The 57,671-nt window shown below is 41.8% G+C and carries 53 protein-coding genes and 1 pseudogene (2 of these 54 cut by a window edge); 27 read left to right on the top strand and 27 right to left on the bottom strand.

Annotated elements, in window-relative coordinates; genetic code table 11:
- The 5 genes from MHO82_RS15845 to MHO82_RS15825 all read right to left on the bottom strand — a co-directional run.
- Positions 1-311, bottom strand: partial view of a hypothetical protein gene (locus MHO82_RS15845; RefSeq protein ID WP_239185181.1) — the 5' portion only. It extends 121 nt beyond the left edge of the window; only the first 311 of its 432 coding nucleotides appear in the window; its start codon is at positions 309-311; the stop codon falls past the left edge of the window.
- Between the two features lie 134 nt (positions 312-445).
- A complete protein-coding gene (locus MHO82_RS15840; protein ID WP_239185179.1) occupies positions 446-1,363 on the bottom strand; it encodes a DUF368 domain-containing protein in 918 nt (305 codons plus the stop codon).
- A gap of 356 nt (positions 1,364-1,719) precedes the next feature.
- On the bottom strand, positions 1,720-2,436 hold the full coding sequence (locus MHO82_RS15835; protein ID WP_239185177.1) for an alpha/beta hydrolase: 717 nt from the start codon (positions 2,434-2,436) through the stop codon (positions 1,720-1,722).
- Between the two features lie 75 nt (positions 2,437-2,511).
- Positions 2,512-3,159 (bottom strand): outer membrane beta-barrel protein, encoded by a 648-nt coding sequence (locus tag MHO82_RS15830; protein WP_239185175.1) that lies wholly within the window; start codon positions 3,157-3,159, stop codon positions 2,512-2,514.
- Positions 3,160-3,260: 101 nt separating this feature from the next.
- Positions 3,261-3,953 (bottom strand): DUF4336 domain-containing protein, encoded by a 693-nt coding sequence (locus MHO82_RS15825; protein ID WP_239185173.1) that lies wholly within the window; start codon positions 3,951-3,953, stop codon positions 3,261-3,263.
- A 206-nt stretch (positions 3,954-4,159) separates the two neighbouring features.
- Between MHO82_RS15825 and MHO82_RS15820 the strand changes: the two genes are divergently transcribed.
- From MHO82_RS15820 to MHO82_RS15810, 3 genes are all read left to right on the top strand, one after another.
- Positions 4,160-5,149, top strand: a complete 990-nt coding sequence (locus MHO82_RS15820) for a chemotaxis protein (RefSeq protein WP_239185171.1) — start codon at positions 4,160-4,162, stop codon at positions 5,147-5,149.
- A 488-nt stretch (positions 5,150-5,637) separates the two neighbouring features.
- Positions 5,638-7,794: an alpha/beta hydrolase-fold protein gene (locus MHO82_RS15815; RefSeq protein WP_239185169.1), complete on the top strand. Its 2,157-nt coding sequence runs from the start codon at positions 5,638-5,640 to the stop codon at positions 7,792-7,794.
- Complete coding sequence (locus MHO82_RS15810) at positions 7,794-8,978, top strand: outer membrane protein transport protein (protein WP_239185167.1); 1,185 nt, start codon at positions 7,794-7,796, stop codon at positions 8,976-8,978. Before MHO82_RS15815 ends, MHO82_RS15810 begins: the two co-directional genes overlap by 1 nt.
- An 82-nt stretch (positions 8,979-9,060) precedes the next feature.
- Here MHO82_RS15810 and malT read toward each other — a convergent pair whose 3' ends face one another.
- A complete protein-coding gene (gene malT, locus MHO82_RS15805; protein ID WP_239185165.1) occupies positions 9,061-11,769 on the bottom strand; it encodes an HTH-type transcriptional regulator MalT in 2,709 nt (902 codons plus the stop codon).
- 566 nt (positions 11,770-12,335) lie between these two features.
- Here malT and MHO82_RS15800 point away from each other — a divergent pair.
- The 3 genes from MHO82_RS15800 to glgB all read left to right on the top strand — a co-directional run bounded on the left by MHO82_RS15800 (position 12,336) and on the right by glgB (position 19,246).
- The gene (locus MHO82_RS15800) at positions 12,336-14,792 is read left to right on the top strand and encodes a glycogen/starch/alpha-glucan phosphorylase (RefSeq protein WP_239185163.1); all 2,457 of its coding nucleotides are present in this window, start codon (positions 12,336-12,338) and stop codon (positions 14,790-14,792) included.
- Between the two features lie 70 nt (positions 14,793-14,862).
- Positions 14,863-17,043 carry a 4-alpha-glucanotransferase gene (malQ, locus tag MHO82_RS15795; RefSeq protein WP_239185161.1) on the top strand — a complete coding sequence of 727 codons (2,181 nt, stop codon included), beginning with the start codon at positions 14,863-14,865 and terminating at the stop codon, positions 17,041-17,043.
- Positions 17,044-17,104: 61 nt separating this feature from the next.
- A complete protein-coding gene (gene glgB / locus MHO82_RS15790) occupies positions 17,105-19,246 on the top strand; it encodes a 1,4-alpha-glucan branching protein GlgB (protein ID WP_239185193.1) in 2,142 nt (713 codons plus the stop codon).
- A gap of 87 nt (positions 19,247-19,333) precedes the next feature.
- Here glgB and MHO82_RS15785 read toward each other — a convergent pair whose 3' ends face one another.
- A complete protein-coding gene (locus MHO82_RS15785; protein ID WP_239185159.1) occupies positions 19,334-19,735 on the bottom strand; it encodes a rhodanese-like domain-containing protein in 402 nt (133 codons plus the stop codon).
- Between the two features lie 139 nt (positions 19,736-19,874).
- Between MHO82_RS15785 and MHO82_RS15780 the strand changes: the two genes are divergently transcribed.
- Positions 19,875-20,813: a helix-turn-helix domain-containing protein gene (locus tag MHO82_RS15780; RefSeq protein WP_239185157.1), complete on the top strand. Its 939-nt coding sequence runs from the start codon at positions 19,875-19,877 to the stop codon at positions 20,811-20,813.
- 302 nt (positions 20,814-21,115) lie between these two features.
- Positions 21,116-21,325 carry a cold-shock protein gene (locus MHO82_RS15775; RefSeq protein ID WP_239185155.1) on the top strand — a complete coding sequence of 70 codons (210 nt, stop codon included), beginning with the start codon at positions 21,116-21,118 and terminating at the stop codon, positions 21,323-21,325.
- Between the two features lie 113 nt (positions 21,326-21,438).
- On the opposite strand, the gene MHO82_RS15770 is transcribed toward MHO82_RS15775, so the two are convergent.
- Both MHO82_RS15770 and MHO82_RS15765 read right to left on the bottom strand, forming a co-directional pair.
- The gene (locus tag MHO82_RS15770; protein ID WP_239185153.1) at positions 21,439-21,936 is read right to left on the bottom strand and encodes an ACT domain-containing protein; all 498 of its coding nucleotides are present in this window, start codon (positions 21,934-21,936) and stop codon (positions 21,439-21,441) included.
- Between the two features lie 79 nt (positions 21,937-22,015).
- On the bottom strand, positions 22,016-23,197 hold the full coding sequence (locus MHO82_RS15765) for an MBL fold metallo-hydrolase (RefSeq protein WP_239185151.1): 1,182 nt from the start codon (positions 23,195-23,197) through the stop codon (positions 22,016-22,018).
- Between the two features lie 153 nt (positions 23,198-23,350).
- On the opposite strand from MHO82_RS15765, the gene MHO82_RS15760 reads away from it, so the two are divergent.
- Positions 23,351-23,947 carry a TetR/AcrR family transcriptional regulator gene (locus tag MHO82_RS15760; protein ID WP_239185149.1) on the top strand — a complete coding sequence of 199 codons (597 nt, stop codon included), beginning with the start codon at positions 23,351-23,353 and terminating at the stop codon, positions 23,945-23,947.
- A gap of 100 nt (positions 23,948-24,047) precedes the next feature.
- Here the strand turns inward: MHO82_RS15760 and MHO82_RS15755 are convergent, their stop codons facing one another.
- Complete coding sequence (locus tag MHO82_RS15755) at positions 24,048-24,620, bottom strand: nucleoside triphosphate pyrophosphohydrolase family protein (protein ID WP_239185147.1); 573 nt, start codon at positions 24,618-24,620, stop codon at positions 24,048-24,050.
- A gap of 75 nt (positions 24,621-24,695) precedes the next feature.
- A complete protein-coding gene (locus MHO82_RS15750) occupies positions 24,696-25,490 on the bottom strand; it encodes a transporter substrate-binding domain-containing protein (protein WP_239185145.1) in 795 nt (264 codons plus the stop codon).
- 192 nt (positions 25,491-25,682) lie between these two features.
- On the opposite strand from MHO82_RS15750, the gene MHO82_RS15745 reads away from it, so the two are divergent.
- Positions 25,683-26,075, top strand: coding sequence for a DUF2750 domain-containing protein (locus MHO82_RS15745; protein WP_239185143.1), 393 nt, complete (start codon positions 25,683-25,685; stop codon positions 26,073-26,075).
- A gap of 133 nt (positions 26,076-26,208) precedes the next feature.
- Here the strand turns inward: MHO82_RS15745 and MHO82_RS15740 are convergent, their stop codons facing one another.
- Together MHO82_RS15740 and MHO82_RS15735 are read right to left on the bottom strand one after the other, a co-directional pair.
- Complete coding sequence (locus MHO82_RS15740; RefSeq protein ID WP_239185141.1) at positions 26,209-27,198, bottom strand: glycine betaine ABC transporter substrate-binding protein; 990 nt, start codon at positions 27,196-27,198, stop codon at positions 26,209-26,211.
- Between the two features lie 203 nt (positions 27,199-27,401).
- A complete protein-coding gene (locus MHO82_RS15735) occupies positions 27,402-28,445 on the bottom strand; it encodes an alkene reductase (protein ID WP_239185139.1) in 1,044 nt (347 codons plus the stop codon).
- A 133-nt stretch (positions 28,446-28,578) separates the two neighbouring features.
- Between MHO82_RS15735 and MHO82_RS15730 the strand changes: the two genes are divergently transcribed.
- The gene (locus MHO82_RS15730) at positions 28,579-29,160 is read left to right on the top strand and encodes a TetR/AcrR family transcriptional regulator (protein WP_239185191.1); all 582 of its coding nucleotides are present in this window, start codon (positions 28,579-28,581) and stop codon (positions 29,158-29,160) included.
- Positions 29,161-29,243: 83 nt separating this feature from the next.
- On the top strand, positions 29,244-29,744 hold the full coding sequence (locus tag MHO82_RS15725) for a GNAT family N-acetyltransferase (protein WP_239185137.1): 501 nt from the start codon (positions 29,244-29,246) through the stop codon (positions 29,742-29,744).
- Positions 29,745-29,878: 134 nt separating this feature from the next.
- Here the strand turns inward: MHO82_RS15725 and MHO82_RS15720 are convergent, their stop codons facing one another.
- Positions 29,879-30,046 carry a hypothetical protein gene (locus MHO82_RS15720; protein WP_239185135.1) on the bottom strand — a complete coding sequence of 56 codons (168 nt, stop codon included), beginning with the start codon at positions 30,044-30,046 and terminating at the stop codon, positions 29,879-29,881.
- A 391-nt stretch (positions 30,047-30,437) separates the two neighbouring features.
- On the opposite strand from MHO82_RS15720, the gene MHO82_RS15715 reads away from it, so the two are divergent.
- A complete protein-coding gene (locus MHO82_RS15715) occupies positions 30,438-31,202 on the top strand; it encodes a DeoR/GlpR family DNA-binding transcription regulator (protein WP_239185133.1) in 765 nt (254 codons plus the stop codon).
- Between the two features lie 5 nt (positions 31,203-31,207).
- Complete coding sequence (locus tag MHO82_RS15710) at positions 31,208-32,248, top strand: oxidoreductase (protein WP_239185131.1); 1,041 nt, start codon at positions 31,208-31,210, stop codon at positions 32,246-32,248.
- Between the two features lie 34 nt (positions 32,249-32,282).
- On the opposite strand, the gene MHO82_RS15705 is transcribed toward MHO82_RS15710, so the two are convergent.
- Positions 32,283-33,110, bottom strand: a complete 828-nt coding sequence (locus MHO82_RS15705; RefSeq protein WP_239185129.1) for an AraC family transcriptional regulator — start codon at positions 33,108-33,110, stop codon at positions 32,283-32,285.
- A 102-nt stretch (positions 33,111-33,212) separates the two neighbouring features.
- Here MHO82_RS15705 and MHO82_RS15700 point away from each other — a divergent pair, with 102 nt between their 5' ends.
- Complete coding sequence (locus MHO82_RS15700; RefSeq protein ID WP_239185127.1) at positions 33,213-34,001, top strand: HAD hydrolase family protein; 789 nt, start codon at positions 33,213-33,215, stop codon at positions 33,999-34,001.
- Positions 34,002-34,166: 165 nt separating this feature from the next.
- On the opposite strand, the gene MHO82_RS15695 is transcribed toward MHO82_RS15700, so the two are convergent.
- A complete protein-coding gene (locus tag MHO82_RS15695; RefSeq protein ID WP_239185125.1) occupies positions 34,167-35,381 on the bottom strand; it encodes an MFS transporter in 1,215 nt (404 codons plus the stop codon).
- A gap of 105 nt (positions 35,382-35,486) precedes the next feature.
- On the opposite strand from MHO82_RS15695, the gene MHO82_RS15690 reads away from it, so the two are divergent.
- The 3 genes from MHO82_RS15690 (at position 35,487) to MHO82_RS15680 (ending at position 39,027) form a co-directional block, all read left to right on the top strand.
- The gene (locus MHO82_RS15690; RefSeq protein WP_239185123.1) at positions 35,487-36,386 is read left to right on the top strand and encodes a LysR family transcriptional regulator; all 900 of its coding nucleotides are present in this window, start codon (positions 35,487-35,489) and stop codon (positions 36,384-36,386) included.
- Between the two features lie 128 nt (positions 36,387-36,514).
- Complete coding sequence (locus MHO82_RS15685) at positions 36,515-37,516, top strand: Gfo/Idh/MocA family oxidoreductase (RefSeq protein ID WP_239185121.1); 1,002 nt, start codon at positions 36,515-36,517, stop codon at positions 37,514-37,516.
- A gap of 8 nt (positions 37,517-37,524) precedes the next feature.
- On the top strand, positions 37,525-39,027 hold the full coding sequence (locus tag MHO82_RS15680; RefSeq protein ID WP_239185119.1) for an SgrR family transcriptional regulator: 1,503 nt from the start codon (positions 37,525-37,527) through the stop codon (positions 39,025-39,027).
- Here MHO82_RS15680 and MHO82_RS15675 read toward each other — a convergent pair.
- Together MHO82_RS15675 and MHO82_RS15670 are read right to left on the bottom strand one after the other, a co-directional pair.
- On the bottom strand, positions 39,024-39,455 hold the full coding sequence (locus MHO82_RS15675; RefSeq protein WP_239185117.1) for a hypothetical protein: 432 nt from the start codon (positions 39,453-39,455) through the stop codon (positions 39,024-39,026). The genes MHO82_RS15680 and MHO82_RS15675 overlap by 4 nt on opposite strands.
- 97 nt (positions 39,456-39,552) lie before the next feature.
- Complete coding sequence (locus MHO82_RS15670) at positions 39,553-40,119, bottom strand: helix-turn-helix domain-containing protein (protein ID WP_239185115.1); 567 nt, start codon at positions 40,117-40,119, stop codon at positions 39,553-39,555.
- Between the two features lie 99 nt (positions 40,120-40,218).
- On the opposite strand from MHO82_RS15670, the gene MHO82_RS15665 reads away from it, so the two are divergent.
- Positions 40,219-40,752 carry a dihydrofolate reductase family protein gene (locus MHO82_RS15665; RefSeq protein WP_239185113.1) on the top strand — a complete coding sequence of 178 codons (534 nt, stop codon included), beginning with the start codon at positions 40,219-40,221 and terminating at the stop codon, positions 40,750-40,752.
- 60 nt (positions 40,753-40,812) lie between these two features.
- Here MHO82_RS15665 and MHO82_RS15660 read toward each other — a convergent pair whose 3' ends face one another.
- The 4 genes from MHO82_RS15660 to MHO82_RS15645 all read right to left on the bottom strand — a co-directional run bounded on the left by MHO82_RS15660 (position 40,813) and on the right by MHO82_RS15645 (position 43,706).
- On the bottom strand, positions 40,813-41,436 hold the full coding sequence (locus MHO82_RS15660; protein WP_239185111.1) for a transporter substrate-binding domain-containing protein: 624 nt from the start codon (positions 41,434-41,436) through the stop codon (positions 40,813-40,815).
- A gap of 206 nt (positions 41,437-41,642) precedes the next feature.
- On the bottom strand, positions 41,643-42,218 hold the full coding sequence (locus MHO82_RS15655; protein ID WP_239185109.1) for a VOC family protein: 576 nt from the start codon (positions 42,216-42,218) through the stop codon (positions 41,643-41,645).
- Positions 42,219-42,521: 303 nt separating this feature from the next.
- A complete protein-coding gene (locus tag MHO82_RS15650) occupies positions 42,522-43,319 on the bottom strand; it encodes a helix-turn-helix domain-containing protein (protein ID WP_239185107.1) in 798 nt (265 codons plus the stop codon).
- Positions 43,320-43,397: 78 nt separating this feature from the next.
- Positions 43,398-43,706 (bottom strand): DUF6506 family protein, encoded by a 309-nt coding sequence (locus tag MHO82_RS15645; protein WP_239185105.1) that lies wholly within the window; start codon positions 43,704-43,706, stop codon positions 43,398-43,400.
- A 444-nt stretch (positions 43,707-44,150) separates the two neighbouring features.
- Between MHO82_RS15645 and MHO82_RS15640 the strand changes: the two genes are divergently transcribed.
- From MHO82_RS15640 to MHO82_RS15615, 6 genes and pseudogenes are all read left to right on the top strand, one after another.
- Entirely contained in the window at positions 44,151-46,913 is a 2,763-nt protein-coding gene (locus tag MHO82_RS15640; RefSeq protein WP_239185103.1) for a hypothetical protein, read from the top strand.
- Positions 46,914-47,429: 516 nt separating this feature from the next.
- Positions 47,430-47,735, top strand: coding sequence for a ribbon-helix-helix domain-containing protein (locus tag MHO82_RS15635; RefSeq protein WP_239185101.1), 306 nt, complete (start codon positions 47,430-47,432; stop codon positions 47,733-47,735).
- A gap of 82 nt (positions 47,736-47,817) precedes the next feature.
- Positions 47,818-48,213 (top strand): VOC family protein, encoded by a 396-nt coding sequence (locus MHO82_RS15630; RefSeq protein WP_239185099.1) that lies wholly within the window; start codon positions 47,818-47,820, stop codon positions 48,211-48,213.
- 23 nt (positions 48,214-48,236) lie between these two features.
- Positions 48,237-48,527 (top strand): annotated as a pseudogene (locus tag MHO82_RS15625) (putative quinol monooxygenase).
- A gap of 200 nt (positions 48,528-48,727) precedes the next feature.
- The gene (locus tag MHO82_RS15620; protein WP_239185097.1) at positions 48,728-50,308 is read left to right on the top strand and encodes a methyl-accepting chemotaxis protein; all 1,581 of its coding nucleotides are present in this window, start codon (positions 48,728-48,730) and stop codon (positions 50,306-50,308) included.
- A 156-nt stretch (positions 50,309-50,464) separates the two neighbouring features.
- Complete coding sequence (locus MHO82_RS15615; protein ID WP_239185095.1) at positions 50,465-50,968, top strand: outer membrane beta-barrel protein; 504 nt, start codon at positions 50,465-50,467, stop codon at positions 50,966-50,968.
- A gap of 544 nt (positions 50,969-51,512) precedes the next feature.
- Here MHO82_RS15615 and MHO82_RS15610 read toward each other — a convergent pair.
- The 3 genes from MHO82_RS15610 to MHO82_RS15600 all read right to left on the bottom strand — a co-directional run bounded on the left by MHO82_RS15610 (position 51,513) and on the right by MHO82_RS15600 (position 54,898).
- Complete coding sequence (locus MHO82_RS15610) at positions 51,513-52,775, bottom strand: AAA family ATPase (protein WP_239185093.1); 1,263 nt, start codon at positions 52,773-52,775, stop codon at positions 51,513-51,515.
- Position 52,776: 1 nt separating this feature from the next.
- Positions 52,777-53,409: an RNA ligase family protein gene (locus MHO82_RS15605; protein WP_239185091.1), complete on the bottom strand. Its 633-nt coding sequence runs from the start codon at positions 53,407-53,409 to the stop codon at positions 52,777-52,779.
- A 946-nt stretch (positions 53,410-54,355) separates the two neighbouring features.
- Entirely contained in the window at positions 54,356-54,898 is a 543-nt protein-coding gene (locus MHO82_RS15600; RefSeq protein WP_239185089.1) for a nuclear transport factor 2 family protein, read from the bottom strand.
- Positions 54,899-55,048: 150 nt separating this feature from the next.
- Here MHO82_RS15600 and MHO82_RS15595 point away from each other — a divergent pair, with 150 nt between their 5' ends.
- A complete protein-coding gene (locus tag MHO82_RS15595) occupies positions 55,049-55,429 on the top strand; it encodes a helix-turn-helix domain-containing protein (RefSeq protein ID WP_239185087.1) in 381 nt (126 codons plus the stop codon).
- Positions 55,430-55,550: 121 nt separating this feature from the next.
- Here the strand turns inward: MHO82_RS15595 and MHO82_RS15590 are convergent, their stop codons facing one another.
- A complete protein-coding gene (locus MHO82_RS15590) occupies positions 55,551-56,090 on the bottom strand; it encodes an N-acetyltransferase (RefSeq protein ID WP_239185085.1) in 540 nt (179 codons plus the stop codon).
- A 196-nt stretch (positions 56,091-56,286) separates the two neighbouring features.
- Positions 56,287-57,192: a LysR family transcriptional regulator gene (locus MHO82_RS15585; RefSeq protein WP_239185083.1), complete on the bottom strand. Its 906-nt coding sequence runs from the start codon at positions 57,190-57,192 to the stop codon at positions 56,287-56,289.
- Between the two features lie 222 nt (positions 57,193-57,414).
- Here MHO82_RS15585 and MHO82_RS15580 point away from each other — a divergent pair, with 222 nt between their 5' ends.
- Positions 57,415-57,671, top strand: partial view of an SDR family oxidoreductase gene (locus MHO82_RS15580; RefSeq protein ID WP_239185081.1) — the 5' end (the start) only. Its footprint extends 454 nt past the window's final position; 257 of the gene's 711 nt are visible here — the first part of the coding sequence; the start codon lies at positions 57,415-57,417; the stop codon falls past the right edge of the window.

Raw genomic sequence — 57,671 nt, 5'->3', positions numbered from 1 at the left:
TCATTTAATGTGAGCGGCAATTTATACGTTCCCATTTCCATTTCTTGGCCTTGAAGCTCAAGAAGCAGTGGTTGGCTCATATTTTCTTCAGGCCACTTTACTGTAATGGTACTTGGCTTTAACGGCTGAACGATATCATCTGATAGAGTGATAATGGTATTTTTTTGTTCGCAAGCTTGGGCTCCGAGTTCGCAATAATTGTGCTTTTCTGAAGCACTGAACTGAGCAATGAGCTCTGGCGCAAAAAATCCCGCACCAAGTGCAGATACAGTCAGTATTACAGGTATCAGCTTAGAAGTAATGAATGGCATATTACATAATAAAATAAAAATTTATGAAAATTGTATCATTTAGTGAGGGTTGAGCAGAGGTTTTTCGCAGGGCTTTTGTGATCCAGATATAATAAAGGCAGCGTAGTGCTGCCTTTATTTTATTAATTGGTGGGTTATTTATTTTTTTCGGCGTAGCGCTCTAAGCCCCATACAATGCTTATTCCGATAATAAGTGAACAAATAGCCCACAGTATTAAAGAAGGCTGGCCTGTGGTTTGCTCAAACGCAAATGGCGATAAATTCTGCTCAATGAGAGGCACTTGTTCACCTTGTGAGTTTGTTCGCCAAGTGAGGGTTTCTTTCCAAGGCCATATTTTGCTTAACGTCCCAAGCATTAATCCTGTTAGAAAGATAAGGGTCAAATCACGCTGACGTTTGAGTAACCAAGATAAGAGGTGTGAGAAGCTTAATAAGCCAATTACACAGCCTGTTGCAAACAGTGCCATGGTGGCAATATTAAATTCTTTTACAGCCCCCAGTACTGGCGCATACATTCCTAGCAACAGAAGTATAAAGCTGCCGGAGATACCCGGTAAGATCATGGCACAAATAGCAATAGAGCCAGCAATAACAATATTTAGGGCAGTAGGAGACATATTGAGTGGGCTCAGCATGGTAATGCTATAAGCAAACACGGCTCCTAGTGTGAGCATGATCAGTCTAGATATTTTCCACTGTTCAATTTGCTTGAGCATATGGATCACTGAAATCGTGATCAAACCAAAGAAGAATGACCACAGAGGGATTGGGTGAGTATGCAATAACCAAGAAATGAGCTTGGCCAAGGTTAAAATACTGGTCAGAATGCCGCCAAAAAGCGCCAGTAAAAAATATAAATTAATATGATCGCAGACCGCTTTAAGGCCTTCTTTACGCCATAGTCCCACAAGGCTAGGGTTAATACGACGAATGCTCTCTAATAAGGTGTCATAAATACCAGTGATAAAAGCGATGGTGCCGCCGGAAACCCCAGGAACAACATCTGCTGCTCCCATGGCCATTCCTTTAAAAAAAGTAGATAAATGCTTCATAATGCTACGAGTTCGTTACCTTAGTTTCCTGCCATATGGCCAACTTGCCGTTATTATACCGAGTAAATGTAGAAAAAATGTATGAGTTTATTACTGGTAACAAATTACAGGTATTTCTTTGAGTTAGAGGTGAGTAAGTATGATAGAAGTGTAAATTACGACTAAAGACTTATGGCGGGTGTGAAGAAGTCGGTCTAAGGTTAAACCTGTTTCATAGTGTAAGAATCATGAGTGATCACTTAACTGCGAGGGCACGATGATGTTAAGAAAGTTATGTATGAGGTTATTTTATCCTTATGGTGCCAAAAAACGCAGTGCTGAATTACGTTCGCGGTTAGAGTTTGCTATGTCACAGTCTATTTCTCGTTAATCGTGGGTTCTAAGAATCTTCCTTCCTTCAAAAATGTGATGGTATTTTGGATGACTTCGCCATTTCTCATTATAAAGGTATGAGTAACTGGTAAGGTTATATGTTCTTTCATTCCATTCAGCTTCGTGCGTTCAACACTGACTTTCCCATCGTCGGGATTAGGCAGCAGAGTCGACAGTATCGGATTAAAGGTTCTGTTTCCTGCAATGATTCCTAGCTCGAAATTGGCGGTCCCTAGCTGGTTAGGTACACTGCGATCGTCTGTTCCTAATTGCTTTCCGGCAGGGCCATTGAGCCACTGAAAAGGTGGAAAATTAGCTAAGGCATCGACAACTTCGCTGCCTTGGTTCGGTGGTGCGAGCATCACCACTCGGCCTAAATTCTCAATTTTCTCTGTACTTAGGTATTGGCGCACCAAAATCCCGCCCATAGAGTGAGTAACAAAGTGTATACGCTTTGCCTTTCCACATAGAGAGAGTGCTTTGGGAATATGCTCAGTAGCTAAGACATCGATAGGGAAATGGGTTGAAGGGTAATCGTAATTAATGACAGAGAAGTAATTATTTTGCAGGGATTCAGCCATTTTCTCCATTGAAGAAGCACTTCTGGCAAGTCCATGCAGTAAGATGACGCATTCATTAGCGTAAGTCATGGTTGTTGTTGTCAGAAATATAAAGGCCAATAAGGCACAGCGAGTGAGCATAATTGGCCCCTATTGAATTAATGAGGGAATGATGAGAGAAACTGAGCATCCTTGCTCCGTAGTGTGTAAAGTGTGTTAGAAGCTGTAACGCATACCCAGCTGGAAATCTGTTTCTTTTAAGAAGTCGTGATCACGTTGCTGTAAGTTGGCTTCAATGCTAATTGCGTCGCTTACTTGGTACGTATTACCTAAGCGTAGCTCGATTAGGCTTTCATCATGGCCAGCTGTGCGAATGGCAGGTTCAATGGTCCAATTGTTTGTGATTTGGTGGCGTAAGCCAATTTCACCAGAAAGAGCACTGTCGCTATCGCTTAGTTTGATGTCATGACCGAATGCACGTACATGGTATTCTTTTGTTAAAGTGCTGATCCCCACTAGGCCGTAAACGCTGGTTGTGTCGTTTAGTGAGTAGAAATAGCCTAAACCCAATAAATCGTGTCCTAGGGTCAAATCGTCTTTTGTTACTACATCAGTACGCAGTTCAACAAATAGGCTATCAGTAAAGTTCCAGCTACCACGAAGGTACAAACCACCAAATTGATCTTCAGCAGATACATGAGTGCTTGATGTTTGTAACTCTTTATCTGTATTCGACAGCTGTAAACCACCTGAGATGTAGTTGTAGCTTTCACCTGCATTTACAATCTCATCGTTGCTGTCCGCTGCATTCGCCAACATCGGAAGAGAGGCAGCAATAATTAGAGGTAAAATTCGCTTAGTCATGGTTATTCCTATTGGTACTTCTTAATTGAACTGTGTTCATTTTCTTGTTGCGGCGAATGTTAGGGTAAAATAAAACAACGTGCAATTTTTTATTTTAAAAATTATTCTTTAAAGGCCCACTTGAAGGACAGGTAAAACTGTTCTTTTGCATCACCTTCTATCAATAAACCGTTTGAAGTGAGTAAGTTATCAAATGGCCAAGTGAGGATTTCTTGTAGAGAGGTACGTAGTAAAAATTTATTTTGATATGACCATTTTTCGTAGAAGGGGATTTGTGGTGCGCCCAAAATTCCTTGAGCGCATAGATACAACCAATGACTCAAATGTGATGGCTTTGTTTTGCCAAGGAGTAAATCTCCTAATAACAGGGTTTGGCTACTTGGATCACAAAATGCAATCTGAGTAGGGTGAGTGCCGCCTAAGAGTGGTGTTTGTAAGAGCTGGTGACGCCATATTGGGGGCGTACGGCAAGACAAGGCATCATCAAAAGTCAGCTCTGAGCGTTTTTGAATTAATTCCGTAGTGGCAAAAAAGTAGGCTTCGGGGTAGCTATACCACCACTCTGATAAATAGGTATGAGCGTTAAGGCATGGGCAAACCACAGCGTGCACGTTGCCCAATTGGGATAACTCTATTTGAAGCTCGGTGGACAGTTCTACCGGGGAGTGAATGAGTAATTTATTGTCCTTAAGCTTGATGACCATCATTCGGTGCACAAAAGATATTCCATGTTTGATAAATGGCATATCCAGATACCAGAGCCGGTTTGTGCTCCATTCAACCAGCATACTCATTGATTATTCGGTCCTTTTGATTGTTGTGGCTCGCCCCGCAAGAGAGCGATTGTTCGTTGAGGCTGTGTTTCAACAGTGTATCAAGATTTACGCTGAGCGTATCAGGCTTAAAAAAATTGTTTGAATTCACAAGGCGTTTATATACTGAAATATGTATTTCATAACTTTCAGGAGCACCAAGCTGAGGCGGTGAATAGCGTGGTTGCATGGATAAAGATCAAAAAGTGTCCGTTCTTACCGAAAGTGGTACCAATGAGCTTGAGATTATAGAGTTCCATTTAATTAAACAGTTACCGGATGGAGGCACAAAAACCTGCTATTACGGTATCAATGTGGCTAAAGTGCGTGAGGTGATTAAAGTACCGGAAACTACAGATTACCCCAACGCTCAAGATCATATGATTGGGGTGTTTTCCTCTCGCGAGAAACTGACCCCTTTGGTGGATCTCGCAGGTTGGCTTGGTGTCAGTACAACCAAGGACCTGACTCATAAGTTTGTCATTGTGACTGACTTCAATCACATGACGAATGGATTTTTGATCGATGGCGTTAGCCGAATTCATCGTATTTCATGGGAGGATGTTGAGTCGCCTAGTCAGTTTTTAGAGGCTGGGGAAAATGATTGTGTGGTCGCTGTGGTTCGATACAGCGGCAACCTGATGATGATTCTCGACTTTGAAAAGATCATTGCTGACATTAACCCTGAGCTTAGTATGGATAAATACGATGTCACTACTGATAAAAAAGTGGATCTAAATAGCGCGACCGTGGCAAGGCGTAAAACAAGAACCATTATGGTGGTGGATGATTCTGCGTTCATTCGTACCATGATTAAAAATACGCTAGAAGCCGCTGGGTACAATACGGTGTCGGCAAAAGATGGCGGTGAAGCATTAGAAACATTGATGGATTTTGACGCGCAATCTAAAGCGGATAATGTGCCACTCAGCAGCCTCATCGATGGAGTGATCACTGATGTGGAGATGCCTCGAATGGATGGCATGCATTTAGTGAAAAGGTTACGGGATACTGTTTCCTACGCCTCAATTCCAATTGTGATGTTTTCTTCTTTAATGAGTGATGATAATCGAATGAAAGCATTACAACTTGGGGCCAATGATACCATTACTAAGCCAGAAATAGGGCAAATGGTGGGTATGATTGACAGTTATGTATTAGATAATCCAACAGCATAAACGTGATATTTTTTGGCACTGAATATTAAAGAATATCAGTGCCATTTTTTATAAAATCAGTATTTATTTCATCAGTGATTAATTAAGAATGTATTTATAGTAATTATATTCTTATCTATATTTACCCTTTCTTTTGTCATGGTAGTGTTATTTTAATGTTATTGTTTTAAATTTCATTGCTACTGTCAAATAATACATAATCCACTAAGAATACAACTATCAAATAAGCTAGTTTAATTACATGTCATATTTTACATAAGACATGTAATAATACGTTATATGTATTGATAGATATAAATACACTCTATTTATGGTTTACTTTTTGGAGGTGATTATTACATTTAACTAAATGAGTAAAAACAATTAATTCCATTTTAATGACAGCAAATCTCGATCATGTTGATTATTTAACATTCTAGTACCCTATAAAAATAAGTTAAATATTAATTGTTGTCATAAATATAATTTAAATAAAAAGAAGAATTAATATGCAAACACGATATAAATACCCTGCAATTATATTGTGGGCGTTCTCTTTGAGTGGGTGTAATATCGAAGAAGAACAGACCCAACAGGAAGTTTCTGTATATATTCCGTTTTCCACAGAAAGTTTACCCAAACCGAACGATGGTTATGGTTATGACGATGATGGAACGCTCTCCGTACCTAGTGAACCCATTGCTTATTCAAGTGATAGTGTTTCGTTTTATCAAAGTTACGAAACTTCATTTGGTGCTTTAGATGGTTGGGGATTATGTACCGAACCTCTAATGATCCCAATTGCCAGCATTGATTCACCTCAGCGTTATGACTTAGAAGCCAGCTCTCTCACTGGGCATGTGATGCTGATTGATAAAACGACTTCAACTGTCGTAGATGCCAGTGTCAGTGCTGATGGCTCTAATATCGAAATTGCTTGTTCATCGGCCTTGAAAAGTGGCAGTACTTATTACGTGGTAGTAAGTAACGGCGTTACGACTCAATTTGGTCAACCAATAAAAGCAGACAGCCGCTTTTTAACGTTGCAAGAAACCGAAGATGAACATCTGACACCAAAAGAAATTGATATTAAAAATCAAATTAATGCAGCAAAAAGGGCTTATTCCGATGTCGGTGGGCTTGGCGACGTTGTTTATGCTGCGCAATTTAAAACACAAGACTCTTACGCAGTTTTAGAAGCGATTCGTGGTAATAATATTTCGGCCAGTTTAGGGGGGCTATCTCATAACACTGAAGGATCGAAAGAAGATTATGAGCTTTATCAAGCACCATTAACTTTACCAAATTACTTACCATTCACCGTGGATGATAAAGATAACTGTGAAGTGGATGAGTTTGACCCTATCAATAAATGCCCGGCTTTATATGAGTGGATGCAGCCAGCAGATGGTGGTACACATTTAACTTCGGGTAACCCCCTTCCCGCTTCTGAGCCACTGCAGCTGACGGCGGATATATATGCTCCTGCGGGTTGGGATCCTAGTACGCCTTTACCTGTGGTGATGTTCATTCATGGTGTGACGGCAGACAAAGGGGCAGCATCACTCATGGTTAAAGACTATGTGGCTCCTAAGGGGAATAATCAGCCTTATCTTGTGGTGGCGATAGATATGCCGTATCACGGTGAGCGGATCATGTATGACAAGTACGACAATGAAATCAGTGCCAAAAAGGATAAGAGCTTTTTTATTAATATCACGTCCCCTTTAACGTTACGTGGTAACTTGCACCAGTCGGTATCTGACTTTTTGAGCCTACGTTATGCCCTTAATAATGCTTCTTGGGCAAACAGTAATGAAGTTCACCTTATTGGCCATTCATTAGGTGGAATCATGTCTGTCATGGTGACGGAAATGACCCAAGGGATACCAGAGTTGGCGCTTACAACAGCGAACTTCGTTGTTCCGGGGCAAGGTTTAGTGAATTTAACTCTGAGTTCCAACGACTTAGGCCCTGAAACAACAGCCGCGATTAAAGGCTCTCCAGACATTCAACGTGGTATTGCTGAAACGGTTGTGCCAAGTAGCTGCCAAGCCACAAACAGTAATGAAGAGTGTATTACTGCCCTGCGTTTGTTTAAGGCTGAATCAGACGAAAACTTACTCACGGTGACACAGCTTGAAGATGATATTTACGATTTAATTTTGCCTGGTTTAAAACAAGGAGTGCAATGGAGTATTGATAGCTCAGAGCCAGCGAATTTGAATCAAAGGCAAGTACAAGCAAATCAGCTGACTTTACTTTTAGAAGCGGTAGGTAATTGTGGAGCAACCTGTGAAGTGGGTGAGTATCTGCCTGATTTTGTGATTCCGAATTATGCTGAGAACAACGTGAGAACGGGAACCGATCCGTTGGTGTCTGATTTAGGGCTCGATGTATTAAGAGCGGCGCATGAGGATCAAAACGGTATTCGTGGCGTTTTGAGAACCACAACGGGCGGTCATGGTACGTATTTATTCCCTTATGAAGGCCCAATGGATGACAGTGGTGAGCCCGGTTTTCCTGATAAAGACATTTTGATTGAAGTGCTAGGGGCAACAGGCATGCAGCAAAAAGCCGTGGCCAGTATGGTTCGTAGCCAAGGCAAAGAGGTAGCCATCAGTGATCGAGATTTAGTGCACATTGAAACCGAGGAGGTAAACTAATGCGCCGATATAGCCTTTATATTTCGTTGGCTGTGTTTTCAGCTCCGAGTTTTTCCGCTGGGTTTCAGTTAAACGCACAATCAGCCAGCGGGCTGGGGCGAGCGTTTGCAGGAGATGCCATCATTGCTGATGATGCCTCCATTGTGGCGAAAAACAGCGCGGGAATGTCACTGATTGAAAAACCAACCTTTTCAGTGGGCGGTATTTTAATTGATAGCCAAGTTGATATCAGTGATGCCAGCTATACGCCTATTTCGGGAAGCACTCAGAACATTGAGGACTTTAACTTAGACAGCAGTACTTTTGTGCCCAATGTTCATTTCGTATTGCCAATGGAAGACTCTCCTTGGACGTTTGGTGCGACGGTGCACTCAAACTTTGGTACCGATGTGCGCTTCCCTAGTGATTTTGTGGCGACCGAATTTGGTGGCACCACGGCGCTGACGAGTGTGAACTTTGGTGTGTCGGCGGCGTATCAGTTAACGCCGCAATGGAGTGTGGGATTTGGCTTAGATGCTGTGTATGGCGAAGGGGAAATATATCGGGCAGGGCTTCTGACTATTGACAGCGATGGGGTTGAGTTTGGTTTTAATACTGGCCTTGCTTATGTCGTTAATGAAGATCATCGTTTTGGCCTTAGCTACCGTTACAGTCCGGAAATGAACACTGAAGGGGACATGGCGATGACAGGCGTTCCTGCTAGTTCGCTGAATGTGCCATTACCAGATATTGTTGAGTTCTCTGGGCATCATCAGTTAACCACGAAGCTGGCTTTTCACTACAGTTTACAATGGGTGAATTGGTCTGAGTTTGATGCGTTAACTTCCAATGAATACTCTACACCTGTGAAAGAGTATCGCTGGAAAGACGCTGGACATTTGTCGTTAGGCGCAACTTATGTGTTGTCTCCTGAGTGGACAGTAAGGGGCGGCTATATGTACGATGCCTCCCCTGTGGATACATTAACGTCGTTATCCATTCCAGACACGAATCGTCATTGGTATTCAATGGGCGCGTCGTATCAGATGGCATCGGATCATAGAGTCGATGTGGGTGTGAGCTATATCTTGGGTCAAGAAACGAGCGTGAATGAAAGCTTAACGACGGTCGCTTCATCGCACATTGAATCGGTGGTGGGTGCAACCGCTTGGCTGGTGGGGATTCAATATAATCACACCTTTTAGGTTGTGTCCCGTAATTATAAAAATGCTCCTGAGGTATAACCTTAGGAGCATTTTTTATGTTATTTAACCGAAAAGCGTTAACTTAATATCCCATGAGTTTTAGCAGCTTCTCTGCGGTCTCAATGGCTTGTTGCCTGTTCGCAATATTCAATTTTTGGTACAGGTTACGAATGTGCGTTTTGATGGTGGTTGATGCTACATCCAGTTCTGACGCTATTTGCTCGTTACTGTATCCCGCATAAATTAACCCCAACACTTGCCATTCACGCTGAGTCAACGGGCTAGTACGGATAAGTTCTGGAATGTCAGGGTGATTAATGAGTTTTTCCACAAACGATTCATCGAAGTGAACGGAGCGAGAGCGCTCTTTACTCGACATTTCTTTGAGTAGTTGCTGGGCGCGGTGACGCTCAAGGTCTCCTAGTTGCTTTGAATCGAGCAGTGCTTGCAGTAACGGGGCGATTTCTTTGCCATCCACTAAGAAGTTACCCACCATCCCAGTATTATTAGTCAGTACGAGTGCTTCGGTGAGTTTGGCTAAAGCCGCGTCTTCGTTGCCTTGGTGGTGATGCAAAATGACCTCTAGGATCATATTACGGTTTTTGTCGGTGAGCAGGTTGAGATTTTCACACTCAGTTTGCATCATGGTGAGCAATTCGCTGGCTTGTTCATAGTGACCACAGATCAAACTGGCTCGAACAATATTACGCCACTGCAATTGTTGGAAGTGGTTACAGGCTCCGTCTGGTCTTTCCGCTTGTTCTAGCCAATGTTGAATGGCGTCAGTTTCATTGGTGGCTTGCCAGTACAATAACTGTGCAACGTGTGCGTTGGCCGTCCAATCGATGTGATAATCCGAACGATCCATTAATCCCTGGCAGAGTTCAAGGTAGCGCGCGGCTTTGTCTAACTCACCGCGGCTGATGGCAATTCTGGCCAGCATGGAGTAACAGGGTAAAAACTTCGTTTCATCGTAATGTGCCAGTACGTGTAAGCCTTTATGGGCACACTCTTCTGCTTCGTCCAAGCGGTTCCAGCACCATAAGATCTGAGCGCGAATACGGAGTAAAAATTCATGCAACGGCACTTGCTGCATATGTTGTTCTTCAATTAACTTAAAGGCTTGATCTTGCAAATCAAAAGCGGACTGAACATAGCCTTGTGCAATCAAAATTTCACTCTGTTGCAAAATGGCCCATAACGCTTGGTGATAAACGTGGTATTGGCGCGCCATCTTCTCGGTTTGTTGCATCATAGGCAGTGAACGGTTTAATTGGCCTAATACATGATGCACTTCACCCACAACCGAAGTCGCTACGATGCGGCTACGATATGTATTGGACTCAAGCTGACCTAACGCTTGCTCAGACAACTCTAACGCTTGCTGTGGATTGCTTTGGTTGATGGCCACTTGTGCTCGTAGGGCGTTAAATTCCCCTTGCAGGCTATCATCAAGCACAATATTTCTCTGTGTCAGTTCATGTTCTGTTTCTTTGAGTAATTCACCCACTTGGTTATAGCGATGCTGGCTTTGTGCTAACCAAGCTCTTAATAGCGCTAATCGCGGAGAAGTGAATAAGACATCTGCGTTCAGATCATCGATGGCGGCTTCTAATAGCGTCAATTCACCGTGGTGGAACAACATCCAGCCATAGTCAGATAAAATATCGGCAATCACCTGAGCATTTTTCGCTTTACGAGCATGAGCTAATGCTTGTTGTGGGCTGGATTGCTTTAGCCAAGCTCTAGCAGCGACGCAATGCAGTTGGTTTTCTTGATCTGGAATGGTGGTCTGACGCTGGTGATTTAAGAATTCAGCAAAAAGATTATGGAACCGGAACCAGTTTTGCGCCCCTTCTAAAGTATGCAAGAAAAGGCCAAATCGGTTTAATGATTCTAAACGGCTTAAAGCATCGGGCCTGCCAGTTAGCTCGGTCACTAATTCTGCATTGAAGGTATCTAGAATAGAGCACTGAGCTAAAAATTGCTGAGTTTCTGAATCTAGCTGATCGAACACCTCTTCGGCTAAGTAGTCCCATAAATGACCACGATTAAAATTGGCCATAGATTGCGCCGATTGAGCCAAAGAGTGTTGGTGTTGCTGAGCATGTAGGGCGATCAATTGCAATGCTGACGCCCAGCCTTCCACTTGAGAGCGGAGGTGATGCACCGTGTCTTGATCGACTTCTTCATGAATCCGTTGGGTAAAGAAGCGTTCGGTTTCGTCGTCGTCAAAGGCGAGTGAATCATTATCGATTTCGATTAATAAGTCACGCACACGTAAATTAGCAGTGCCAAGAGCAGGTTGAGTTCGGCTGGTTACGACAAGGGTGACGTTGTCTGGCATGTGTTTTAAGAAAAAGCGCATCCCTTCGTGAATATCGTCATTGGTGATTAAGTGATAATCATCAAGCACAACATAAAGCTCTTGGTGAAACGCATGTAGCTCACCAAATAATTCACTGAACAGGCTAGGTAAAGAAGCAAACTGGCGTCTTTCAGCCAGCGTTTGGGTATTTGGACAGGCGTTGTTGGTGCTTTTGTTAATGGCTTGAATGAGGTAATTCACAAACCGAAATGTGTCGTTGTCACTGTCATCAAGGCTGTACCAGCCCGTGTGTGGTTTTTCCGATAGCCATTGTGCTGCCATGGTGGTTTTACCATAGCCAGCAGGGGAGCGGAAAAGCACCAGTTTGTAGAAAGGCGCTTGTTGTAATGATTCTAATACACGCGGCCTTAAGATGGCGTTATGTAAACGTGCTGGACGAGTTAGTTTCGACGGTATCCACATAGTTTATATTCTTATTTTTAGTACAGCGTAGGTTGAGCACTTCGCTTCAAATTCAATCTTAAATTTATTTTTATAATATTTATGTATCTTATCTTGCTTGTTTCTCACAAAGCGTGGCCTTGATCTCGATCGTTACTTTAATCCCTTTTCTATCAGTTAAATGTGAACTCATCCCTGAAAGTGTGATGTCAATCTCCCTTTGAGTCTGAAATCTAGTGTTCGATCAAACTATTCACACATGTGTGACGAAAAATTAATACCCGTTCGTTATGTTGTTTGATATGCACTCATTTTATCCAGCTGAAATGTATTTGTTTTTAATGACGACGGATATTGATTTTAGAAGAGGCTCGAGCAGAGGCAAAAAGTGAGGTTAGTGTCACAGAGAGTTTGGAGGCTCACCCTCTAAATTATGACTGGCATCACAATGAGAGGGAGAATACACCCTCTACGCCCCTTCTCCTCCTCCCCAGTGCCGTACGAAATAGGATGATGTTTATTGGCGCACGACCATGCACGATAGATATCAGTCGGGAAAATTTTAAAAAAATAGTGAGAATCAGGCGATGAAACCTACTGCTCAGAACACATTCAACAAAGCTGCTTTCCAACAGGCGGTAAAAAAACACTTAACAACGACGTACGCAAACACGGAAGCTCAAGCCGATGCGCGTGCTTGGTATTTGGCAATGGGGCGTGCGCTTGCCGAGTTTACAACGGTTGATTTATTGGAAACTGAGCAGGATGAAAAAATCACTCAGAGCCGCAGTGTGAACTACCTTTCTCTTGAATTTCTGATTGGTCGTTTAACGGGTAACAACCTGATCAGCATGGGCTTATATGAGCAAGTGACAGAAGCGATGGAAGAGTTAGGCCATAACCTAACGGATCTATTGGAAGAAGAGCGCGATCCTGCTTTAGGTAATGGTGGTTTAGGTCGTTTAGCTGCGTGTTTTATGGATTCATTAGCGGCACAAGAATTCCCAGCGGTGGGGTACGGCCTTCACTATGAATACGGCTTGTTCCGTCAGTCTTTTGAAGCGGGCCGTCAAAAAGAAGCGCCAGATGCATGGCGTGGTGTTGAAGGTTATCCTTGGGAAGTTCAGCGTCCAGAGCTTTCTCAACAAGTGGGTTTCTACGGTCATGTGGAATCGTTTACAACGGAAAGTGGTGAAGAGAAACGCCGTTGGGTTCCGGGCATGGAAGTAGAAGGTGCTGCATGGGATTTACCAGTTGTTGGTTACCAAAGTAATACCGTTTACCCGCTGCGTTTGTGGGAATGTCGTGCGCCAATGCCTTTCAACTTAGGTCGTTTTAATGACGGCGATTACGTAGGGGCGCAGTACGCGAACCTTGAAGCGGGCAACGTGACTAAGGTTCTGTACCCGAACGACAACCACCTACAAGGTAAAGCTCTGCGTTTGATGCAGCAGTATTTCCACTGTGCATGTTCAGTGGCGGATATTCTAAAGCGTCACGAAAAATCAGGCCACCATATTGCTGATTTAGCTAAGTTTGAAACCATTCAGCTTAACGATACTCACCCAACAATCGCCATTCCTGAGTTAATGCGTATTCTACTGGATGACTACGGCTTTAGCTGGGAAGACGCATGGTCAATCAGTTCTAAAACCTTTGCGTACACTAACCATACTCTACTGCCAGAAGCATTAGAAACATGGAGTGAAGCGTTAATTTCTCAAATGTTGCCACGTCATATGGAGATCATTTTTGAAATCAACCATCGCTTCCTACAAGAGGTAGAAGCCAAGTGGCCAGGCGACATTGAAAAAATGCGTAAGCTTTCCATTATTCAAGAAGGCGAGCACCGCATGGTTCGTATGGCTAACCTGTGTGTGGCAAGTACCTACGCGGTAAACGGTGTAGCGGCTCTGCACTCGGCTTTGGTTAAGCGTGATCTGTTCCCTGAATTTAATGAGCTATACCCAAATCGTCTGCAAAACGTGACTAACGGGGTAACGCCTCGTCGTTGGTTGAAGTTCTGTAACCCAAGCTTATCGAGCCTGATCTCTGAAAAAATTGGTCATGATTGGCCAGCGGATCTGGATAAGTTACGTGGTATTGCGAAATACGCAGATGATGCGAAATTCCAACAAGATTTCATGGCGGTGAAGAAGCAAAATAAACAGCGTCTCGCCGATTGGGTTCAAGACAATCTAGATATTGAGCTGAATACGGACGCAATTTTTGATGTGCAGATTAAGCGCTTGCATGAATACAAACGTCAGCACCTGAACTTACTGCACATTTTGGCGCTGTATCATCGTTTAGTGAATGACCCAACATTCGATATGCACCCACGCGTGTTCTTCTTTGCAGCAAAAGCAGCCCCAGGTTACGAGCTAGCAAAAGAAATCATTTTCGCTATTAATAAAGTGGCGGACAAAGTGAATAACGATCCGCGTCTTAACGACAAGCTGAAAGTGGTGTTCTTGCCAGACTACCGTGTGAGCCTAGCGGAAATTATTATTCCTGCGGCGGATGTGTCTGAGCAAATTTCGACAGCGGGTAAAGAAGCGTCAGGTACGGGTAACATGAAGTTGGCCCTAAACGGTGCATTAACCGTGGGTACGATGGATGGCGCGAATGTTGAGATCCGTGAAGAAGTAGGGGATGAGAACATCTTTATCTTCGGCTTGTTGGTGGACGAAGTTGAGCAATTAAAAGCAGAAGGCTATCACCCTCGTAAGTACTACGAAGCGGATAGCTTATTAAAAGCGGCGCTGGATTTACTAGAAGGTGACGAGTTCACACCTGGCTACCCAGGTCAGCTGATTGCTACGCGCAAGAGCTTACTTGATGGTGGTGACCCATATTTAGTATTAGCGGATTTTGCAAGTTATGTGGAAGCTCAGCAACGCATTGACGACGCCTACCGTGATCAAAAAGGTTGGGCACGTATGGCTATTTTGAATACCGCGCTGGTGGGCAAGTTCAGCTCTGATCGCAGTATTCGTGATTACGTGAACAACATTTGGAAATTAGAAGCGGTAAACCGTTAATTTCCACCATTCAATAACGATTAAAACTACATAAATGGGAGGCGGTGCTAGGCCGCCTTCGGAGAAAGCGATGAAACACGATAACATACTAAAACAAGTCGCTGACATGGCAGGCATTGCCGACAGCTACGTGAGCGCTTGGGGCGACGAGGCAGCAGTAAGTGACGATACCATTCGTTATTTACTGAACTCTCTAGGGTACAACACGAAAAACGATGAGTCTCTGTTGGAGTCGGCATCTAAAAAGCACCGTAAGGATGTGTTAGCACCAGTTCAGGTAACCTGTGATGGTGATCCGATACACGTGCCTTTGTACTTGGGTGTGAGTGCTCGTGAAAGTGAATTCAGCTGGCACTTAGAGACTGAGCAAGGGGAAGTGATGGAAGGCTACCTTCAATCACAGCTTGTGAGTGACGATCGTGCTGATGGTGGTGCTTTAGTGTTTGCATTGCCTGAAAACTTGCCTTGGGGTTATCACAAGTTACAGATTTTCCGTAAGCGTCGTAAATCTCCTTATGTTATGACTTTAATCGTTACGCCTAAATCGTGTTTCAAGCAAGACGATATTTTAAATGAAAAGAAATTGTGGGGCCCAAGTGTTCAGCTTTATACCCTGCGTACCGCGCATAACTGGGGGATTGGTGACTTTGGTGATCTCAAACAGTTAGTGGGTGATGTGGCTGCTCGTGGTGGTGACTTTGTTGGCCTAAACCCTATCCACTCTTTATTCCCTGCGAACCCAGAAGGGGCAAGTCCTTATAGTCCATCGTCTCGTCGTTGGCTCAATATTCTGTATATTGACGTGAGCTCTGTTGCTGAGTTTGCCCAATCTACCGAGGCACAACAGCTTGTGGGTAGCGCAGAATTCCAACAGCGCTTAAATGCAGCGCGTGATGCTCACTGGGTGAACTACAGTGAAGTCTCTGAGCTGAAAATGAGTGTGTTGCCGCTGCTTTATAAAGAATTTAAGCAACGTCATTTAGATAAAAATACCGCTCGTGGTAAAGCGTTTAAAGAGTTTGTTCAGGTCGGTGGTGAGAGCCTGCTTCACCAAGCCGCTTTTGATGCTTTGCATAAATCTTTGCACGATGAAGATGCAAGTATGTGGGGCTGGCCAGTTTTCCCTGCTGAATTTAAACGCTTTGACAGCCCTGCGGTTAAGAACTTCATTAAAGAAAATGCCGATCAGGTTGAGCTGTACATGTATTTACAGTGGATTGCAGACGGTCAAATTAATGAAGTTCAGCTATTTGCAGAAGAAAAGGGCATGTCGGTTGGCCTGTACCGCGACCTCGCTGTTGGTGTGGCAGACAGTGGTTCAGAAACATGGGCTGATGATGGCATTCTTTGCCAAGATGTTAGCATTGGTGCGCCGCCAGATATTTTAGGTCCGCTTGGTCAGAACTGGGGGTTACCACCGCTGAATCCACAGCGACTAAAAGAAACGGCGTATGATGCCTTTATCCAGCTGCTTCGTGCCAACATGAAATATTGTGGTGCGCTGCGTATTGACCATGTCTTGGGCTTACTGCGCCTGTGGTGGATTCCAAAAGGAGAAGATGCCACTCAAGGTGCCTACATGTATTACCCAGTTGAAGACATGTTGGCCATTTTGGCTCTTGAAAGCCACCGTCATCAATGTTCTGTTATTGGTGAAGATTTGGGTACGGTGCCTGATGAGATTGTCACTTTGCTTGGCGATGCCGGTGTGCATTCTTACAAAGTGTTCTTCTTCGAAACCGCAGAAGATGGTGGATATTACTCACCACAGCATTACACCAACCAGTCTATGTCGGCTTTGTGTACTCATGATATGCCGACACTGCGTGGCTTCTGGCATTGTGAAGATTTAAAGATGGGCAAAGAATTAGGCCTTTATCCTGATAGTGAACAGCTACAAGAGTTGTTCGATTCTAGAGCAAAAAGCAAACAAGCCATCCTTGATAGTATTGCATGGCATGGTTACCTTCCTGAAGGAGTAGGACGCGATGCGGCATACGTGCCGATGGATCGTCATTTAAGTGAAGGGTTGCAGATGCATCTTGCTGCAGGATCGAGTACTCTATTGAGCTTACAGCTTGAAGATTGGCTAGAGATGGACAAGCCAGTCAACATCCCAGGCACGGTAGATGAATACCCTAACTGGCGTCGTAAGCTGTCGGCCTCGTTAGATGATCTATTTGGTCGCCAAGATGTCAATGACTTAACTCGTCGTCTTACTGAAGTACGAGCTCAGGCAAGTCAAAAATAAAATAACTATCAGGAGAGTTGCGTTGGACAAAGATGTCGTACGCAGTGAATTTGAAGAATACATGCAGCTTGAAAGGGCTGCATTTTCTGATCCTTTTTCATTTTTAGGTCCTCAATTCGGCTCTAAAGGCATTGCCCTTCGAGTATGGATTCCTGGCGCAGACAGCGTTGAAATCTTGCTTGATAACAATGAACGTATTGCTTTAGAGCGTGAATCAGAAAGTGGCTTTATTCTTAAAGGTTCTCAAAACTTCACCACTGCACATTATCGCTTAGCTATTAACTGGTCTGGTACGGAGCAGATCGTCGATGACCCCTATCAATATCACAATGTGATGCCAAGTGAAGAGGCGGTTCATACTCCGAAAAGCATGTATCACGAATTGGGTGCACAACTGGTGACCCTAGAGCGTGGTGGCCACCAAACCTCAGGTGTCCGTTTTATTGTTTACGCACCGCATGCCTCTGCCGCTAGTGTTATCGGGGATTTTAACCACTGGGATGGCCGTCGTCATCCGATGCAGCGCATTGACCATGGCTTATGGGGATTATTTATTCCTGATCTGAAAGCTGGATCGTCATATAAGTTTGAACTTAAAGGGCCGAGTGGGGAAGACTTACCCCATAAAGCGGATCCTTGGGGGTTCTACTCTGAGCAATACCCTTCCTTCTCTTCTATTGTGTACGATCACCGTACCTATCAATGGCAAGACAAAAAATGGCAGCAGCGCCCTGTAACCCGTAAAGACAAAGAAGCTCTGTCGTTTTATGAGTTACATGCAGGTTCATGGCGGAAGAATGATCAAGGTGAATTCCTTACCTATCGTGAGCTAGCGGATCAGCTGGTGCCTTATTTAACGGAAATGGGTTACACCCACGTTGAATTAATGCCGATTTCGGAGCATCCATTTTATGGTTCTTGGGGTTACCAAGTGATTGGTATGTTTGCGCCTACCAGCCGCTTTGGCAGCCCAGATGACTTTAAGTATTTCGTCGATCAGTGTCACCAAGCAGGACTTGGGGTGGTACTTGATTGGGTTCCAGCGCACTTCCCATCCGACAGCCATGGTTTGGCGAACTTTGATGGTACGCCACTGTTTAACGACCCTGATCCTCGTCGTGGTTGGCATCAAGACTGGAATAGTTTTATTTATGATTACGGCCGTGATCATGTCCGTCGTTTCCTAGTGGCTAATGCACTGTATTGGTTTGAGCAATTCCACATTGATGGTATTCGTGTGGATGCCGTCGCTTCCATGTTATATCTGGATTACTCACGTAGCCATGATCAATGGGTACCAAACCATGATGGTGGTAATGAAAACTACGATGCGATCAGCTTGCTGAAATGGATGAACGAAGAAGTGTATCGTCACTTTCCGAACGCCATCACGATCGCTGAAGAATCAACGGCTTTCCCGGGGGTGTCTAAACCAACGGATGTAGGCGGACTTGGATTTGGGTTTAAATGGAACATGGGCTGGATGCATGACAGCTTAAGTTATATCCAAGAAGACCCAATTCACCGTCGTTATCATCACGATACCATTACCTTCCCAATGGTGTATGCCTTCAGTGAAAACTACGTATTGTCGCTATCTCATGATGAAGTGGTGTATGGCAAAGGTTCTATTCTAAATAAAATGCCGGGTGATGAGTGGCAAAAAACCGCAAATATGCGAGCTTACATGGGATACATGTATGGTCAACCTGGTAAGAAACTGAATTTCATGGGCGCTGAGATTGCACAAAGTGCAGAGTGGGCACATGAAGGGCAGTTAGAATGGCACTGGTTGCAGTACTCTCGTCACCAAGGCATGCAAACGCTGATACGAGATTTAAATTGTTTGTATCGCGATGAACCTGCCATGCATGAGCGTGATTGTGAGCCGTCTGGTTTTGAATGGCGCTTACAAGATGAAAATGAGCTGAGTGTATTGGCCCATGAGCGGATCAGTGATAACGGGGAACGTATACTGGTGATCAGCAACTTTACACCAGCCCCTCGTGATGGTTTCCGTTTAGGTGTTCCCACTGCGGGTGAGTATCAACTTGTGTTGAATACCGATGCGGCGAAATACGATGGCAGCGATTACGACACGCCATCCAGAGCGCTAACAGAGAAAGTGGAAAGCCAAGGTTTGGATAATTCCTTGGTGGTGAATTTACCGCCGTTGTCGACGGTATTCTACAAACTGACGTAGTGATCAATACTCTTTGATCTTGAAAGGCCCAGTTTAGCGACTGGGCCTTTTATTTTCCTTGTCTACAGAAGAGTGAATAAGACGAGATTACTCCTCATTGGAAATTAATGTGAATCCTTCATCGAGCCAGCCTGTGATCCCACCTATCATTTTTTTCACGGGACGATTTAATTTCGCAAGCCTGATTGCAGCCTTCTCTGTGGCATTGCAGTGTGGGCCTGCGCAATACACCACAAATAACGTGTCGGCTGAGTAGTTCTCTAAGTTTTTAGAGTTAAGTTTTGAGTGTGGTAGGCTGATGGCTTGTTCGATGTGCCCTTTGGCAAACGCCTCATCGCCGCGTACATCAAGCAGGACAAAATCTTTACGGTGATTGGTCAGTGCGTGATGCACATCCCAACAGTCAGTTTCAAATTGTAAGAGCTGTTCAAAATGCGCGAGGGCATCGCTGCTGTTGGCGGCAGAAACTCTAGATACGGCAGATGACATAATGAAATCCTTTTCTTTGTTGTGATGAGTGGTTGGTATTACAGCGTTAAATGAAAAAAGGTGACACTGGCGCATAAGACAATTATCGTTAACTTTGAGCCAGAGATAGCTGAATTTGAGTACAGAATAAGGATATTCGATGAAACGTATTGCCATTTTAACTTACGACAATGCCGCTTTATTTGAACTAGGCTGTGCGGTTGAATTGTTTGCTTTACCAAGGCCAGAAATTGAAGACTGGTATCAAACACAAGTAGTTACGTTTGATGACTGTGCATTGGAGGTGACCGGTGGGGTGAAAATCATGGCGCAGCAAGTGAGTTCGCTAGATAATTATGACGTGGTCGTTATCCCTAGTTGGAGTACTCATAAAGCGGAAGTGTCGGCTAAGTTAAGAAAAGCCATGTTGGACTTTCATAAAGCAAAAAAGCGTATTTTATCGTTTTGTTCTGGTGCCTTTTTACTGGCAGAGCTTGGTTTATTAGATGGACGAAAAGCTACAACTCATTGGCGTTATGCTGCCCTGTTTTCAGAGCGATTCCCGCAGATTACTTTTGTCGATAATGTGTTGTACCTTTATGATGGCCAAATTGGATGCTCGGCTGGCAGTGCGGCGGCATTGGATCTGGGCATTGAAGTGATCAGGCAAGACTATGGTCATAAAGTTGCGAATAGTATTGCCCGTCGGCTGGTGGTTTCCTCACATCGTAAAGGGGGGCAATCACAATTCGTTGAAACCGTGGTGTCAGAGAGACCTAATAGCTTTTCAGAAGCGTTGGATTGGGCACTAGAAAGCTTATCGCAACCTATCGATGTTGGGCAGATGGCAGAGCGTGCCAACATGTCGAGAAGAACGTTTGATCGTAAATTTAAATTATCACTGAATATGAGCCCTAAAGAGTGGTTGACTCAGCAACGTTTAGCGCTCGCTAAACAAATGATAGAAGACACCCAGTACACGATTGAACAGGTTGCTACCTTTGCAGGTTTTGATAATGCAACAACCATGCGGCATCACTTTCGACGAGTGTTTGATGTTTCTCCGAGGCAGTATCGCGATCAATTTGGGAATCGATAGTGATCAGCCTTGATGAGTTGTGAATGGGCATGAGTCGCTGGAGCCAGTGAGGGCAATGTGGGCAAATGTTTTCTTTAAGTCACACTGTACAAACGCAGTGCTTTTGTTATTATCTTGCTCGGCCTGCAATACAGACCTATTTATATGCGACATTATGTTTTAGAAAACCTTCAATTCATCGGCGTTATCAGTCTGTGTCATGAAGTATTTCCTTCCCATAGTTAAACATTACATAAATAATTCTTTTGGGCTTTTTTCCGCATTTTTTGCGAATTATTTTTGAAAAAATTTAGGAGACACTCATGTCTAAAGCAACTGGTATCGTTAAGTGGTTCAACGAAGAGAAAGGTTTCGGTTTCATTACTCAAGATAACGGCGGTGCAGATGTATTCGTTCACTTCCGTGCTATCGCTTCTGAGGGTTTCAAAACTCTTGCAGAAGGCCAAAAAGTATCTTTCGAAGTAGAGCAAGGCCAAAAAGGTCTTCAAGCTGCTAACGTAGTTTCTCTATAATTCGAAGAACGACCTCTTCTTTAAAAATGCTGGCTAAGGCCGGCATTTTTTATGCTTGTTACATAGAGGCGTAGGTTTTTCTTGTGTAAATTTTTTTCTTCTCCCTTTTTTCTTCAACTTTCATTTTCTGTTATCGACAATTCAACCGTTAAATCATCGGTCAGTGCCGCAAGATTTTCTTGAACGTGTATCAATTCAATGTCGGGTAGCTCTAGCTCTAGGATAGCGACAAAGAGTTTAGGTTGGCTTTTAGTGATGGTCTCTAGCTTACTGATGTTAATGTTCATCGAGGCGAGTTTTGTCGCGATTTTGTTAATAATTCCGGGGCGCTCACTGCCTGTAATGGTGAGCTTGTGCTGTGCTTGGCATGAGCTTGGTTTATTGACTTCAACCAAGTGCATTTGGGATTCGGTTATGCTGGAGAGGGCGTCATACAAAGCTGCAACTTGAGAAGAAGGCACGCAGATATGTAAAATACCAGCATACTGACCAGAAAGGTTAGTCAGGCTGCTGGCATGCCATGTGCCTTTGTGTTGTAGCACGATGTGAGAAACGAGTTCAATAAGCCCTGGGCGGTCTTTTCCGGTTAGGGTGATCACCAATTGTTTCATGTTTAATCCTGCTATTCTCAACACCGTTATTGGTGATTAAGTATAGAAGGATTATATGCACACGCTCACTTGTTATGCGTTATTTTTCATTTAATCCACGCCACCAAGGGGCTGTGTGATTTTGTGCGAGTAACGCTTCTTTGTTTACTGTAAGCTGAGCGCCAATTTGTGGTGTCAATAGATTAACTTGGTGTTGTTTGGCAAGATCTCGAATGGTCTCTAGTGGGTCATACCAACGATGAAAAGCCAGATCAAAGGTCGAGTTATGGATTGGAAGCATCTGCTTACCTTTTAGATCTAAGTGCGCTTGCAGGCTTTGCTCTGGCATCATATGAACGCCGGGCCAACTTGGATCATAAGCGCCAGTTTCAATCATGGTGAGATCAAACGGCCCATACTTTTCACCGATCTGTTTAAAGCCATCGAAATACCCTGAATCACCACTAAAATAGAGGTTTTGATCTTGGCTTTTTATCACCCAAGATCCCCACAAGGTTTTATTCCCGTCACTCAGCCCTCGGCCAGAAAAGTGCTGGGTTGGCGTGAAAGCAAGGGTTACGCCATCCACGTTAGCCTCTTGCCACCAATCCATTGCAGTGATCTTGTTAGGATTAACTCCCCAATGTTGAAGATCGCCATCGACACCGAGAGGAACCCAAAAATGATCCACTTTATCGGCCAGTTTTTTGACGCTGCTTTTGTCTAAATGATCATAGTGATTATGAGAAATGATCACTCCTTTTAAAGGAGGAAGATCGTCAATGGAGATCGGTGCTTGGTGGAAGCGTTTTGGGCCAATAAAGCTAAATGGTGATGCACGATCCGCAAACACAGGATCGAGCAACCAGAAGTCACCATGCAGTTTTAATAGGATGCTGGAGTGGCCTAAGCGAAACACTTCCACCGTATTATCGGGCAGCTGGGCTAAGGTATCTGGTGTAATAGCAACAATCGGCATCTCCTGGGTTGGTGATGCATCGATTTTTTTCTCAAATAACCAGCGTTTGAGAATAGAAGAACTCTCTGAATTGCTTGGCTTGGTGATAATGCTTTGATTGTGAAACTTGCCTTGATGGAACTGTTTTGATTGCTCCATGGCATCAGTGTTTTCTGGAAGTGTGGCATTAATAGACGATAAAAACATACTGGCTCCAGTAATGGTTAAAGTGGTGGTAGCAAGAGCAATAAGCCATTTTTTCTTTCCCGCTTGTTTGCTGTTGGTGACATGAACAGGCGCGACTGGGGCTTGAGTGTGTTGCATGTTTTACCTCACTTCAGATTATGTTTATTTAAAGGCATTACAAATAAACTACACTGGGTAGTTTACATTCTGTTTTTGTGAAAAGTAAACTAGTTAGTGCACTTTTTTTTAAGAAGCGTACAATTTACGAGGTAGATGTAAGGAGCATTAAGTGTGAAATTATCTGAGCAAAAGCGGTTACAAATTTTATCGGCGGCTGAGAAAGCGTTTAGTGAACAAGGGCTTGATAGCACTAGCATGGACTATGTCGCTAAATTAGCTCAAGTGTCTAAACGAACGGTTTACAATCATTTTCCCAGTAAACAGGATTTGTTTCAGGCAATTTTGTCTGACATGATGAGAAAAATGGAACAAGTTGGTCAAGTTGCTTTTGATCCGAATAAAGAGATTCGAGGCCAACTACGGGAAATTGCAGAGCAAGAAGTGGCACTCCTCACATCTGATAATTTTATTCGCTTAGGTCGCACCGCGTTTATTCAAATGCTGAAAGACGCCAGTTTAGCGGCAAAATTAAGCTCAGAAGCCATTGGGTGTGAACAGCATTTAGCGTGCTTTATTCGTTCAGCTTGCGAATGTGGTGTGCTTGCTGTGGACGATCCAGACTTTGCCGGTAAGCAGTTTGTATATCATCTAAAGTCGTTTATTTTTTATCCTAAGCTGTATGGTTTTTCAGAGGTTCCAGAATCTGAGCAGCAAGACATGATAGAAAAAACACTGGATATGTTTTTAGCGCAATATTTGGCCGAGTAAATATAGCCACTTTGAACGGTTATTGGCTTTAAGAATGAAAAAAACGGCTCATGATAGAGCCGTTGAAAAGTGTATTTACTGAATGACTCAATAAATAAAATTACACTAATGGTTCTAAGTTCGCTGGACGGTAGTAAACCGATTTAAGTACTTTACCTTGACGAATTACCTTGTCTTTTAGCTCTACGTCTTGTGCACATTTAGCAATAATGAACTCACCTTTGGTGGTTGCCATTAGCTCAACACCTTGTTTGGCATAGTGAGCTTGAGTTTCTTCGTATTCCGCTTCGGTACGGCACACTTTACTCATGTTGCTTGAATGAACTTCATCCCAGCAAGCTACAAAGTTAATGTCGCAGTTTTTTGCCACATTAAGGAGCAGATCAATAAGGTAGCTAATGGCTAGGTTGTCGTTGATTTGTTTGTCGCCAAGGTGAACTAAACGGCCCATCAATACGTAGACAGAATCAACAATCGCGTCTGCTTGCTCGACTTTAGAATCAGCGACAGCAAGCTCAGTCATCTCTTCAATAGCCAGTGAAGTATGAAGCTGATCCATCTTTTCATTTAGCGACGCTGGATCTTCAATAGGAAGGTCGAAAGTTGAGCGGAATTGGCTAATGTCGCGGTATAAGTGGTCGTAAAGTGGTTGGTCTAAAACAGACAGCTTCATAAGTTTATTACCTTGTTAGTGCTAGGTTTGGTTTCAGCCCACGAGTGTAATCAAACCCAGCACTAAAAAGAAGGGTTATTCGTGCCAATATTGCAGACCGTATTTTTTTAGGATCTTTTCTAGTTCACCAGACTCTTTCAGTTGTTTCATTCCTTGGGAAAAAATCTCGGCGTATTCTTTGGATTTTTTATGTTGAGGAGAAAAGGCTACATAGATATGGCTACCTTTTCCTAAGTTGCCTGCGTATTTAAATTGATTATGCAGTGCCATGTCTTGGGTGGTGTGGGCGAAAACGTTCTTGTCTTCTACCAGTACATCGAGATGGTTATTGAGTAGTTTGCGGATGTTGGGTTCTAGCGCGTTTTGGCCGAGGGAGTAGTAGACGTTATTAGGGTTGCGTTTAACAAATTGGGTTAATGGGGAGTCATCGTAAGCGTAGTCCTTGATAAGGCCAATTCTCATTTTTGACAGAGAGTGAATATCAGAAAAACTCCACGAGCTATCTTTAGCCACGTAAAAGGCATCTTGACTGTAACCTAGCTCTTGTTCTGGAAAAATAAAATCGGGCGCATCAGCTTTTATGGCACCAATAATAGCGTTGTAGCTGCCTCGCCTAGTGGTATGAATGGCTCTGTTCCACGGCAGCACTGTATATTCAATAGTGTGATCATGTTTTTCAAAAATACGCTGAATCACTTCAATGCCATAACCTGGCTTTGATGAATCAGGAGTGCCATTGTAGGGATACCATTCATCAGCAACAATCGTGATGACATCGGCAGAGGTGATGGCACTAAAAAAAGTGAGCCAGAGAATGCACAGTAATCGAGCGCTTTTTTTATAGAGAGTGATCCAAATACGACTGTCCATGTAGTATTCCTTTGTACCTTGTTAACACCGATGTGATTGATTGTTGATTAGAGTTAATTTAAAACAATATGAATTAATATGCCTTACGTTGCAATGTGAATAATGCGTGATTTGTTTAAAACTGGTAAGACTCAACAGATATTTTGCACTATTATGTGAGCTTCATAAGTTGCAATAGCAGGAACACCGAATATGTCTACACCTCTCGATTCAACGTTGATCACAACTATTCAAAGCTACGATGCAGAAAAGCGTTTTAAGTATTTATTGAAAGAAGTTGTGGAGCACCGTCAAATTTGGATTCTGACGGATGAGCATGGCTGCGTTATGTTAAACACAGAAGATGAAGACTGTGTTCCAGTTTGGCCACATAAAGAGTTTGCTGAAGCGTGGGCGACAGGGGAGTGGGAAGCGTGTAAAGCGGAATCCATTTCGTTGAATAAGTGGCATAGCCGTTGGAGCCATGGTCTGGAAGATGATGAATTAGCGGTGGTGGTATTTCCAAATCAAGATGAGGAAGGCGTTGTCGTATTCCCTGATGAGTTTGATTTTGAATTAAAGCAACAAGCGAAAAAAAGCCGTTAAGCTTACTGTGTGGTAAGAAGCTCAGGAAGAGCGTGATGTGTTGCATTACGTGTGTGTCCTGAGCTTTTGTTATGCCTTTTTCTTCTTCTTTTTCTATTGTCCTTTCTTCTTTCTTTTTCTGCGTTAGTTACTATTAGTTGTGGATGGCAAGATGCCGCTCTATTTTTAGAACGATGGAACGTGATACCCACGGGTTCCAGATTTCTGAAAATGTCTTTAAGAAGTAACGGGCGGTTTCATCGGGGGCGTGGCGTCCTTTTTCTGCCCATGCAAGCAGCGAGCTCATGTCGTGTGCGGTGATGTTTACTTTACTCATAAAATCGCTAAGTACTGGCGCTCTTTGCTGAAACTGATATGAAATACCACTTGAAGCATCCGAAAGTGGATAACCTCCAGGGTAGGGGGCCTCACAATTTAATCTGGAATTACAAGTATGGCCTCGGTAGTTAAAGATGGGCATTTGCAGTTTCACCGTTTCTGGAAGCAGCCCAAGTAGTGATGCGGGCTCCCAGTAATAAAAAACAAAGGGAGTTTGGTTTTTGAAGTACTCTAAAATGATCTCACGTTGCTCTACGCCAGATGCCGGGTTAACGGAGTGGAAGTTGCTATGTAATTGTAATGCCGCCAATAGGTTATAGTTAATGGTGGCGCACTTCCAATAGCTAGGACAACTAACAAAAATGCCTTTATTGTTTTCAGATTTCAAGGTAAAAACCTGAGTATGTGCGCTGAGATCGGTGACTTTAGTCAGCGTGGGGTAGTGATCTTGGACATATTTAGGAATGTACCAGCCTTCTTCTGCTCCGGGGTATACATTGCGTAATATGACGAGTATTTTTTCTTTATCTAATTCAATGAGCTCTTCACTATAATTGCTCAGCCACACTTCCGGAACAATATCGATTTTCCTTTGGTGTAAGGTAGCAATGAAATCAGCATTGCTGTCGGCGACTTTCACGTTGACAGAACACTCGAAACCCAGCTCAATGATTTGTTTTATGATGGCAGTTAGAATTTGGCTTGATTCCCAATCAAACCCCAGTATGTTCACTGGCTTGTCTTTGGAGCAATCAGCTAACGCATTGAAGGAAAACAATGATAGGAGCAGAATGAACATTTTCATGCTTTGTTCCTCAGTACTGACCGCTGGAAATACCTAGAGAAAGTCGAGTGATTATGATGATCTTGTACTCAAAGCATAGTTGACGTTGCACCTCAGTTTATAAAACTCGTTGATAATACCGCCTTAACTTGATGTATAAAGGCCAAGGTTTGAACGAGTTTCAAGCCTTGGCCTGTAGCAACGAAATACCTCAGACAGATGGGTTACACTAAGCTTGCCAGCATCTCATCTGAGTAATTTACTAGTTCTTTGCCTTCTCTAACTTTGGCGATGTAGTCTGGATTAGCAATGAACGGGCGGCCTATTGCCAGCAAATCAAACTTGTTTGTTTCGATGGCGTCACTGCCCGTTTCAGCGGTGTAGCCGCCTACTCCTACCAGTGTGTTGTTATAGTTTGCACGAACATAGCTAGATGCAGTACCACCGAGGTAATCAAATTCTAAGCTGTCATCAAAAATACCGATATGGAGGAATGCCAAGTCGCGTTTTTCCAATTCAGTTAGTAGGTGATCAAATACGCCTCTGTCACGCTCATCACCTTCCATGTTCACATAGGCTCCAGGGCTAACACGAAGCGCTGTTCTGTCGTTGCCAATGCGATCGACGACAGCATCGACGACTTCAAGAGCAAAACGGGCCATATTCTGTTCACTTCCACCGTATTCATCGGTTCGGTGGTTACTGTCGTGGTGTAGGAATTGATCGATCAGGTAGCCATTGGCTCCATGGATCTCCACCCCATCAAATCCTGCATCGATGGCGTTCGCGGCTGTTTGAGAAAAGTCTTGAACAAGCTGTGCGATTTCTTCATGAGTCAGCGGTTTTGGAACTTGGTAGCTTAGTTCACGCATACGAGGTACTGAGCCATCTACTTTTACTGCCGAAGGTGCCAAAACATCACCACCACCGAAAAAGTGTGGGTGAGAGACACGGCCTGTATGCCATATTTGAGCAAAAATTTTACCGCCATTGTTATGCACGGCATCGGTCACTTTACGCCAGCCTGTAATTTGTTCTGGTGTAAATAACCCTGGTGTATTTGGGTAACCCTGACCATCTTGTCGGATCAATATGGCTTCTGAAATGATCAAACCAGCCTCTGCCCTACGACCATAATAATCAGCCATGGCTTGGGTTGGCACCAGATTATCATCCGCCATGCAGCGAGTGAGTGGGGCCATTAAGATACGGTTGTTTAAAGTGATGGTGTTATTCAGCTCGTAAGGTTGCAGTAGGTTCGTTGTCATGCTCAGATCTCTTATTTGAATGTTTGTTCAATATTAAGATGCACTTATTTGAACGATCATTCAAGTACTATTTTGAACAGATATTCAAAATTGAGTACAATAAAAAAAGAGATAGCAAATGAGTAAGCCACTAATGAGAAACGCAGAGTTTGATAGAGAAACCGTTTTAAGGTCCGCCATGACGGCTTTTATGCATAAGGGATATGCAAAAACCAGTATGCAAGATTTAACGAAAGCCACCGGATTGCACCCCGGCTCTATTTACTGTGCTTTTGATAATAAACGTGGGTTATTATTGGCAGCATTAGAGCAATACAAACAAGATCGAAATGCAGAGTTTGAGGGATTCTTTTCTGGGGCAAAACCTGTCTTAACTGAGCTAAAAAACTATCTTGATAACATTGTTTGTGAGTGTGTTAGCGGGGATGCAGCAAAAGCCTGCTTACTGACAAAAGCTTTAAATGAAATGGCGCAGCAAGATGATGAAGTACAAAACATTATCACCGCAAATTTAGCCAACTGGCAGCAAGCTTTAACGGATAAATTTGAGCAAGCAAAACAATCTGGTGAATTGGTAACAGTGAGAGAAAGTGAGGACTTAGCACGTTTTTTGGTGATGGGAATTTATGGTTTAAGAACTTTTGCTCATACCCATCCAGAAGCGAAAACCTTGCAGCAATTGGCTGATCAGCTATATCGAGATTTATGCGCGTAAGAAGGTGGTTGTGTAGGATTAAGTGATCGAGTGGGGCATCTCACACCACCGTTTTTGTACCACGATAAATAAAATGAAACAGCATGAAATTGATCGTTAGAAAAGCACAAAAAGAAGATGCTCAAGGCATCGTGAATGTACTGAACCCGATTATTGAAGGTGGACGTTTCACGATTCTTGATACTCTCTTCTCTGTCGAAGAAGAAGAGCAATTTATTCAGAACTTTCCTGAACGAGGCGTGTTTAATGTTGCGTTAAACACTGAAAACTCGTGCGTGGTTGGTTTTCAAAATGTGGAACCTTTTGCCTGCTATACACGCGCTTTTGATCATGTTGGTATTATTGGTACTTATGTAGATAGTCAATACCGCAGGCAAGGTATTGCGTCGAGCCTGTTTGAGGCAACCTTTGAGGCGGCAAAAAATCAAGGCTATGAAAAGCTGTTTGCCTATGTACGTGATGATAATGACAATGCTTTGAAAACGTATTTGAAACAAGGTTTTGCAGTAGTCGGAAAAGCGAAGAAGCATGCCAAAATTGGTGGGCAATATATCGATGAAGTGTTGATAGAAAAATTTTTATAAAAGTGAGCTTAGCAGTTTTAATATCAAGTCTGTGGCTACGTTTGCTTTACGGTGAGTGATGTATGCAGACGTATTTTTCTCCCCCTCGCTCTATTAGCGTAGGGGGAGAAGACGAAAAGCGTTAATGCAGAGAGCTAGGCTGCTTTTTTAAGTGCTTTTTTTAGCTTTTTAAGCTTGTCTTCTTGTTTAGCAAGTTTAGCTTCTCTAGCTTTAATCTCTTTCTTAATTGATTTTACTTCTTTTGAAACTTTCGGTGCTTTCACTTCTTTTAGTGCTTTTTTCTCTTTTGAAACTTTTGCCATTGTTGATCTCCTTAAGGGGGAATATTGTGAGCTTACTTGCTCGCTTGTGTTATCAACGCCTTCCATGCAACAAAGCTTTAAACCGCATGAGCTTACCTCAGGCATTTTTATCTTAAATATTTCACACTAATGAAATTAATTGCATATATGTGCGATTGATAGCCAAAAAGAGGTGAACTGCGATGTGGTTCACAGATATACCACTTAAGGGGGGATCCCTGTAAGAGTGGTGACCATGGGTTGTAATTGTATTTCTTACATTTTTATGGTCGATTTCCCCACATTTTGTGCAAAGTTTCTTGGAATTTAAGTTCGTAATATTCGTGTAATTATCACAATAATAACTTACAATCACTTAATGCCTTAATTGAAAGTAAGTTTTTTTAAGTTAATGACACAAGATGAACGACTCATTTCTATGCAAAGTTGGTTGCTAGAGCAGAAGAAAATTACATTATCTGAAGTGTGTGAACGATATGGGATATCCCGAGATTCAGCACGACGTGATTTGGTTAAACTCACACAGCAACCCGGTGTGCAGAGAGTTCGTGGCGGGGCTATTTGTGTTCCAGTGTCGCCTGACTCAAAGGCGTATCATCAAAAGTCGATCAGCCAAGTTAAATTAGATATTGGACGAGTAGCGGCAAGCTTAGTTGAGCCCCATGACTATATTTTAATGGATACGGGGACGACGTTATCGGCAATGGCGTCTTACCTTACGCCGCCACTGACTGTCGTCACTAATGCTGTGGATTGCTTAACGTCTTTATCGCAAAAACAGGGTATTGATTTGCATTTTGTTGGGGGAAAGTTCAATGGTTTTCATCGTGCCATGCTGGGGGCAACTGCCATTCAACAACTATCTCAGTATCGATTAAATAAAGCCTTTATTGGGGTATGTGCATTATCTGAACATGGTTTGTCGACGACCAGTGAAGAAGAGGCATCGATGAAACAGGCGATGATCGAGCAGGCGCAATTGGTTGTGTTAGTTTGTGATAGTAGCAAGTTTGGTCAGCAGCACTTTTTTAAAGTATGTGAGATGGAAAAAGTAGACATCATAGTGACAGATCAGCGGCCGTCTTCACCACTTCGTGACATTATCGAATCAAACGACATCCACCTTATCGTCACCAATCAACCAAGAGAGAGTTAGATAACATGGCTTTTACTCCTATCAAAACAGCCGTTATCGGTTACGGTTTTTCAGCGAAAACATTCCATATTCCATTTGTCAGCTCTTTGCCGGAGTTTGAGTTAGCAGCAATTAGTACGAGTAACCATGATGCGGTTATGAGAGATTGGCCTAGTGCACAGCATTATGCTTCAGCTGATGAGTTGATCGTAAACTCAGATGCAGAGCTTGTGATTATTACCGCTCCTAACGACGTGCATTTTGATTTAGCCCAAAAAGCCTTAAAAAACGGGAAGCACGTCATCTTAGAAAAACCATTTGTCACTAATGTCGCGGATGGTGAAGCCTTGATTACCTTAGCGGCGGAGAAAAAGTTGGTGCTCAGTGTGTATCACAATCGACGCTGGGATGGGGATTTTCTAACTGTTAAAAAAATGATTGAAGAAAAAAGGTTTGGTGACTTGAAACACTTTGAATCTCACTTTGATCGTTTTCGTCCTAAAGTTCGCCAACGCTGGCGTGAGCAGACGACAAATGGCGGTGGGATTTTGTTTGATTTAGGCTCCCACTTACTTGATCAAGCTTTGGTGTTATTTGGTGTGCCCGATGCGATTACGGCTCAGTGCGAAATGATGCGAGAAGGGTCAATTAACGTGGATTACTTTCATGTGGTGATGCATTACCCAAATCTATTAGTGACGTTGCACGGTGACCTTTTCAGTGCGGGCCCCAATAAACGCTTTAGTGTAAAGGGCACTGGTGGCAGTTATGAAAAGTATGGTATGGATCCACAAGAGGGATGCCTGATTGCTGGCACACTGCCGAATAAAGAAAAATGGGCCGATGAAAGCCCCGATCAGTACGGTCATTTTTATTGCGAGGAAGGGGACGAAACTGTTGTGACTGAAAGTGGCAGCTATCAGAAGTACTTCCAAGAAGTGGTTCAAGCTGTTCGATTTAATTCGTCGCCTCCTGTTAAGGCAGAAGAAGCACTTTGGAATATTAAGCTGATTGAACTTGCGATGGAAAGCAGCCGTTTAGGTAAAACACTATCGGTTAATAAATAAACGACGAGTCAATTCTATTATCTGGGCCTTACTTTTAGGCCCGTTCTTTTCTCCATTTATACTGAGCTCGATATTTTACAGGTGTGGTGTTGAAAGTGGCTTTGAATGCTTCATTAAAAGCACGAACACTACTGAAGCCACTCTGTTCGGCCACTATGGGTATGGTGACTTGTGTGCATGCCAGTAAATTTTGAGCTTTTTTGAGCCTAGTATGTCGATACAATTCCGTGAAGGTTGTATTTACGTCTTTCTTCAGCCAACGCTTGAGTGTTGAGGTGCTCATATTCATTGTTTCAGCACAATGAGTGAGTGATTTCTCATTATTCCCTTCCAAGTACGCCATAAGTTTGGATATTTTCGATTGAGGCGCGTGATCTATAATTGCTGAATTTTCCCTACAGTCGCTTTGAAGCTGGCTGAGTAAAGATAACAGAATAATGACTCTCTCTAATGGCGGGCTATCTTTCAATTTTCTCAAAGGATTAATATAGGCGTGTTCATGAAGGTTATGTTCTAAGTTCAGCGACACGTTCTGTCTTAGCCCACGCAGCCAATCAAACAACTGAGAAAATTCTGGCACACTTGAATTTAAAAATTCGTGGCTAAATAGCACCACAACAACGTCCTCAGCTTGAGATTCAGTGTCCCAGGTGTGCGAGACAAGAGGAGGGATGAGGATTAATTCATTCGTTTTACTTTCTGAAACATCGTTACCAATAAATCGAGTACCTGAACTACCTATGAGCATGATTAGCTCGTAGCAATCGTGTGCGTGCCAGTCAAAAATAGGTGGTCGATTTTGTAAATGATGGACACGTACAGAGTGGTTAGGTGAAAACCGAATAAGCTGGACTTTACTCATTTGAACCAAAACATCCATTAGTTGAGCTATAGCGGCTAATTCTAGCATGAGGCATAGATAAAATTAGTCTTAACAGATATGTATTTTAAGGAAAGATAAATAATGGATAATATTAATTTAATTTTTGATTTAGATGGGACGATAATTAGTAATGGTGAAAAGCTAAGTCAGGCAGGAACACGCAGGCTTTGTGATTTTTCTAACGATTATAATATTATTTTTGCGTCTGCTCGGCCCGTTCGCGATATGCTCCCTTTAATCCCAAGTGATTTGCACCACGCTACCTTTATTGGCTGTAATGGTGGTCAGGTATGGAAAAATAATAGCTTTGTGTATTCTTACCAAATACCTAAGGGAGAAGCTGTACAAATCATATCCCTTCTTAAAGAGTTAAGAGTTCCGTATATACTTGACAGTGATTGGCATTATTCTGTTTCAGAAATACCACATGCGTTTCATGATTACCTCAGATCTTTGTCTTCTCTAGAAGTCAGTGAAAATGAAAATATGAATTTAGGAATCACTAAAATTTTAGTGCTTGATCGAGTGTGTCAGGATTTTTTAAAAGAGTCTTTATTACTTAGAGGAGTGTCAGCGAACCTTCACACTCATACCAAAGATCAATTTTTTGATATTACACCGATGAAGATAAATAAAGCAGAGGCACTAAAAAAACTAGGTGTTAACTTTCAATCATCACTTTCATCGGGTAATGATTTCAATGATTTTGAAATGTTAAGAAAATCTGAAGTGTCTATTTTTGTTGGTTGTCGTTCTATGTTTTCCTGTGCTGATTATTATTGCAGCATGGATGATCTATTTGTAGTTCTGGAAGAAGGAATTAGAAGTTTACATCAAAAATTATTAGAAACCCCTTTGCAATGCCGATGAAAATTTCGAAACTTGTTTTTCTCTAGCTGTTAATCGTGGAAGGTATAGGTTGAGATATTTTATGCTAATGAAGAAAAAATGAGCTGTTACTCTACGTGTCAGCGGTTTTCACTGACACGCTCTTGTACTACATTTAGCAGGGTTGATAGAGTGGTTTTATCCTTACTAACTTTGTCTATTGTATCCTTTTATGTGCCATAACAAGGGAACACACAGAATTAAAATGACAGCGGCATAAATCATTTTTGTAAAATCAAGGGTTGAGTTTGATTGGGTAGTGACAAGTACGCTACCTAGCGCGCCACCAAGCCCCACAGCACAATGTTGGAGTGCACTTTGTAATCGGATCACTTTCATACGAGTTTGCGGAGTGAGGATGCTGATAAGCTCTGTGATCAGAATTAGCGTGCGTGTAGAGCTCACAATAATAAAGGTGATAAAAGCCAGCGTAGCCATGTTGATATTTAGGGTATTAAACCCTACGCCGACGGCAATCGCCATGACTAATGAGAGAGTCCCAATTAACCTGCTGACCGTAAGCTCGCCCACCGATGTTCTTGCATAGCTTTGTACTGCGATAAAGGAGCCCAAGCCGCTTAATGCATAACTGAGGCTCAGCAGAGGATGAGGGGTATTAAGGTTCACGATCAACATAACTGGGTATTGAGTAGATACGAAAAACGTACTGAGGATAGCAGTAAAAATGAGTGTAATGGCAATCAATAATTCTTTGTAGTTTGTCACCGCTTCTGTGGTTGAAGGTTGGTGATTAGACTTGGGAATAGGGGCGTTTAATGATTTTGAAGAAGCGAAGAGTGAAGCCGAAAAGAGGCAAAGTACTCCCACCAACGCCAGCCCTAGCAGCTGAAAGCCAAACTGCCAGCCTGATGTCGAAGAAAGCATAATAAGGCTTGGTACACCAACAGCCAGTGCAAGAGGAAACGCACTTAATAGTATTGCGGTATTTTTCTTCTTCCTCTTTTCACCCGAAATTAAAATAAGGTAGTTCAGGGTCATTACCGCCAATGCTCCACCAAAAATGCCAGTAAGAACGCGAGCAACAAGCAACCAATAAAAATCATTAATTAATGATGTACCTAGCGTCACGACAGCGATGCCGACAAGGGCATACCTTATTTTCTTTTTTTCATCCCAAGGGTTTGTTGAGCCTTTGATGATAAGGCTAGTGATGGCGGCGGCTAAAGCATAAGCGGAAGATAAGTAACCTGCCTGTGATACTGAAGCGCCAGCTGTTATAGCCATTGCCGAGCTAAAAGGCACAATAATGAGAGCATCAAGGGCGACAATAAAGTAAATAATGAAGCAAACAAATTCATTGTAACGAGAGGTTTGTTGTAACGAAGAGAGTAAAGCGAGCATAGTGAGGCCCTGGTTGACTATTCTAAAAGCACTCATTGTATAAACTGAAAATTAGCAATAAAGTGTGGTTTTTTGGCTTAACTATCCAACATTTTGGGATAATAAATGATTGACCAAATCGATCAGCAGTGGCTTAAAAGTTTTCACTGTGTTTATGAACACAACAGTTTTAAAAAAGCGGCAGAGCACCTGAATTTACCGACGTCAAACGTGAGCCGTCACGTGGCTTTGTTGGAAGAGAAGCTTAATACTCGGCTATTAGAAAGAACGACGCGCCGCATTGCCCCCACTGAAGCGGGAGAAAAGCTTTATGCATCCACACTGAGGTTGCTAACGGCACTAAATGATGCTTTTGAAGACATTAGTCAGCATTCGAAAGAGGTAACCGGGCAGCTGAAGTTATTAATGCCCGATGTTCCTCTTCTCTCTGATATTGTGGTGTCATTTTGTGTTGAGCACCCTTCTGTTTCGTTATGCTGCGAAACGAGTTTGAGCCCAAAAGAGGATTTGCTGGATGGCTTTGATGTGATTTTGGGTTACAACCGTGGAAAACTGGCGGACAGTGGCTGGGTAGCAAAAGAGATCACTCGTTGGAAAAGCGTTGTTGTGGCGTCGCCAAGCTTAATTCAACAGCATGATCCTTTGTTCCGGTTGGTGGATTTGAATAAGGTGCCTTGTATTAGCAGTCTTACAGCGTTAAATGGCGCACCATGGGTTTTCAAAGGCTCACATGGCCAACTTATTAAGCATAATGTGAGTTCTTCATTTAAAGTGAACAGTGGCAACATGGCAAAGTCGGCAGCACTTGCGGGGCTTGGTTTTGCGATCTTGCCAGAGGAATATTGTCTTCAGGAATTACAAGAAGGGACATTGCAATCGATAGTGCTGGAAGCTGATCCTGAAGATTTAGTGTTTTATGCATTTTATGCCGGACGCAAGCACTTAGCCAAAAAAGTCTCTGCGTTTATTGAATACCTGCAAAATAGCCTAATTGAGCGTGGTTGAAATACGGCATAATCACAGAGCTTAGGAAGTGTATATCATAAAACCATGAACTAACGGGCTCATCTGTTCCATATTTAAATCAATCGTCTCTGGGTACACTGGTGCAACACAGTTTACTAGGAAATGTCATGAGTCAGGAAAAGCCGAAAGTAAGATGGGGTATCGCGGGGTTAGGGAATATCGCTAAGCGGTTTTCTGCAGCGTTAAATGGTTATAGTGAGCAAGGTGAGCTGTATGCCGTTGCGGCCCGAGATGCATCCCGAGCGTTGGCCTTTGGTGAAGAGTTTGGGTGTGGTATTAGCTATGGCAGCTATGAAGAGATGGCGAAAGATCCCAATGTCGATGCCGTTTATATTGCGACGGTTCACCCTTACCATCAACCCTTGGCCGAGCTGTTTTTAAGCCACAAAAAACATGTTTTAGTGGAAAAGCCCGCGTTTACAAACCTCAATGATTGGTTAACCATGAGAGCGTTGGCGAAACGAAATGGGGTAATGTTACTGGAAGCGATGAAAACCATGACGTTCCCCGCTTATTTGGCGCTGAAATCGTATTTGTTGACCAACAAGCTTCAACTGACGTCCATTGAAGCTAGCTTTGGCAATGAGCATGACTATGACCCGGAGCTTTTTATATTTAATCCGAACTTGTCGGGTGGAGCGACATTGGATGTGGGCGTTTATGGACTGTGGTTGTATTACGATTTGTGTCAAACATTTGGTGTTGATGCGCCGGAGCCTTCGGTGGAGATGTCGAGCTTGTATGCCGAATCGAACGTGGATACCGATGCGTGTTTCCGGTTTTCAGGAAAAATAAACGGCAAGATATCAGCATCGATTGTTCAAAACCTGCCTCGTACCGCGATACTGCGTGGGGATCAATTAACCATTAGGATCCAAGATAAATGGTGGAACCCAGATGTGATCGATATTGAACATCAGGGCAAGCGTTTTACCATTGACTGTGCAGTGAAAGGAAATGGGTTTGAGTTTGAAATCGATCATGTTTCGCAACTTATTCTTGAAGGAAAAAAGCACTCTGATTTACTGTTACCGGAAGTGACGGCTCAGGTTCTGACTACGATGGAACAAGGGCTAATTAACGCAGGGTATGGTCACCTGACGGAATAGGGTGTTGAATGGCAAACATTAAGCGGAAGCTCGAAATATACGAACAACTTTTTCAAGCCTATGGCCCCGGCGATTCGGCCTGCCAAATCGGTCAGTTGGCGTCGCTTCTGCACGTCAGTGAGCGGCATGTACAAACCTTAATAAAAAACATGGTTTCCGCAGGGTGGATTGAATGGCAAGCAAGCTCTGGCAGGCATAAAAAAGCCCTGCTGACCTGCCGAGTTGAGCCCATGGATGCATGTTACGAAGTAGCTAGAGTGTTGGCAGATGAAGGCAAAGTGGAGCAGTTACTAAATACACTCAGCTTTGGCGGTCGGGATGCCAGCCGTGAGTTTCAATCGTTTTTGGCTTATTCCAACCAGTCAATTCGACGTATTGCCTTTCTTCCTTTTCACCGTGAGCTAGAAGCATTACAGGTGCATAAGGTAAGAAGGCGCACAGAGCGTTTTTTAGTGACACAAATTTGTCAGCGTTTAACCGCCATAGAGCAAGGCCGTGTCACGGGGGATTTAGCCTATCACTGGCAGCCGAATGAAGACGCCACCGTTTGGCTTTTTCAAATTAGAAGTGAGGTGCGATTTCATGATGGCACTACACTGAAAGCACAAGACGTTGCGCGTTGTTTGAATGCACTGGTTGAGAATACGTACTGGCGTTCGAGCTATCGGCATATCAATGAGGTTATCGCTATTTCTGATGAGGTCATTGAAGTTAGGTTACACCTAGCAGATTGGCATTTACCGAGATTGCTGGCGAGAACCGAGGCGTCTGTTTTTCAAGTCACTTCCTCGGCTTCATCGTGTAGATTGGTTGGCTCTGGCCCCTTCATGCTGGATATTTTTTCAACGAAAATGCTGCGGCTAAACCGTAATATTTATTATCCGCTTAATGTAGCTATTCTCGAACGAGTAGAGCTTTGGGTGTACCCAGAGTGGGCGGAAAATAAGGCGTGCGCCCAAAATAAGCTCGTCCTTGAAGTGCCAGAACTTACCCACGCTTACCATAGCGTTAAACGGGCGACTTTTTTAATGATCCAAAACCCGTTGTCATCCAACTCACTCAATAGCCCGCACCATTTTACATTTGAAGATACCGCAGAGTGTAAAAAGTTGTTTAGTCAATTATCGGCGGTGGGCGATCAAGGCACCTTGGTTGATTATGGAGATCACAGCCAGTCTGAAGACATCACGTTATGCAGTATTATTGAAGAAAGTGATGCGTTTAGCGCTTGGTTGCACTTTTTATCTCATTATCCATACGAAAAACATAACCTAGACTCTTCAATCTTGAGAACGATTGAAGAGTCTTTAGTGCGTATTCGTAGCGAAAGGGATTTTAGTAAAGCGGAAGCCCGTTTAGCTGAGTTACGACGTTGGTTGTGTGAACAAGGTGTGGTAACAGAGCTAAAACAGGAAGCGTTTACGTTGGACGCCTCTGAAAAGATAAAAGGAGTTCAAGTTAACGGATATGGTTGGTGCGAGCTCAATAAAATATGGATTTCAGACCATTAGTCTCGAACATGAACACTGTTTTCCCAGTTTTGGTAGAATTTATTCATGGTGTGCCAATGTCGCTCCGCCAATAAAAAGAACACGTCTTCCGATTCTATGGTTTCGAGCCAGCATATTCCTTTTGATGCAATGAAAGAGCGGGCGGCTTGGCAGTAAGCTTCATCGGTGTCAGAAAACGCATAATATCGAGGGCCAAGATAAGTGGTAATGGCTTGATCGAGCAATTCGGCCCACACGCGTTCATAACGAGCAGAAACAGAGAGTGTGCCCTGTGGGGTTTGAGTCACGGGGATTTTTTGTTTTGTCAGCAGTTGGAAGAAACGCTCTTGTAAAACGGCATTGGGCGAAGAAAAGCTCAGTTCTGGCTTTCTATGTAGTGGTTGGTTTAGCGCTTGTGATAAGGCGGCTTTATATTGTTGTACGGACATGATGTTCCCTTATACCTTTTTCTATCGAAAATTTTATATGAACATTGTTCAAAATTAAACGATAAAATAAAAAATCGTACTAGCCTAGCTGGTGCGTTTACTTAGGGCCTATTTGTATTGCGTGACAGTACAAATTCAGTGGGCCTGCAATCATGTCTACTTGCAATTGGCCTTCTTGTTTATTGCACTTCATCGCGAGCGCAAAACCATGTAAATAATCCACCAGCAGAGCGAGGGCGTTGTCGGCACTCTCTTTATCTAAGTTGAGTGAATAGACAACGTCATTGAATCGTTTTTGGAAGACAATAGCTGGCCCTGCCGATGTCATTGACAGTAGTGTTTCTAGTAAATCCGAATATTGGTTAAGAAGCTGTAAGTAGCTGTGGCATAGGCGTTCTAACTCTTTCTTCCAATCGTCGCTTTTTTTAGGCTCGTATATATCACCAATTAATGATGTTGTGATGGCTTCCAGTAAGGCATCTTTATTTTTGAAATAATGGTAGATCGCCATGGCATCGACATTCAGCGAAGAAGATAACTGCCTGATACTCGGTGCTTTGCCATTGTTTAACATTAAAGATTTTGCTTGCTCGATGATGATGCACTGGCTGAGTGAGCCATGCTTTCCGGCAGGACGCCCTCGTTTCTTTTCCTTGACACTCATTTCAAATACTCGCTAGACTAGTTATTAAATTCTACAGTGTAGAAATATTTTATAATTAAATAGCACCTTTGCCAAGGTTAACCGATTAGGAGCAATCTAATGTCCAATATTGTTTATATCGCAACCAGCCTTGATGGTTACATTGCCGACAAGCACAACAACATTGACTGGTTACATGACATCCCAAACCCTGATGGCTCCGATCTGGGTTTTAGCCAGTTCATGAGCCGCATCGATGCTTTGGTGATGGGGCGTAATACATTAGAAAAGGTGCTCAGTTTCGATTGTGACTGGCCATACAGCAAACCTGTGTTTGTGCTCAGCAATACCATGACATCGGTGCCTGCTGGCTATGAAGATAAGGTCTTTTTAGTGAATGGAGAGCTCAACGCCATTGTGAAAGAATTGAATGAAAAGGGGTTTAAGAACCTTTATATCGATGGGGGCGTCACCATACAAAACTTTCTGAAACAAGACTTGATTGATGAACTCATTATCACGACGATCCCTGTGCTGCTTGGTGGCGGTATTTCGTTGTTTGGTGAATTGTCTGAGCCGCTTAAATTTAAACATAGTCAATCAAAACCGATGTTAGATTGTATCGTGCAAAATCACTTCATTCGTGAAAGGTAATCGCTTATCTAGAGCTGTGGTATGGAATAAGAGTAGGAAGTACAGTTCATTATCGAAACTTCAGTGCTTGTTTAAATAACTGGCTCGTATGGCGTTATTGAGCTTATCCATGAACAGAGGGTGCTGTTTGAGGAACGTTTTCGATATGTAGAGGCCAAATTTCTTTTCTTCCTGAAGGATAGTTTTGTAGTTGGGATTGTGTTTAAAGTGATGATGGAACACCTCTTCTGCCACCAAGACTGCATCAATCTCTTGCGTATCTAACCTTCTAATCAGAGATTCTATTTTTTCTGCTGGGCGAGTCATTTTAAAGCCAGATCTTTCTAACCACCTGTTGGTATTTGTATTGAGTAAACTGGCGACAATATACTCCGATTCAACCGTGGGGGAGGTGCTGTCATGTTTGCTTTTTAATACAACCCACACCCACCTATTGGTCATGACGGATTCAGAAAAAACCGCGTACTTATCTCGTTCATCATTTTTTGATGCCATGAAAAAGCCGTCAGATCTTCCGCTCCGCAGCTCTGCCAATGCCCTCCCGTGATTTGAACCGATCTTGATGGTGTAGTTGACCCCTATGGATTCTAAAATGGGGGTTACTTTGTCTAAGCCAATACCGATATTGTGCCCTGCTGTATCAACGCTTGTGTATGGCGGGAAGTCCGGTAAAAAGAAATGCATGTTATACCCTGAGTATGAATAACCACTTCCAATGAGAAAGAAGAGAGAGATACATTGGGACAAGTGCTTAATAAACATGCAATACATCATTCATAGGGTACACTCTTTAATATAGGCTTATAGAATGATCTATACCAACAGCCCACTGAAAAAACGGATTAGAAATAGCCTAAAGCGTTAAAAAGTGACTTTAGGCTTTAATGTGTCTAAGAGCCGATATCAGAATGGCCTTCTTCAAATTCCCATTGCAGGCCATATTTATCAATAAAATAGAAATATTTGATCTTGCCAATAATGTCACACACCGCTTGTTTCTCTTGTTCGTCGTTTTCTAGCCTTTCGTCATAAAAGAAAAACTCTCCTTGCTCGATGCTAGAAATTTGATACGGGCGGTAATCATCATGCAGAGAAATGAGCGTAACGTCGGGGTGATGTTTGATTCGGTGAAACTCAGAATCAATGTCTTCCACTCTTAAACAGATGTGCCCGACGCCCCCAATCGTATTCGCTTTTTTATCTACGGCTGAGCGGTTCCCCTGAGGATGATGGTATTCCATTAGCTCAATAAAAATATCACTTTGGTCAATCTGTAAAAACTCAATGCATACTTCTACGTTTTCAGGCTCAGCCATAAACCCTGCTGATTTAGAAAAGCCGATGTTTTTAAAGTGTGGGAACTTTTGCTGTGGGGAAGCCTTTAAAAGAGATTGGTAATACTGGGAGGCTTCTTCAATATTGTCTACCACGATATTAATGTGGCCTAAGCTTTTTATCGTCATCATCTATTCCTTTATCAGCTAGCATTGTGTATTTAATGAACATGTTTAACTTCTCAATTTGATCATTTTGTGCAACACATACAAGCTGTTAAGGTGAAACTTTGAAGCCTTGTTGGGTTTTTATTTAACTGAAAGAAAGGGGTATTTTGACAATAAATACTGTTTTTACGTTTCTTTTGTTGGGGCTATAAATCATGCATATTTGACGTGGTTTATTTTTTGTATGTTATTAATCATATTTATGAGATGCCTTAAAACAGTCCCTGACTTACTCCCTCATCGCTAGGGTGTTTTATCACACAGATCTCACCATGAGCTTAGCGAGTAGTAATTTAAGGTGAAATTATTTTCTACCAAATACTCACTGGGCGTCGTTTGAGTGAAGTATTTGAACTCTTTAATAAAATGGGCTTGATCATAGTAACCATGGTTGAGTGCGGTTGTTATGTATTTGTTTGATTGAGCCGCCAGTAAGTCTTTAAGAGTGGCTTGAAACCGGGCGGTTCTTTCAAAATATTTAGCATCGACACCCGTAAATAACTTAAATTTCCTCTGGAAGGTTCGTTCGCTGCATTTTAGTTGGTTTTTGATTTCTGCAATGCCGTGGTTGTTATGTTGGTAGTAAATTTCATCAATAGCCCACGGCAGTGCTGTGTCTGAGTTAGTCATTTTAGAGAGTTTTTGGAGTAACCATTGTTCTAATAAATTAACCCTTGCAATATCACTTTTTAAGTTAATCAACTGTTCTAGCAGCGAAGTGGGCAATAAGTTCTCTGTGAGGCAGAACTTATCAGACAGTTCAGTTAACGGCATGCCAAATAAGGTGAAAAAACCCGCAGAACGAAACCGTATAGAAAGAACCTTGGTTTTTCCTGTTGTGTGAATACGCATGAGGGATTTTCGTGGGCAAAGGATCATTCCTTCACCAAAGCGGAGTCGTGCTGATTGAGTGGCCTCGATGATGAGTTCATCACCAAAATTGAGCAGAAGTTCAACCCCAGTTCCGGGTAGCATGTTTGGCAGAGCTGATAGGTTGCTGTGCTCCCATAGCCAAAAGTGCGCAATATATGGACTGAGTAATGGGGATGGTGTTATTTGTCGCATATAAATTCTTAGTGTCAGGCCACCTCTGGCTGGAATAATTTGGGGGAGAGGTGGCTTTAATTACAAGGCTTAGGGTGATCAGAATAACTCATCGCCACTAGCAAAGTCTAAACAAGGGTGTTTATCAAAGCGAACCACACCCACATGTAATCGATTATTAGCGGCCTTTACGACATCGGCAACACCTTGGTGGCCAAATCCGGCACAAAGCTCTACCGCTTTAATCCCTTCTTCGACCAGTGAATCCATTAACTCGCAAGCTTGTTGGTAACTTGAAACCGCAATGGTTTTTACATGCACTTCTTCAGTACGCACCCAAGAAACATCACGTGAAGGATCGGCGTGTGGAGCAACGAAAATAAAAGCAGCTTGAAAAACAGTAGACATAATTGTATTCCCTATGTGAACGATGGCGCTAATAATACAAGTAGAGGGCTAACTGATATTGTATAAATCCGTCAATGCCTATTATCCATGATGAATGGAAGGAAGGAGGTGCATTGACGGATTTATACAATATTAGTTAATACCGATCCTTTATGGTGAATGAAAGGGAGGAGATGTATTCCATAATGCAGATTATGGCTGCATGTCGAAAAACTCACTCCCGTTTTTAGGCTGCTGCTGGTGGTTAGAATATATATCATTAAAAACAACACCTTATGTTTTTTTATTGATTTCTGAAAAAATTGAAATAAATACATTTATTAACAGGTCTCTTATGGCGGTAATAGAGTTTACCTATTTAAATTAAATTATTATAACTCCTAAAATACTAGTTTTATAATTTTTAATCTTGTCTTTTATATTTTTAATAAATAAGGCTAAATAATGAAAATAAGAAGTTACTTATTGGCTGGAATAAGCTGTTTAAGTTTTAATACCTATGCTGATTATAAGAAAACAGGGCATTGCCCCGTAGAGTTTTTTAATTCTACACATCTAACTAGAGGCGGGTCTTGTCTAAAACCTACAGAAACATATAATAGTGGTTATATCAGTAAAGTCATAATACCTTCACCTTATAAAATAACCTCCTCTCAAGGTAAAATCTTTGGGCCAGGGACGTATGACTTCAGTGGGGAGCCCTATAGAAATCATAGTTGGACAGTTGGCTTTAATGATAATGGGGACTCAAATGAAGAAGTTTGTTTGTACCGGGAAAATAACCAATTGGGTGCTAGGCGTTGTTTAAGCCAAAGTGTAGAGGATTTAGAATCATTAAGCTTTATCAACTCTACTTATTCAATATCTTTCCCGCCGGGAAAAGGGTATCAAGCTAAATTATATTCTGGAAAAAACTTCACAGGTAATGAGACTATTGTTTCAGTGAGTAAAAACATTAGGCTAAATGGTGAAGTTTCATCCATAAAAATACACACAGGACTAAATGCTTATAGTGACGTTGAAGATTATTACTTAGTTCCATTTCTAGATAAATATCGGAAAAGTCGCTTTGCGACTAATGATGATTTGAGCCTATCATTAATTGATGAAGGTATATCAACGTGGAAGCTTAATTTTATAGATAATGGTAACACAGTTTCATTTTTATCGGATAATGGTCAAGAGTTATGTTTACGTCCTAACCATGACATTACTGATCAAGAAAAAGCTTGCCAATGGTCTATTGAACTGGTTGAGCCTAATAACTTTAGATTAAGAAACGTCGATAGTGGCGACTATTTAAAATTGTCTAGCGACAGGAAACTTGTCGTTATGGGAAGTAACAATGGTGATCCAGTAGTTTGGAGCTTAAAAACAAAAGAAGATACCCTACCATATAAAGAAATAGTTAATAGTTATATTGAAGACTACATAACAACAGATCCTTCAAAACCATATATCCCTGAAGATAAAAAAACATGGTTATATGATCTGGATGGAAAGGACTATCAAACCAATCAGTTTGATTGGACGAGTAAAATATTAAACTATTATTCATATAATGGTAGTAGTAACCCTACTCTTGAAGATGACCAAATATCACCTTTTTATTTACATAATTTAGGTCGATACCCGTTTTCAGTAGATGAAAGTAATGCGTTCATGATACCAGATAATCGTCCTGAAAGTGGTTGGGAGCTGGTACAGCAAAATATGGGTTACTACTCTGACGGTGTAACTGTAGTTGAACAAAAGTCTTATGGATCGCCATACTTTATTTTATACAATAAATATACAAGTAAAATTAGAGTTATTGCACTATATGATATATTCCCTGGTCTGTATAACGGTGCAGCAATAAAACTAAGCCATAACGGTACTAATAATAGAGTTGCAACCAATTTGTTTTCACCGACATCACCTTCACACTTAAGCGAAGAGGCTAAGGCAACTGGTGTAACAGCGCTAGCTAAGCTTTATCCTGTTGATAATGTACAGTGGATTTATGCTGACTTTGATGTGGGCTATGATCCGTGTACTTCATGCTTTGACTCACTACTAAGTGTAACCATTACCCCAATAGCTAATGGTGATACTGTTTTAACAGGGGTAACCGCTAGTAATGCTGTACCAATTAGAGATAGTGAGGGGCAATTTAGCCAAGATTATTTCACTAGTTATTTGGATTCTGGAACAGGAGTAGATAATCAAGTTGGTAATATAACATTTGCTAGCTATGAAGCGCTTTATGATGAATTTAAAGATCAAGAAGATTATGCAACCGCGGTTTATAAAGAAAATACATGGTTGTCCACATCTGATTCCGCCACGGCATTGGATAAGCTGAGTCAAGGTTTTGGTGCTGCAAGCTCATTGAGCCCAGAACCTATTTCTTCTGCGCTTTTAGGTGGTGTCTCCAGTATTTTTGGTTTTGCAAATTTTAGTGTTCCTGCGCAAATAGAAGGATTTGATTTACCACCGCCGATGCCAACTGTTAATGTTGGTGAGCTAGCCCTCCGAGGTAATGTGAGTTTTGAAGGACAAGCTGACATCATGAACATTGCAATGCCAGGGGCTCAAAATACAAAATATGCAAGAGAAGTTAATCAAAGAGGTGGAGAAATGTACCCTAGTTATAATGAGGAGCTAGGCGTATTCTCTCTGATCGGCAATATTGAAATGGGTATATTCGAGTACAGTGATTCAACTCTAGCTAATAACCGTTACCTGTGTACAGATTCTTGTCGTATAACAAAAGTTTTTGATGATCTTTTTTATACAATTAACCCAGCTTCAGGTTGGACCGAAGATGATCTCGATGTATTTGTTGCGCTTGAACGATTTGTAAACGGGGAAAGAGTTAGCATAACGGAGTTTGTGCCAATCAAAAACTGGAAAAAATTAGCGATTGCGGATAAAGAACTTTACGTTGATAATGTAAGCTACAACTTAAAAGTAGTTGTATCTAGTGCGGGGCTAGTAGAATCATCTGAAAGATTACTAGATCCAACAGTGAACAATGCAAGGTTTTTTCAAAGCTATACTTATCCTGTAAAATTTCGACATCGTCTATCTGGACCTAATTATAAGCGGCCTGGAAGTGGAGTCGTATATAATCATAACAAACCTAGATTTATTCCTGCAAACGAACTTAAAGATACTTTTTGTCTAGAGGAAAGGTATAGAATAAAGGATACATCAATTTAATATATAGATAATCGTTTAATTAACGGGCATTTATATTAGTAAGTTTTTAATTTTTTGGCCTATATAAATTATATAGGCCAATTTTAAATTAGAACTTTATTTAATTAGCATCGAAATTTATTCAGCCTCAATGCGATGAAATTATTTTGTTTAGGAGAGTTGCTCTTTTTATCTTAGTCGATAAAGCTTGGTTTAGTTTTCAATCGAGGAAGATATTCATTACCAATACTCTGCTTTATCAAAAGCTTCTACGTTGCTTGAAGCGCCAGCAATAGGTTTTAGAGGCTCTTGAGTTAGGCGATTTTTCAAGCCAGCCATGTGGATAGTTTAGCTTATGTGGTGCTGCAAATTGATTGACTGTGACACGTTCAAAGCCTACGCAATCACTATAAAAGCGAGGATCTCCATAGGTAAACGTGAGTGATACGCATTGCTGAACTATCGCATCTAAACCAAACCTAATCAACTTCTGACTTACACCTTTACTTTGACTTTCTCGTATATTGGCAGATTATTATGTGCAACATCTTTTCTAAGCAACCTAAAGAAAATTATCAATTCATTGCTCGCTCTATCCGAATAGATGGCCATGCTACCAGCATTAAATTGGAAGCGAGCTTCTGGCAAGTTCTTGAAGAAATATCTGAGCAACAACAAATGAAGCTGCCCCATTTTATCAGTGCAATCTACAACGAAGCTTTGGCACACAACGGAGAAATTAACAATTTCACCTCATTGTTGCGTTGTGCTTGTTTAATTTATCTACGCCAGCCTAACGAAGTCATGGACATAGTCAAACGACGATTTACCTCAAGTAGCTAATTAATTTTACTGTCGTACTCTAGTACTACCAACGCTTCATTCCTTGCCTTTATTCTAGGTCTCAACTGAATAAGAGGTAGACATGACGAAACTTATCCACACTATGGTAAGGGTTAGCAACCTTACCGAATCCATCAACTTCTATCGTGCTGCACTGGAACTCGACATCAAAGACCAATATGTTTTTGATAATTTTACTTTAACTTACCTAGCTAACCCTCAAACAGGCTTTGAACTAGAGCTGACTTATAACCATAACCAATCTGAGCAGTACACTCATGGTAATGGTTATGGGCATATGGCCGTTAGTGTCGAAGATATTGAGCAAGCTCATCAGCGAATGATCGCATTAGATATCGAAGCTTCCGATATCGAAACGCTTGATCACAATCAAGCCCACCTCGCGACCTTCTTTTTTATTATCGATCCTGATGGATACAAGATCGAGTTTTTACAACGTCAAGGACGATACCTGTAATTATGACAGAGCGAGTAAACACAATGATTAATTTAACCGCGATATTTCACGCTAAAACTGGGAGAGAGCAGGCTCTGGAGTCTTTGTTGGTTGCGATGCTAACACCCACCCGAGAAGAAGCAGGTTGAAAACGTTATTGCTTATTTAAAGATAAAAGCAACCCAGTACTATTTATGTTTCAAGAGCAATTTTCTGACCAAAAAGCTTTCGATGAGCATTGTAAGTAACCCCATTTTACCGCTTTGCTAAAAAATACCGAAGGTGTACTAGTCTGCGAACCAGATATTACTTTTTACGAAGTTTTAGAAGTTTAGTTCTTTTCTCAATTACAAAAAACATTGAAGACCTCATTATGGCGAAATATATGAAGCATAAATGGGGCCTAACGTTAACTCTTTAAGTAGCATTCTGGCAAAAAATCATCTAGGCAGAAGCTACCTATAAAATTTTCATGCTAGGCTAAATATTAGAAATGTCCATAAAAATCAGAATCATGTTAATGGCAGGGGTGAGTATGTTATCCCTAGTACTTCTTAGTTTGTTTGCTTTGTATAAAACAAATGGCTTTATGATGTATCAGTTTAGAAGCGAACTTAAAGTTCTTACTGAAAGTGCTGTAGGTGTAGCTAAAGCGCTGGATAAGGAGGTGCAAGCGGGGAAATTCAGTCAGCCTGAAGCTATTAAAAAATTTGAGAATATTATTCATCAAATGCGCTATTACAGTGGTCAGGAGTTTTTTTATGGCATCGATTATGAAGGTAATTTTGTTGCTATGGGTGGGGCTCCTGAGTTAGTAGGAAGCAATACGATTGGTGTGCGAGACCCTGATACTGGTGCATTTCTTATCAAGGAGATGATTCAAATAGCACGAGAGTCTGGAGAGGTTTATCATTATCATAATTACCCTAAAGCAGGTGGAACTATTCCGGAGCCAAAAGTAGCCTATGCTATTGACTTTAAACCATGGAATATAATTATTGGTACAGGGCTTTATTTTGACCGTGTTGATCATGTATTTGAACAGTTTCTTATAGAAGTTATAGTTGTTATTCTGAGCTTTATAACAATCATTTCTGCACTAATGTTTGCCATAAGTAAAAATATTTTTTCTCGGCTAAATGGCTTTAAAGCGGCGATGAATGGTGTTGCTAGCGGTGATGCAGATCTGAAAGTCCGTTTGAAAGAAGATAGCAAAGACGAGTTTTCTGAGATAGCTGGCTCTTTTAATCGTTTTATGGATAGAATCCAAAACATTGTTAAAACAGTTCGAAATACATCAGAATCGATCTATACATTATCCTGCGAAATGTCTGTTTCGACACAAAATACAACAGAGATAATCCAGACTCAATTAAAAGAGATGGAGATGATATCCACCGCTATCAATGAAATGAGCAGTACCATTCACGGAGTTGCCAACAATGCTAATCTGACTCTATCCAAAACACATGATACTGCGACTATAGTAGATAAAGGCCGTAATACGGTAGTTGATACCATTGCTAGTGTGGTCACTCTTGGGGATGACATGGAAGTAACAGCAAAAAAGATCTGCGACTTAAAAGATAGTAGCGATAATATCGGCTCGATCCTTGAAGTGATTAAAGCTATAGCCGAACAAACCAACCTGCTTGCTCTCAATGCTGCAATAGAAGCCGCCAGAGCCGGTGAATTTGGCCGTGGATTTGCTGTGGTGGCCGATGAAGTTCGAAGTCTTGCCCACAGAACTCAAGAATCAACATCGGAAATTGAATCTATTATCGACTCGCTTCAATTAGCCTCAGCCGATGCCCACAATTCAATGGAGCTAAGTCGTCAAAAGGCGAATTTTGCAATTGAACTATCAGAACAGTCGGGCACAGTACTTGATGATATACAAACGAATACGATAAAAATAAGTGATATGAACACCCTAGTAGCTACAGCTACAGAAGAACAATCAGTCGTGGCAGAGGAGGTAAACCTTAATGTAACGGCTATCTATTCTAAGGGGCAGCTTGTAGCTGAAAATGCAAACCAGATGTTAAGTAACGTTGAACAAGTAAATTCAATGAACATCGAGCTTAAAACTGCACTTTCAAAATTTAAGGTTTAATAACTGGGCGTATTAGACTTTACTGTCCGCTTATTTCTCAGCAATGCACGGGGAAATATGATCGTAAAATCGACCGTTTAATTGGTTGAATAGCTTTATTTAATTTACCCCAATATATTATATCAATTAAGTAAACATATATTACTAAGGTTAACTATGCGTTTTCTAGACAGATTGCTATTAGCAGCAGTTATATTTTTCCCAATGCAAGCACTTGCAAACTATGGTTATTTAAATGGAAAGTTAGGTTCATCAATTTATAGTGACAAAGGGAGCACGTATAGTGCTGCAGTGCAGATGGGTACAGGATCATCGAATATATTTAGTGGTGGAATGGGGCTTTGGACACATGATTCGATAAAGGATGATGGAAACACTATATCTATTGATTCTTTGACTCTTAATCCAAGGTTCGAGTTGCCATTAGAAAGTGCCTATATTTACTTTGAGCCCGGTGCACATATTTCACAAGTCAGATCAACTGGAGATACATCCAATAAATATATTACTTCTATGGTTTGGGCTATTGGTGCTGAGTATAGAATATATAATAATCTAACTTTAGGGTTAAGCTATAATTATTTTGATGGTCTAGATTATAATAATAGAAATTACGACATACATAATATATCTTTGAGTTTTAGTCTAGTTAGTTACTAAGGGGATAGTTCTGATGTATTCACAAAAAGTTCTAATCTAAGCTTCTCGAGCAGAATTGCATATTTTGTAACTCCCATTAAAACCATAGAACGTTGGGGCAACCACTACAGGTTGTCCCTTACCTAGATGAGATAAAAATCGCAATAGATACTTATTTAGCCACCTCAATATTAATACCTTTCAGATCGAGGTGCCTGATGAGTGGCAGAAAACATTTGATCTCTTAGCGGGGAGCGTCAATAACCCTATAGTGCTGATTACGAAGGTGACACCGACTTGTAACCTACTCGGTTTTAATGGCACGGCACGTTAGAATTTTTCTGCTTTCGTATCTTGCTAAATACTCCCATGGCGTCTCAGTCTATGTTGCTTTTGGACAATTATCATTTTCGTTTTTTGAGTCAGCCGAGGAAAATTAAATTATATTTTGTATGGGGAATTCAATTTTAAGGGATAAATAATAGTGGTATACCATTCAGATTAAAAAGTTACCTAAGGGGAATCCTAGGTAACTTTGAATTTAATACGATTGAGAGGTAAACGCCTAGTTAAAACTCCCTTTTCTATATAGCTCCAAGCCTTTTTCCCCTATGATCAAAAAACGATGACTTTCAGTTGCCCATGGCCATTCAAGTTTGTCCAGTTGGCTAGAAACTACATCATCACATACCGCGAATTGACGATTTTGGTTATTCACGCGAAGGCTACTTTCCTTAAGTTGAAAAGCAACAATTGTGATTAACGCTCCATAGTTCTCACCCAGTTCACAAATCATATTCCTGAAATCTTTTCGGATATTGGTAGCATCCCAAACCACATTTCGTTTGTTTGCCAATGCATTTTTCAAACGAGTTTTGGCCAGCTGTAAAACTTGTCCTCGACTTTTTTGGCATTCACGCTTTCCATTCAGCTCTTTCCGAATTTCATCTAGGGAGATGACTTCAAAACCATCCAAGTTCTTCTCGATCCAAGTCGATTTGCCACTGCCGCTTATCCCGCACATTATGTATAAATGGCTATAGTTTTGGCATGGCTCATAGTTTTTCGCTATTGCCTCTTCAACAGTACTAATGTGCCCGTGTGATAGCTGCTTAATTGCATAACCATCTAAAAATACCTGTTCAGATCGGCAAGACTTTAGTTGTATGTTGCTTAGGTGATGTCCCGAAGGCTCATCGATACCCCAAAGTTCATAGTCCTCAGCAAACAATCGAAACTGCTCAAGTAAGTCAAGTTGCTTATCTAAGTCAATGCAAGTTCGGCCTCTCATATCAGCGAGTTCAAGCCAATATAAAAGCTCCAAATCAGCATTTAAAGATAAACGAAAATACTCACTGTAACCTTGGTCTTTTACCACCAAAAGCTTAGGGACTTGATGAAAACCTACCAACCCCATAATTTGCATTACAGATTTGTGGGCAAGTGGCAACTCAACTAAACGAGTTGCCAAATAGCTAGCACCTACTTCTTCATGCCTAGATGCTACAACTCGTTCAACACCTGCAATTTCTTTCCGACGAGTAGTAAGTGGTTTAGCAATATCATGAAGCAAGGCCGACAGTATGAGTACTTGCCTTTTTACTCCTTGAATATGAGTTGCCTCTGAAGATAGCAAGGCATATAACTCCTGTAGCACCATATCCGTATGAATAGCGACATTGCCTTCCGCGTGCCATTCCTTATCTTGCTCTGTATTTTCAAATTCATCTAACAACGGAAAGTAGCTCGCTAAAAAGGAAGTACACTCTTCGAAATCAGGCGAATGATCTAAGGCTAAGCTTTCTAACCATGTATTCAATTTGTTCATCTTAGCCTCCTTTAGTGTCTTTAAGTCCATTAGGTATCACTTCAGCATGCATCCAGTGTTGATCTGTTGCCACGTGATTGGTTCTCACCCATTTCGAAACGCACTGAGCAAATTCATTAAAATTAAAGCTGTCAGCAATTCGAACAACATAACCTTCTTGATGCTTGGTATCTAAAGCGATATTCCTAATTGTCTCTTCACACCACAGCCCCAGATATAGCTCTTTTGGTGTTACCAGCCCTAGCTGTTCGAAAAACTGTTTACTCTCTTCCCAACTTAAACATTCGTTTTTGTCATTCCATGCTGAAAAAGCCATGAAGTAACTCGTCAACTCGTCATAAGCAATTGAGTGTCTTGCATATAGATTTTCTCCACAAATGCGCCATCCAGTTGGAATTCGATATCCGATTTCGGCTTGTAATGCCTTAACCCAAGTTCTCGATGGGTGGAAGCGACTATCGATAGAACGAGCATGCACGTAATCTGAGTATAAAGTAGTGTTCTCGCCGTCCATTTTTTCCGTAACAACGACTATCTTGCCTTCAAAACAACTTAAATTACCTTGGTGTATATCATCATTTGTGGCACCCGGTGACCAAGGTAAATGTGGGGTGCGAGGGTATTTAATTCTCATGTTATAACTCCATCTCTATTTAATTCAACACTAAGCAACTTGCTTAACTGTCATCGAATAGGCACAGCAAGTCCTCCCACATTTTTGTCTATCGCGAGATTGCTAACATGCTGTGCTTTGATGGAATTACATCGTTCTACCCTCTAGTAAATTATTGGTTTTATAGTGCTGCTATTCCTAAATAGCCGCTAACCGATTGCTTCATAATTTCAATTAGTTCTTCATCCATGTACTGATACTCGTCTGAAATATCGAGCACATGAATATCTTTGTAGTCTAAAAGCCGAGTAAACTGAGCCTTTGAGCGATTTTTATGTTTTTGCTCCATCACAGAAATAGTGTCAGCCCACTGAATATCGTTGGCTGAGTATTAGTAGGCGCAATAAGGCTAACGTTTTCAGTAATCTTTGGACGGATTTGCCATAGTACCAATTCCTTTTTCTTTGCTACGAAAACAAGGATTTAAAACGAAAAACGTATTGGCAGGTCTTTTTACACGGATAAGAGACCGGGGCGTAGCTTTATCAGAAAGCTAATTCCTTAAAAAGAGAATTATTGGATAGCTTCCTGCTACTTATAGGACAAGACCTGCAAAGGGTAATAATGTATTTGTCATGATTTTTTACTCCTTTACAGTTAGTTGATGATTATGGTTTACCTGAATAATAGGCGGGCGAATAATAGTCAAACAATACTTACAAAGCAATAAATAATTGATAACTAAAAGCGAGGACTACCAAACTCTTATCTTACATCCCCACCAGTAAAGATAACTCGATTGTTCAAATAACACTCCATAGACGGCTACTACTTCATACGTAACAGTTATTAGATTGGATAGGGCAAAGGCTTTTCTGAGATAAAGAAAAGCCTGTATTGATGCTGCCAACGACTTGTTTATGCTGAGCGTCGTAGAGCTTCGGTTTTTAATTTTTTTCTCAATAGGTTAGAAAACACCATTGGAATTAGCGATATCACCGCCGCTGATAAGGGAATAAACCCTCATGGAGAAATCAAGAGCTTGGATTGAATCCCAGTGTTCAACAATTCTACCTTCTTCGATTCGCCAAGTGTCGATAATATTCATTCCTTTTTGATCGTTTCCTCTGTCTTCTCTATCTAACGTGGCATGAGAATGGAAGATCACGTAATCACCATCAACGTAAATGTGTTTTACGTCGTAAGCGTAATCAGGGTAATCCTCGACAAATTCTTCAAGGAAGCCAACTAAGCCAGTTACTTTGTCAGGTAAATTTCTATTATGTTGTACATAAGAACTGTCGTTGTAGTGCTCCAGAATGTAGTCGAAATTATGGTTGTTCATAAGGTTTTGCACAAAATCAGTAATTATTTCTGCATTGGCTAATTCTTGTTGTGTCCAACTTGTTTTTTTAAGTGATGGAAAATCAATCATCAACGTGTCTTTCGGTTGCGCATATAGCAGTGTGCTCGTGAATAGAAGAATCAATGAGGTCAGTACTTTAAACATAGGTGGCTCCAATTGTTTTTTGCTATTAAGGTATACATTGATAACCATAGTAATTAATAGTAACCTACAAAACAAGAAGGCACCGAATGCTTAGTTAGGCAGGTTTTGGTAACCGGTATCGAGATTATTGAGCTAAGAAGGAATGAAAAAGTGGCAGAAAAAGCAAAATCAGAGAGGCGTATTTTTCACAATACTGAAGACTGCCCAGTACGTAACGTTGTGGCGCAGATAGGTGATAAATGGTCGCTGCTTATTCTTTTTGCTCTAGTCGATGGTTCAGAGCGGTTTAATGCACTGAAATCAAGAATAGAAGGGATCTCTCAGCGTATGTTGACCCAAACTCTCCGAGATCTAGAGCGAGAAGGTTACGTAAATAGGACGGTATATCCTGAAGTGCCTGTACGAGTGGAATATGCTCTGACAGAAATGGGGAAAGATATCGTTAAGCCGTTGTATAAACTTGTCTGTTGGGCTGATGATCATCAAGAAGAGATCAAACAAGCTCGAAAAAAGTTTGACGAAAAAGGCTAGGATGACGACTTTCCAGACTGCTCAAAGGTAACAAGCATTGGGCACTTTTTGAGTTTAAAAGTGCCCAATGTGAAGGCTTTAGACAACACTTCGTTTCGTTTTCAATCGAGGACGATATGTGTTACCAATATTCTGGCTTATCAAAGGCTTCTACGCTGCTTGAAGCGCCAGCAATAGGTTTTAGAGGCTCTTGAGTTAGCGATTTTGCAAGCCAGCCATGTGGATAGCTTAGCTTATGTGGCGCTGCAAATTGATCGACGGTGACATGTTCAAAGCCGAGACGATCACCATAAAAGCGAGGATCTCCGTAGGTAAACATGAGTGATACGCCTTGCTGTGCCATTGCGTCTAAACCAAACTTAATCAACTTCTGACCCACACCTTTACCTTGGTAGTCTGTCTGCACAGCGACTGGAGCTAATAGGAATGCTTTTTTGTCTGATTCAAAGTTGAGGCGAGTAAAGTAAATAGCGCCAACCAGCACATTGTTATCCATTGCAGCAAATACGTAAATGTCTTTGCTGTCCGTTTGTTCGATTAGGTTTTTCGCAAGCTGACCAACTACTTTTCCTTCTTCTGGACCTTCAGAATCGCTAAATGTCATTGTGAAAAGTTGTTTTAGTATCTCTGCTTGCGGTTGCTCTAAATGCAGGAAGTTCATTTTTATTGCCCTGTGACTCAATGATGGAACGCAGTCTAAACTATAAAGTTATAGACAGGTCAACACTAATGGCCTTTGAGCAGACGCATTAGTTCGTTCTATGGCGGTGTATGTTACTTGACTATTTTACAGCGGCTCACTTCATCAGCAGTAAGCATATTGGAACCTGATTCTTTCAAACGAGGCTAAGGGTAAATTAGTTTTTATTGAATGAGTGACCGAAATGATCCGCAAGAAAATCTAAAAATACTCGTACCTTGCTCGATATGAGCTGACGGTTTTGGTAAATCGCGTAGGTACTGGTTTCATAGTTACATGGGCTAAAAGTAAATTCGGGAAGTAATTGCACTAACTTACCTGTGTTAAGCTCTTCTGTGATGGCCCATTGTGGAATCAAAGCGATACCACCACCGTTCAGTATCAATTGTTTTTGCCCGTTTACTGAATCCACTTCCATGTAATAAGACAGGTCGATTTTTTGCGGTTTGGTGTCTAATACAAACCAGTCGTGCCAACCCTTATAGCCGTACACTAAGCAGTCGTGTTCTGCCAACTCTTCAATACGTTGAGGGGGCTTTCTCTTTGCTAAATAGTTTGGGCTGGAACAAAGCACGAAGTTGTTTTGGACTAGTTTCTTGGCTATCAAATTAGAATCAGGCAGGCGGCCACTGCGGATCGCGATATCCACATTTTCTTCGATCAAATCGACCACTCTTTCTGTGATTTCAATTTCAATATTTATTTCGGGAAAATGAGCCCTAAAGATAGGAAGAAGAGGCAAGATCTTACTTTCTCCAAACGCGACAGTCGTGCTTATTTTGAGACTTCCTTTTGGTGAGTGGTGTAATGCGCTGACAGCTCGTTTCGCTTCATCAAATTCGGCGGTAATTCGTTTCGAATATTGATAGAACAACTGACCTGCTTCAGTGACACCAACGTTGCGTGTCGTTCGCTCTAATAGGCGCACATTGAGCTCTTGTTCCAATGCAGAGAGTTGTCTGGAAATAGAAGAAGGTTGAATATCAAAAATCCGACTAGCTTTGGAGATGCTGCCTTGTTCAACAACACAGTTGAAATAGGCAAGGCGAGTGAAAAGGCTCATATGAATTTCCCATTTAAACGATAGTTTTGGTTTATTTTCAGGTTTAATTGCCTGCTTAAACAGCGCTTATGCCCGCTATGGAAATGGTATTGATGTTTTTCCTGATGTTCAATTGAAGTTCAATTGCTTTTAAAGCAAAACTGAATTGCTTGTTGGCTGATTCAAACCTCTGATTGTTGTCTTTATGATTCCCAGCATGATGACTAACAACGAGCAACAATCATGAACACAATAAAAACAGCAACCATCGCAGCCTGCTTTTCAGTAACGGCGCAGCAGCTGATTGAAAAGTTAATTGCGAGCGGAACCCGCGTCGTGGCATTTGGACGCATTGGTGATGAGGTCAGAGCACAAAAACTGGAAGAAAAATACTCCGGCCATCTAACTGTTTTGCTGGGAGATCTTACCGATGAAAAGCAAAGCCAAGCTCTTGCTATCAAGGCATCAGAAGTTTTAGGTCATATCGATGCTCATTTTCA

Origin of the sequence: Vibrio sp. Of7-15 (genome assembly GCF_022347565.1) — a bacterium.
Lineage (GTDB): Bacteria > Pseudomonadota > Gammaproteobacteria > Enterobacterales > Vibrionaceae > NORP241.
The sequence above is the reverse complement of the archived record's forward strand: the minus strand, read 5'-3'. Positions and strand labels throughout refer to the sequence as shown.

Excerpts from the sequence above, each read along its gene's own strand:
- MHO82_RS15840 (WP_239185179.1), bottom strand. The coding sequence starts at position 1,363 with ATGAAGCATTTATCTACTTTTTTTAAAGGAATGGCCATGGGAGCAGCA.
- MHO82_RS15835 (WP_239185177.1), bottom strand. The coding sequence starts at position 2,436 with ATGCTCACTCGCTGTGCCTTATTGGCCTTTATATTTCTGACAACAACA.
- MHO82_RS15830 (WP_239185175.1), bottom strand. The coding sequence starts at position 3,159 with ATGACTAAGCGAATTTTACCTCTAATTATTGCTGCCTCTCTTCCGATG.
- MHO82_RS15825 (WP_239185173.1), bottom strand. The coding sequence starts at position 3,953 with ATGAGTATGCTGGTTGAATGGAGCACAAACCGGCTCTGGTATCTGGAT.
- MHO82_RS15820 (WP_239185171.1), top strand. The coding sequence starts at position 4,160 with ATGGATAAAGATCAAAAAGTGTCCGTTCTTACCGAAAGTGGTACCAAT.
- MHO82_RS15815 (WP_239185169.1), top strand. The coding sequence starts at position 5,638 with ATGCAAACACGATATAAATACCCTGCAATTATATTGTGGGCGTTCTCT.
- MHO82_RS15810 (WP_239185167.1), top strand. The coding sequence starts at position 7,794 with ATGCGCCGATATAGCCTTTATATTTCGTTGGCTGTGTTTTCAGCTCCG.
- malT (WP_239185165.1), bottom strand. The coding sequence starts at position 11,769 with ATGTGGATACCGTCGAAACTAACTCGTCCAGCACGTTTACATAACGCC.
- MHO82_RS15800 (WP_239185163.1), top strand. The coding sequence starts at position 12,336 with ATGAAACCTACTGCTCAGAACACATTCAACAAAGCTGCTTTCCAACAG.
- malQ (WP_239185161.1), top strand. The coding sequence starts at position 14,863 with ATGAAACACGATAACATACTAAAACAAGTCGCTGACATGGCAGGCATT.
- glgB (WP_239185193.1), top strand. The coding sequence starts at position 17,105 with ATGCAGCTTGAAAGGGCTGCATTTTCTGATCCTTTTTCATTTTTAGGT.
- MHO82_RS15785 (WP_239185159.1), bottom strand. The coding sequence starts at position 19,735 with ATGTCATCTGCCGTATCTAGAGTTTCTGCCGCCAACAGCAGCGATGCC.
- MHO82_RS15780 (WP_239185157.1), top strand. The coding sequence starts at position 19,875 with ATGAAACGTATTGCCATTTTAACTTACGACAATGCCGCTTTATTTGAA.
- MHO82_RS15775 (WP_239185155.1), top strand. The coding sequence starts at position 21,116 with ATGTCTAAAGCAACTGGTATCGTTAAGTGGTTCAACGAAGAGAAAGGT.
- MHO82_RS15770 (WP_239185153.1), bottom strand. The coding sequence starts at position 21,936 with ATGAAACAATTGGTGATCACCCTAACCGGAAAAGACCGCCCAGGGCTT.
- MHO82_RS15765 (WP_239185151.1), bottom strand. The coding sequence starts at position 23,197 with ATGCAACACACTCAAGCCCCAGTCGCGCCTGTTCATGTCACCAACAGC.
- MHO82_RS15755 (WP_239185147.1), bottom strand. The coding sequence starts at position 24,620 with ATGAAGCTGTCTGTTTTAGACCAACCACTTTACGACCACTTATACCGC.
- MHO82_RS15750 (WP_239185145.1), bottom strand. The coding sequence starts at position 25,490 with ATGGACAGTCGTATTTGGATCACTCTCTATAAAAAAAGCGCTCGATTA.
- MHO82_RS15745 (WP_239185143.1), top strand. The coding sequence starts at position 25,683 with ATGTCTACACCTCTCGATTCAACGTTGATCACAACTATTCAAAGCTAC.
- MHO82_RS15740 (WP_239185141.1), bottom strand. The coding sequence starts at position 27,198 with ATGAAAATGTTCATTCTGCTCCTATCATTGTTTTCCTTCAATGCGTTA.
- MHO82_RS15735 (WP_239185139.1), bottom strand. The coding sequence starts at position 28,445 with ATGACAACGAACCTACTGCAACCTTACGAGCTGAATAACACCATCACT.
- MHO82_RS15730 (WP_239185191.1), top strand. The coding sequence starts at position 28,579 with ATGAGAAACGCAGAGTTTGATAGAGAAACCGTTTTAAGGTCCGCCATG.
- MHO82_RS15725 (WP_239185137.1), top strand. The coding sequence starts at position 29,244 with ATGAAATTGATCGTTAGAAAAGCACAAAAAGAAGATGCTCAAGGCATC.
- MHO82_RS15720 (WP_239185135.1), bottom strand. The coding sequence starts at position 30,046 with ATGGCAAAAGTTTCAAAAGAGAAAAAAGCACTAAAAGAAGTGAAAGCA.
- MHO82_RS15715 (WP_239185133.1), top strand. The coding sequence starts at position 30,438 with ATGACACAAGATGAACGACTCATTTCTATGCAAAGTTGGTTGCTAGAG.
- MHO82_RS15710 (WP_239185131.1), top strand. The coding sequence starts at position 31,208 with ATGGCTTTTACTCCTATCAAAACAGCCGTTATCGGTTACGGTTTTTCA.
- MHO82_RS15705 (WP_239185129.1), bottom strand. The coding sequence starts at position 33,110 with ATGAGTAAAGTCCAGCTTATTCGGTTTTCACCTAACCACTCTGTACGT.
- MHO82_RS15700 (WP_239185127.1), top strand. The coding sequence starts at position 33,213 with ATGGATAATATTAATTTAATTTTTGATTTAGATGGGACGATAATTAGT.
- MHO82_RS15695 (WP_239185125.1), bottom strand. The coding sequence starts at position 35,381 with ATGCTCGCTTTACTCTCTTCGTTACAACAAACCTCTCGTTACAATGAA.
- MHO82_RS15690 (WP_239185123.1), top strand. The coding sequence starts at position 35,487 with ATGATTGACCAAATCGATCAGCAGTGGCTTAAAAGTTTTCACTGTGTT.
- MHO82_RS15685 (WP_239185121.1), top strand. The coding sequence starts at position 36,515 with ATGAGTCAGGAAAAGCCGAAAGTAAGATGGGGTATCGCGGGGTTAGGG.
- MHO82_RS15680 (WP_239185119.1), top strand. The coding sequence starts at position 37,525 with ATGGCAAACATTAAGCGGAAGCTCGAAATATACGAACAACTTTTTCAA.
- MHO82_RS15675 (WP_239185117.1), bottom strand. The coding sequence starts at position 39,455 with ATGTCCGTACAACAATATAAAGCCGCCTTATCACAAGCGCTAAACCAA.
- MHO82_RS15670 (WP_239185115.1), bottom strand. The coding sequence starts at position 40,119 with ATGAGTGTCAAGGAAAAGAAACGAGGGCGTCCTGCCGGAAAGCATGGC.
- MHO82_RS15665 (WP_239185113.1), top strand. The coding sequence starts at position 40,219 with ATGTCCAATATTGTTTATATCGCAACCAGCCTTGATGGTTACATTGCC.
- MHO82_RS15660 (WP_239185111.1), bottom strand. The coding sequence starts at position 41,436 with ATGCATTTCTTTTTACCGGACTTCCCGCCATACACAAGCGTTGATACA.
- MHO82_RS15655 (WP_239185109.1), bottom strand. The coding sequence starts at position 42,218 with ATGATGACGATAAAAAGCTTAGGCCACATTAATATCGTGGTAGACAAT.
- MHO82_RS15650 (WP_239185107.1), bottom strand. The coding sequence starts at position 43,319 with ATGCGACAAATAACACCATCCCCATTACTCAGTCCATATATTGCGCAC.
- MHO82_RS15645 (WP_239185105.1), bottom strand. The coding sequence starts at position 43,706 with ATGTCTACTGTTTTTCAAGCTGCTTTTATTTTCGTTGCTCCACACGCC.
- MHO82_RS15640 (WP_239185103.1), top strand. The coding sequence starts at position 44,151 with ATGAAAATAAGAAGTTACTTATTGGCTGGAATAAGCTGTTTAAGTTTT.
- MHO82_RS15635 (WP_239185101.1), top strand. The coding sequence starts at position 47,430 with ATGTGCAACATCTTTTCTAAGCAACCTAAAGAAAATTATCAATTCATT.
- MHO82_RS15630 (WP_239185099.1), top strand. The coding sequence starts at position 47,818 with ATGACGAAACTTATCCACACTATGGTAAGGGTTAGCAACCTTACCGAA.
- MHO82_RS15620 (WP_239185097.1), top strand. The coding sequence starts at position 48,728 with ATGTTATCCCTAGTACTTCTTAGTTTGTTTGCTTTGTATAAAACAAAT.
- MHO82_RS15615 (WP_239185095.1), top strand. The coding sequence starts at position 50,465 with ATGCGTTTTCTAGACAGATTGCTATTAGCAGCAGTTATATTTTTCCCA.
- MHO82_RS15610 (WP_239185093.1), bottom strand. The coding sequence starts at position 52,775 with ATGAACAAATTGAATACATGGTTAGAAAGCTTAGCCTTAGATCATTCG.
- MHO82_RS15605 (WP_239185091.1), bottom strand. The coding sequence starts at position 53,409 with ATGAGAATTAAATACCCTCGCACCCCACATTTACCTTGGTCACCGGGT.
- MHO82_RS15600 (WP_239185089.1), bottom strand. The coding sequence starts at position 54,898 with ATGTTTAAAGTACTGACCTCATTGATTCTTCTATTCACGAGCACACTG.
- MHO82_RS15590 (WP_239185085.1), bottom strand. The coding sequence starts at position 56,090 with ATGAACTTCCTGCATTTAGAGCAACCGCAAGCAGAGATACTAAAACAA.
- MHO82_RS15585 (WP_239185083.1), bottom strand. The coding sequence starts at position 57,192 with ATGAGCCTTTTCACTCGCCTTGCCTATTTCAACTGTGTTGTTGAACAA.